Origin of the sequence: Primorskyibacter marinus, from assembly GCF_003313245.1 — a bacterium.
Lineage (GTDB): Bacteria > Pseudomonadota > Alphaproteobacteria > Rhodobacterales > Rhodobacteraceae > Primorskyibacter > Primorskyibacter marinus.
Genome location: NZ_QJSD01000016.1, coordinates 1 through 57,671, shown reverse-complemented (window position 1 = coordinate 57,671; position 57,671 = coordinate 1). Strand labels below are relative to the sequence as shown.

Genomic DNA, 57,671 nt, shown 5'->3' with positions numbered 1-57,671 from the left:
CCCGGTCTCGGTTGTCACATCCCAGGTGCCACGAAGTTCGAGCCCCTTGAAGGTGGAACCGGCATCGAATCCGCTTCCGTCGAAATAGGTCCGGTCCAGGATAAGCTGGTCACCAGAAAAATTGTCGCTGGCCTTGATGGCGGGCCGCGCGTCGGTGCCCGCAAGTGCCTCGATGCGAAGACTGACGCCGGCTGCGTTGGCAGGAGGGCGGAAGACCAACGGCTCGCTGATCGTATGTGTCTGTCCTCGCTCCATGACGATCCGGTGCGGTGTCACTGCCGCATTGAGGGCCGCAAAGGCAGATGTGAGGCTTTTGAACCTCTGCGCTCCGTCCGGAGCATTTCTGAAGCCGCCAGTCGTATCCACGAAAAGCGTGCTGCGCCCTGCGTGGAACGCATCGGGATCTCCGACGGAAATTTGGATTGTTCCGAAACCGACCTTGCCAGATGATGGTTCGATCACGACCAGACGAACCGTGTGTTGTCCCGGTGTCCTGAAGACATGCGCCCCAAGGGGACCGCGGCTGTAGCGGCTGTCGGTGCGGTTGCCGCCATCTGCGGCATCCATCGCAATCACCTGCGTGGGGGCGGTGTAGCGGTAGCTCTCGCCATAGTCCCAGAGATATACCTTGTCGTGATAGCTGGGATCGTAATCCTCAATCCCTGATGCGGTATTCGTGTCGAAACCGGAAAGGTCCGTATCGAAGAAAACGGCCTCTGGCGCGACACGGTGATCGCTGCGGGTCATGTTGATCGTGACACTCACCTCTGGTGTCGGGTCTTCGTCCCAAATCGTGCCGCCATCGGACATCAGCCCCCAGGCCTTGATGATCATGTCGTCAGTCGCGACGGTCGATCCGTTTCCGAAGCTTTTGGAAGTGATGGGCGTCATGATTTACCTTATGCTGCTGAAGAGAGCGGCCATTGCAACGGGTCGGCCTCCACCATAATCGTTGCGAGTGTTCACCTCCGAAACGTTTCTAACGATATTCGTCGCTGGTCGAGCCTCCCGCTGTCAATTACGTTCCAACAAAAATGGGTCAGGTGTCGGCGAGAAACGGCCCAGTTGGGGGCTAACCCCTAGGTCAGAGCGGGACAAACCGAGGCAAGACGCCTTGAAGGTCCTCTAGGGCATCCTGCAGACGCTCCTCTGCCGCGGCATCGGGTTCGCCCGACGAAATGACGGTCGTCAGACGCACCAACGCGCCGTCGGTTCGGCCCGTGCGGATGCCGTCCACCATCAGCCAGTATTTCGCGGCGAAGTCCCAGGCGATGCGTCGGCCTTTCTGTTCGAACCAGTAATAGACCATCATGCGCAGCTCACCCTTCTGGATGATCGCCCGGTTGATGTTGAACGGCATCGCGCTGTTCATTTGTGCGGTGATGTCTGTCCGTTCCAGCCAGGCGATTTCCCAGCCTGCCCCCGGCAAGCAGATCTCGGGGGAATGCACGCCATTTTGGCTCTGGTCGTTGTACCAGGCCATGAACAGCCCGATTGGCGGGGTCGCATCGTCACGCACCAGGTCGATCTGCAGGTAATCATCCGCCGCCAAGGCCTGCTCGACCCCCGGAGACAGGAACTGCCGCGGGCCCTGCTGGTGCCAGTCTCCCAGTTGACGGGGAAACACGGCGAAACTGTCACGCGCGGCAAGCTGTTCTCCGCGCGACGGCAGCACCTGCCAGGCACCGGCCGCGACCAGGAAAATCAGCGCCGCCGAAATCAGCGCGGCAGAGGGTTGCACCAGACGCAGCCGCATGGCCTGCGTGCCCAATCCGTGGGTGTCGAGATCAAGCGCATCGACAAGCGTCATTTTTTTGCGGTTGAACAGCAGCATGATCCGCGCCAGCCCGAACAGAAGTAGGATGCAGATCAGGAAGATCACCCAGCCTTCGAAGAAATGGCTGAACCCGTCCACCCATTCCAGGCCCCAGGTGTTCACGATATACCCGGCCACCGCGATCCGGACGGAATTCATCAGCACCGTGATCGGCGCGGCAGAGATCAGCAGGATCGCCTTGTGCCAGGTGGGGCCCCGGTAGAGCACCGCAAAGACGTAGGAGAAACTGAGGATCGGAAACAGGTAGCGCAGTCCAGAACAGGCTTCGGCCACATGCAACTTGGTGACGCCCAGATCGATGATATTGCCGTCGAGGAAGACCGGAATCGCCAGAAGTTTGAGAAACCAGACCCCCAACTCCGAGGACACGAATTGCAGCCAGGTGGTCAGCTTGTAGTAAAGAACCCCCGGCAGCGGCAGCATGTAGACCAGATGCAGGACCGGCGGCCAGAAATGCTTGCCCGTGGACCAGCCAAAGCTGATCAGCAGCACACCGCCCACCCACAGGATCATCGCATAGGCCACTATGTCGGAAATCGTGGCGAGCTTGCCCAGAAGCCCGAACAGCAGTGCGATCACGACGAGGACAACACCGATCCAGCGCCGGTCCGCATCGCCGTGATTTTCCGGAACTGTCTTCAATTGGCGCAAAAACAGCAACGCGGACAGGACGGGAATAAGCGGGCCATGGCTGTATTCGGGCAGTTTCCAGGCCTCGAGAAGCGCCCTGACCCCATCGTCAAAAAAGACCAGGGCGGCAAGCGTGGCCACGATCAGCCAGAACATGCCCCAATTCACGAGACTTCCGAGCCTGATTTTGGAATCTGCTGCACTATCTGAAAATGACATACCTGAAACCCATAATCTTCAAAAATTCCAATCTCCGATCCCTACAAAGACGTCTGGCACAGATCAAGCTTGCATCTTCGGCGTCAGTGCAATCTTCAGTGAGTATACCACATCGACGAAACATGGAGGCCGCTGATTGATTTCGATGGGCACGCCCCCGATACTCGCACATGATCGGGCCTAACTGACCTGCCCGCAGTGCCGTGATCGTTTTATGTACATGTCCAGCGCGAAGTTACCTCGCTTTGACGTTAGCCAGTGGCACAATTGGTGCAGCATGATAGTACAGAACCGAGCAATCGAGATCCGGGGTGCCGTCCGGGGACATTCATCATGAGGGCTCATAAGTGTATAATTTACGATATTGATGCCCTAGTTTGGTATTGTTACAAGCGAGCCGTAGTTCATGAATGATATTGCGATCATAGGATTGGCCGCGCATCTGCCGGGCGCGGATGGGCCTGAAGCTTACTGGACCAATCTTCGCGACGGCATTGAATCCATCCGTCACTACAGTCGTGAAGAGTTGCTTGCCGCAGGCGAGCAGCCGCATCTTCTGGAGCGGCCCGATTACGTGCCTGCGGCCGCACCGCTCGACAGGTTCGAGACATTCGATGCCGAGTTCTTCGGCATGTCGCCCAAAGAAGCCGCCATCATGGATCCGCAGCACCGCCAGTTTCTGGAGGTTGCCTGGGAGGCGCTGGAAAACGCCGGCCATCCGCCGAAGAAAGCCGCAGGCCCGATCGGGGTCTATGCCGGCTGCGGCATGGGCAGCTATTTCTATTTCAACATCTGCTCGAACCGCGATCTTGTCGATGATGTGGGCATGTTCCTGCTGCGCCATACCGGCAATGACAAGGATTTCCTTGCCACCCGGGTCAGCCATATCTTCGACATGACCGGGCCCAGCGTGAACGTGCAGACCGCCTGTTCGACCTCCTTGGTGGCAACCCATTATGCTTGTCAGGCGCTGATGACCGGCGAGTGTGACACCGCCATCGCCGGCGGGGTGACGATCGAGCTGCCCCAGAACCGTGGCTATATCTACAAGGAGGGCGAGGTGCTGTCGCCCGACGGGCATTGCCACGCCTTTGACCACCGCGCGCAAGGCACGGTTTTCGGTTCCGGCGCGGGGGCGGTGGTGCTGCGCAGGCTGGAGGATGCGATCCGCGACGGCGATCATATCTGGGCAGTCATCAAGGGCACGGCCATCAACAATGACGGGGCGGCCAAGGCGGGATATCTTGCACCATCCGTCGACGGCCAGGCAGGCGCCATCGCCGAGGCGCTGCAAATGGCGGATGTCAGCGCCGACACGATCGATTACGTGGAATGCCACGGCACCGGCACCTATCTGGGCGACCCGATCGAGGTTGCCGCCCTGACCCAGGCCTTTTCCGAGACCACCGAGGAGACCGGCTTTTGCAAGCTGGGTTCGGTCAAGACCAATATCGGGCATCTGGATACCGCGGCGGGCGTGGCGAGCCTCATCAAGACCTCGCTGGCGCTGCATCACCGGCAGATCCCGCCTTCGCTGGGCTATGAGGCCCCCAACCCCGCCATCGATTTCGAACACTCCCCCTTTCGGGTGAATGACACACTGTCGGACTGGACAAGCCACAAGGGCCCACGCCGTGCCGGCATCAACTCTCTGGGCGTGGGCGGCACCAATGCCCATGCCGTGCTGGAGGAAGCGCCTGAACGCGCGGCATCCGAACCCTCTGACTGGCCGTTCCAGCTTTTGACCGTGTCGGCCCGGTCAAAGGCTGCGCTGGAAGGCAATGCCGCCAATCTTGCGGCCCATTTGCGCGCGCATCCCGATCAGGACCTGGCTGATATGGCCTGGACGCTGAAGGAAGGCCGCCATGCGTTTGAACGCAGACGCGTCGCCGTGGCGGAAACCCATACAGAGGCCGCGGCCCTGCTGGAAGAGAACGATCCGCGCCGGGTGTTTTCCCATGTGGCGCTTGACCGGCCCGATACGGTGTTCATGTTCCCCGGCGGCGGCGCGCAATATGCCGGCATGGCGCGCGATCTTTATGAGACAGAGCCGGTCTTCGCCGAATGGATGGACCGGGGGCTGGAAATTCTCGCGCCCCGGCTTGACTACGATATCCGCACCCTCTGGCTGCCGGAGAAGGGCACGGAAAGCGCGGCCAATGTGCGGCTTCAGAAACCTTCGGTACAACTCCCGCTGATCATGATCTGCGAATACGCGCTGGCGCAGCTCTGGATAAGCTGGGGGGTGCAACCCACAGCGCTGGTCGGGCATTCCATGGGCGAGAATACCGCCGCCTGCGTGGCGGGGGTGATGTCCTTCGAGGATTGCATCGGGCTGGTGCATCTGCGCGGGCGCCTTTTCGACACGGTGCCTGCCGGGGGCATGCTGTCCGTGGCACTTTCGGCAGAGGAACTGACCCCGCTTCTGGGCGAGGATCTGGATCTGGGGGCTGTCAATGCGCCGGGCCTGTCGGTGGCCACCGGGCCGCAGGCGGCGCTCGACGCGCTGGAGGCAGAGCTGAACACGCGCGACATCGATTGCCAGCGCATCCAGATCGACATTGCCGCACATTCGCGGATGCTGGAGCCGATCCTGAAGGAATTCGGCGATTACCTGCGGTCCATCCAACTGAGCGCGCCGCAAATCCCCTTCACCTCCAACCGCACAGGTCAGATGATCACGCCCGAACAGGCGGTCGATCCCGAATATTGGGTCAGCCATCTACGCGGCACCGTGCATTTCGCCGATTGCATCGGCACGCTGGCCGACAAGAACCGCATTTTCATCGAGGTGGGGCCGGGCAAGGCAATGGCCTCGCTGGCGGGCCAGCACCCGGATGTGGACGCCAACCAGGTCATCGGATCGCTGCGCCATCCCGATGACACTACCGCCGACGATGCCTATTTTCTGGCCATGCTGGGCCGGGTCTGGGCGCTTGGCGGCGATTTCGACTGGTCGCAATACTGGGGTGAGGCCCGGCGTCTGCGGGTGCCGCTGCCAACCTATGCATTCCAGAAAAGCGCCTATTTCATCGAACCGGCGACCAAGACGCAGACCGACACCACCAGCCAGTGGCTGATGCGCGACGAGGATCCCGATCACTGGGGCTGGCGTCCGGCGTGGCGTCCCAGCTATGCCGCCTGTGATATCGATGTGACGGGCGATCTTTCCGCAATCACACCGGAAACCTGGCTGGTCTTCGCCGACGAAGCGGGGCTGACCGATCAGGTTGCCACGCGACTTCGGGGTGCGGGCCACACGGTGCTGACCGTGCGCTCGGGCGACACCTTCGCCCGCGACGGCGAGACCGGCTATATCCTGTCGCCCGAACGCGGCCGCGACAGCTATGATGCGTTGATCGCCGATCTGGTCGCACGCGAGATCCTTCCCACCCGCATCCTGCATGGCTGGCTGGCCACCTCGCGTGAAAGCTTCCGCCCCGGATCAAGCTTCTTTCACCGCAATCTGGAACAGGGGTTCTTCAGTCTGCTCTTCCTGATGCAGGCCATGGGCGACGAAGGGCTGAGCCATCCGATGCACCTGACGGTGCTAAGCTCGGGCGCGGCGCAGGTGACGGACGAGGCGCTGCCCTATCCCGAAAAGGCGACCCTGATCGGCCCGGCCCGTGTCATCGGGCGCGAATTCCCCAATGTCACCGTTTCCACGCTGGACCTTGACCTGCCGCAGACCAAGGGGCGTGGGGCGCGGGCAAAGGTGGATCTGTCCGGCTTTGTCACGCCGGTGCTGGAAGAGATCCTGGCACCGCCTGCGGCCCTTACCGCGGCGCTGCGTGGTCCGAAACGATTTGAGATGAGCTACCGGGCGCAGCCCCTGCCCGCCCCCGAGGCCGCGCAACCGATGCTGAAGGATGCCGGGATCTACCTGATCACCGGCGGGTTCGGCGGCATCGGACTGACGCTGGCGCGCCGCCTGATCGACGAGGTGGGCGCGCGGATCGTGCTGGTCGCGCGCGGGGGTCTGCCTGACCGCGCCGAGTGGGACAAGGTGCTGGAGAATACCGCGCCGGGCGACCCGCTGGAACGCCGGATTTCTGCCGTGCGCGCGCTTGAGGCCGCGGGCGGCGAGGTTCTGTGCCTTGCAGGCGATGTCAGCAATGTCGAGGATATGCGCGAGCTGCGCACCGAGGTCGAAACCCGCCTTGGCCCGGTAAACGGTGTCATCCATGCCGCTGGCGTGATCGAGGACGGGTTGATCCAGACCAAGAGCATGACCGAGATCGAGGATGTGTTCGCCCCCAAGCTGCATGGCACCAAGGTGCTCGAAGAGGTCTTCCCCGACGGTACGCTCGACTGGCTGGTGCTGTTTTCCTCCAGTTCCACCGCCACCGCACCTGCGGGACAGGTGGATTATGTGGCGGCCAACGAATATCTCAACGCCTATGCGAAATCCCGCGCGGGCGGCAAGACAAAGGTTCTGGCCACGGGCTGGGGCATCTGGGCCGATACGGGCATGGCCGCCGATGCCATGGCCATGCGCACCGGCGCGCGCGACGCCGCACCTGTTCTGCCCGCCGAAGTGCCCCTTCTGGATGACAAGACCTTCGACGCGGATGGCAACCGGCTGTTCACGGCGCAGTATCGCGTGGCCGATCGCTGGGTGCTGGGGGACCACCGCACCGGGGCGGGGGATGCGCTTCTGCCGGGGACGGGCTATCTGGAACTGGCCGCAGAGGCGCTCGCCGCGCAGGGGGAAACCGCCGGTTTCGAAATCCGCGATCTCTATTTCCTGCGCCCTCTGGCGGTAAGCGAGGTCGAAACGCGCGAGGTGCATCTGCGCCTGCCGCGCAGCCGCACCGGCTATGACATGGTGATCGAAAGCGGCCCGGAAGGCGCGCGCGAGATGAACGCGCAGGCCAGCCTGTCGCTTCTGCCCATGGCGGCCCCCGCGCCGATCGATCCCGGAGCCATCGCCGCGCGCTGCGGCACCCCCAAACAGGCGGCACCGGGGGGCTGGATCCGCGGCGCACAAGAGGCGCATCTGAAATTCGGCCCGCGCTGGCGGGTGCTGCAATCGACAGCGCTGGGGTCAGGCGAAGGGCTTGCGGAACTGGCCCTGCCGGAGGCGGCAGAGGGGGACCCGGAAGCAGGCTACCGGCTGCATCCCGGGCTGATGGATCTGGCCACCGGCTGGGCGATGGAGTTGATCGAGGGCTACACCCCGTCCCATCTGTGGGTGCCGGTGTCCTATCGGTCGGTGCGGGTCTATCGCGATCTGCCCCCTCGGGTCCTGAGCTGGGTGCGCAACGCGGGCGAGAACCGCGCCGATGGCGAGATCGCCAGTTTCGACGTCACCCTTGCCACCCCCGAAGGCGAGATCTGCGTCGAGATCACCGGCTTCTCGATCCGCCGCATGGAAAGCAGCGCAGGCTTTGCCGCCGCGCCCGAGGATATGCAGGCGGGGGCCGCCACCACGTCAGAGGCACCGCGCCCGCTTTCACCTGCCGAGGAACGGCTGCGCCACAATCTTTCGCAGGGCATACGCGCCGAGGAAGGGGGCGATCTGTTCCTGCGCGCATTGGCGCTTGACACGCCGCAGGTCATTGTCAGTTCCCTGAACCTGCCGGATCTTATCGCGCAGGCGGGCGAAACCGAAGAGGTCGGCGGCGGTGGCCAGACCTTCGAACGCCCCGATCTCGACAGCGATTATGTCGAACCCGAAGGCGCGATCGAGACCACGCTTGCCGGTTTCTGGCGCGAGCTTCTGGGTGTCGATCAGATCGGGGCAGAGGACAGTTTTTTCGATCTGGGCGGGCATTCCCTGATCGCGGTGCGGCTGTTTGCGCAGATCCGCAAGATATGGAACGTGGAATTCCCGATTTCGGTCCTGTTCGAGGCCCCCACGATCCGCAAGGTCGCAGCCCTGATCGCCGAACGCGGTGTCGTCGCGGAGTCCGGGCAGGAGGGTGCTACTTCTGCCGCGGAGACCGCAACGCCCGAACGCCGGTTCACCCATCTGGTGCCGATGCATTCCGGCGAAGGGGGGCCGCGTACGCCCTTCTTCCTGGTGGCGGGCATGTTCGGAAATGTTCTCAACCTGCGGCATCTGGCCCATCTTCTGGGCACGGACCGGCCTTTCTACGGGCTACAGGCGCGCGGGCTTTACGGCGATGAAGACCCGCACCGGAACATTCCCGAGGCCGCACGCGACTATATCGCCGAGATGCGGCAGGTCCAGCCCAAGGGCCCCTATATGGTCGGCGGATTCTCTGGCGGCGGGATCACCGCCTACGAGATTGCGCGCCAGCTTCGGGACGCGGGCGAGGAGGTGGCCGCCATCGTGCTGCTGGATACCCCGCTGCCGGTGCGCCCACCTCTGACGCGTCGGGACCGGATCATGATCAACTGGCTCAATTTCCGCGAGGAAGGGCTGGGCTATATCACCACCTGGGCGAAGAACCGCATCGCGTGGGAGCTGAAAAAGCGCCGCGGCGAGGCGGATGAGGAAGACAACACGGGTCCGCAATTCCACGACGCCGCGATCGAGGCTGCCTTCCTGCAAAGCGTGGGCAGCTACGAGGTCACGTCTTCGGACGCGCCGCTCACGCTTTTCCGCCCGCCGCTTCTGGCCCGCTGGGAAGTGGCACCGGGACGGCTTGTGGACAAGCACAAGCATTACATGTTCCCCGATAATGACTGGACGCGCTACGTCCCTGGCATCGAGATTTTCGAAGTGCCGGGCGATCACGATTCCATGGTGCTGGAACCGAATGTGCGGGTTCTGGCAAACCGGATCAAACGCGTTCTGGAACGGGCCGAGGCAACCGCCCGACCGGGGGCAGCGCCGCATTACAAGGAAGCCGCCGAATGACGACGCCTGCCGCCCCTTCAGCGCCGACGGTTCTGACCATCGTGCTGAACTACAAGACCGCCGAAATGACCCTGAAATCCGTCGCCGCAGCGCGCATCGCGATGGAGGGCATCGCCGGCGGGATCATCATCGTCGACAATGACAGCCAGGACGGCTCGTTCGAGGCGATCTCGGCGCATGTCGCCAGCGAGGGCTGGGATGCTGGTGCCCGGGTCCGGGTGATCCAGGCGGGTCTCAATGGCGGTTTCGGGGCCGGCAATAACGTCGGCATTCGCGCAGGGCTGCCGGACGGATCCTCCCCTGATTACGTCTATGTGCTGAACTCCGATGCCTTCCCTGCCCCGGACGCGATCCGCGTTCTGCTAAACCACCTGGAGGCCACGCCAAAGGCAGGCTTTGCCGGCAGCTACATCCACGGCCCCGAGGGCGACACCCATCTGACGAGCTTTCGCTTTCCCTCGATCGCCAGCGAATTCGAGGGGTCGATCCGCTTTGGCCCGGTCAGCCGGTTTCTGAAAAACTACCGGGTGCCGGTGAAGACGCCGACCCAGACGCAAACTGTGGACTGGTTGGCCGGCGCGAGCATGATGATGCGTCAAAGCGTGCTGGATGAAATCGGTCTCTTCGACGAAACCTTTTTTCTCTATTTCGAGGAAACCGACCTCTGCCTGCGCGCGGCACGCGCCGGATACAGGACCGATTACCTTCCCGCCAGCAAGGTGACCCATATCGGATCGGTTTCCACCGGGATGAAAGAGTGGAAACGCATGCCTTCCTACTGGTATGACAGCCGCTGGCATTATTTTTCCAAGAATTACGGCCGCGCCTATGCCGCCAGTGCCACCGCCATGCATCTTCTGGGCGGCGGGCTGCATTATCTGCGCTGCCTTGTCACCCGTCGCGAACGCAAAGTGACGCCCGGCTTCCTGACCACGATGGTCGTTCACGACATGCGGGCCCTCATGCGGCGGCCCGCCGCGTCCCAAGTGCAGGAAAGCCGCGATACCATTTCCCAGTCCTGACTCTCAAAAGGCAGCCTGTTTTTCATGTCCCAATTTAGCTCTGTCATTATCGGCAACGAAAGCCTTGTCATTCAATGCGGTGAACTGCTTCTGGAAGGGGATCACCCGATCCGCGCCGTCATCACCCGCAACGCCGATGTGCACGCCTGGGCCGAAGGGCATGGTCTGAATGTGGTGGCGACCGGGCCGGGTCTGGCTGACCGGCTGGCGGGGCAAGACTTCGACTGGCTGTTGTCGATCGCCAATCTCGACATCATCCCGCAGGCGGTGCTGGCAATGCCCAAACGCGGCGCGGTGAATTTCCATGACGGGCCGCTGCCTGCCTATGCGGGGCTGAATGCGCCGGTCTGGGCGGCGCTGGCAGGCGAGGCCGAACACGGCATCAGCTGGCACATGATCGAGGGCGGCTTGGACGAGGGCGACCTGATCGCAACCGCGCGCTTCCCCGTCTCTGACGCGGATACGGCGCTGACGCTCAACACCAAATGCTATGCCGCAGCCATCGACAGCTTCCCCAACGTGGTGGCGGAACTGGCAAAACCGGATCCTGCAAGGCAGGCTCAGGATCTGTCCCGGCGCAGCTATTTCGCCCGCGATGACCGGCCCGAGGCGGGCGCGCGGCTTGATTTCACCCGGCCCGCCGCCGATCTGGCGCGGATGGTGCGGGCGCTGGATCATGGCGATTACTGGAATCCGCTCTGCATCTCCAAGTTCGAGGCCGGAGGGCGGGTCTGGCTGGCACATGAGGCGCATGTGGCCACCAGCACATCCGGCGCTGCCCCCGGCGCGGTGCTGGCCGCCGATGCCGATATGCTGTCCGTCGCCACCGGCGCGGGCGATCTGGTCCTGACCCGGATCACCGATTGCAACGGCGCGCCTGCCGCGCCGCAGGACATCACTCGCGTTGGGGCGATCCTGCCCGCGCTTGCGGCCCAGACCAAAACGGCCCTGACAGAAGCCCTGGCACCACTTGCGGCCACCGATCCCGCATGGCGCGCCACGCTTGAGGGTATACACCCGCTCGACCTGCCCCTCTTGCAGCCCGCTGACGGTCCGCACCAGCCTATCGCGCGCCCCGTGGCTCTGCCCGAAGGGTTGCCGCAGGACAAGGCTCGTGCCGCCTTTGCCCTTCTGGGCGCGCGGCTATCCGGGGCGTTTCGCGTCGATCTGGCGCTGCATGCACCAGCCCCGCAAGGCCCCGGCGCAGCCTATATTGCCGACTGGCTGCCGCTGCGCGTCGATCAGGGCGACAGCTTTGCCAAAATGGCCTCTGCGCTGGACACCGCCATGGCCGAGGCCCGCGCCCGCGGACCCTTTGCCGCCGACCTGATCGCCCGCCTGCCCGGTGCCGAGCCCCCCGCCCTGCCAGTTCTGGGCCTGTCCGAAGATCCCGAAGCAGGCCTCGTGGCCCAAACCGCGCTGACCTTCGCGATAGGGTCCGGAGCGGCGATGCTTTTTGCCGACAAGTCCCGGATCAGCGACGCGGCGCTTGATCTTTATGCCGCGCGGCTGACACATCTTCTGGCGCATCTGGAGGACAGCGACGATCCGGCAACCCTGCCGATCCTGCCCGATGCCGAACGCCAGCAGGTCGTCATGGACTGGAACGCCACCGACAAGCCCTATGAGGCCGATCTCTGCGTACATCAGGCCTTTGAAGCACAGGCGGCACGCAGCCCGCAGGCCGAAGCGCTGGCCTTCGAGGGCAAAAGCCTGACCTATGCCGCGCTTGACGCGGCAGCCAACCGCATGGGCCACCAACTGATCGCGATGGGGGTGAAACCCGGCAGCATCGTCGGGCTGCACCTGCCGCGCTCGGCAGAGCTGGTTGTTGCCGCCTTTGCCATCCTGAAGGCCGGCGGGGCCTACCTGCCGATGGATCCCGCCTACCCCGCCGACCGAACGGCCCTGTATATCGAGGACAGCCACGCCGCGGTGATCGTGACCAATGCCGAACTGGCCGCCACCCTGCCGCAAAGCGCCGCGCAAATCCTCGACATCGCCACCGACCTGAGCGCCCAGCCGGAAACCGCCCCCGACAGCGGCGTTACGGGCGCGGATCTGGCCTATATGATCTACACATCCGGCTCGACCGGGCGGCCCAAGGGGGTGATGGTCGAACATCGCAACGTGGCCAATTTCTTTGCCGGGATGGATGACCGGATTGATCACAAGCCCGGCGGGGTCTGGCTCGCTGTCACCTCGCTGTCCTTCGACATTTCGGTGTTGGAGATTTTCTGGACGCTGGCGCGCGGCTTCAAGCTGGTGCTTTCGGGCGATGAAAGCCGCGCATTGGTGTCCGGCGATGCGCCCTCGGGTGCAGGGCTCGGCGGTATGGAATTCAGTCTCTATTACTGGGGCAATGACGATGGCGTGGGCCGGGACAAGTATCGCTCGCTTCTGGAAGGCGCGAAATTCGCCGATGAAAACGGCTTCTGCGCAGTCTGGACACCCGAGCGGCATTTCCACGCCTTTGGCGGCCCCTATCCCAACCCCTCGGTCACCGGCGCGGCAGTGGCCGGGCTGACAAAGAATATCGGCGTGCGGGCCGGGTCCTGCGTGGCGCCGCTGCACCATACCGCGCGCATCGCCGAGGAATGGGCGGTGATCGACAACCTGACCAACGGGCGCGCGGGTCTGGCCATTGCCAGCGGATGGCAGCCGGATGATTTCGTACTGCGCCCCGAAAACACCCCGCCCGAGAACAAGCCCGCGATGTTCCGCCAGATCGCCGATCTGCGCAAGCTATGGGCGGGCGAGCCGGTGGAATTTGCCCGCAAGGACGGGCAGATGCATGCGGTCATCACCCAGCCGCGGCCGATCTCGAAAACCCCGGATCTGTGGGTGACCACGGCGGGCAACCCCGAGACCTGGAAAGAAGCCGGGCGCAACGGCTGCAATGTGCTGACCCACCTGTTGGGCCAATCCGTCGAAGAGGTCGGCGAGAAGATCAAGCTTTACCACGAGGCGCTGCGCGAAGCCGGGCATGATCCGGCCCGCTTCAAGGTGACGCTGATGTTGCACAGCTTCCTGGCAGACACCCGCGACGAGGCCCGCGAAATCGCGCGCGAGCCGATGAAGGATTACCTGCGCTCGGCTGCGGGGCTTATCAAGCAATATGCCTGGGCCTTCCCCGCCTTCAAGAAACCCAAAGGCGTGGACAATGCTTTCCAGCTGGATCTGGGTTCGCTGACCGAAGAGGAACTGGAAGGTATCCTCGATTTCGCTTTTGAGCGTTATTTCAACGATAGCGGGCTGTTTGGCACGGTCGAGGACGCGCTGGCGCGGGTTGCGCAGGTCAAGAGCTTCGGCGTGACCGAGATTGCCTGCCTGATCGATTACGGCATCGATGTGGACACGATCCTTGCCGGGCTGGAACCGCTGGCAGAGGTGCTGCGCATCGCCAATGAAGGCGCAGGTCCGGCCGAGGATGACTATTCCATCGCCGCCCAGATCGTCCGGCATGGCGTGACCCATATGCAATGCACACCGTCGATGGCACGGATGCTGGTGATGAACGATGAAGCCAGTGACGCGCTGGCCCATGTCAAACATCTGATAGTGGGCGGAGAGGCGCTGCCCGGCGCGTTGGTGGGCGAGTTGGGCGGGTTGACCCGCGCCCATATCGAAAACATGTACGGGCCCACAGAGACCACGATCTGGTCCTCCACCCAGACGGCCGCGCCCGGCGCTGGCGTGGTGGGCATCGGCACCCCCATCGCCAATACGCAGGTCTATGTGCTGGATGACAAGCTGCAACCCCTGCCCATCGGCGCTGCGGGCGAGCTGTTCATCGGCGGCGACGGGGTGACACGCGGCTATTGGGAACGGCCCGACCTGACGGCGGACCGTTTCATCCCCGATCCCTTCTCGGACCGGGACGGCGCGCGGCTTTACCGCACGGGCGATCTGATGCGCTGGCGCATGGACGGCACGCTCGATTTCCTTGGCCGGACGGATTTCCAGGTCAAGCTGCGCGGTTACCGGATTGAACTGGGCGAGATCGAAAGCGTCATCGACACGCTGGACGGGGTGCGCCAGTCGGTGGTGGTCGCGCGCGAGGATCAACCCGGCATGCAGCAACTGGTGGCCTATCTGCTGACCGATAATCCGGTGGAGGAAGCCAAGCTCAAATCCGCGCTGGCCGAGCATCTGCCCGCGCATATGATCCCGGCGCGTTTCGTGGCGCTCGACGCCTTCCCGCTGACCCCCAACAAGAAGGTGGACCGCAAGGCACTGCCCGTGCCCCCGGCCCCGGTTCGCACCGCCGCGCCCCGGCCCGCGCCGCAACCTGCCCCCGCCGGAAACGGTGCTGCGCCGCCAGCAGGCGAAACCCGCAATCTGGAAGAGGTCACCGCCGAAATCGCGGCCATCTGGGCGGCAACGCTTGGCGTGGGCGATATCTCGGCGCGGGACAATTTCTTCGATATGGGCGGGCACTCGCTTCTGGCGGTGCAGACGCACCGGGAAATCCGCACCCGTCTGGGTGTCACCAAACTGTCGATCACCGATATTTTCCGGTTTCCCGTTCTGGGTGACCTTGCCGAGGCGGTGCACGGCAAGCTTGGCGGTGGCGCGGCACCTGCCAAATCGGCCAGTCCCGTGGCGCAAACCCCGCCCAGTGCGACAGCGGGCTCTGCCCCTGCAACCGGCAATGCCCGCGCCGATGCCATGGCGCGGCGCCGGGAAATGCGCGCCCGCCGGTCCCGGCAGCCCGAATGACCGACCTGCCCGCGCTGGCCGCTGCCTTGCGCGCCTGCGCGGGCCCCGGTATCGGCGTGGGGGTCGCCGACCCCCGTGGCATATCCGACCCGCTATTTGCGGAAGAAACTGCGGCAACCCGGAAAATGGTCGAAAAACGCCACAGGGAATTCGCCGCCGGCCGCGCCGCCGCACGCGCCGCCATGGCGGAACTGAGCCTGCCGCCTGTGGCCATCCCCATGGGCCATGATCGCGCGCCCGTCTGGCCAGAAGGCCTGTGCGGATCAATCTCCCATTGCGCCGGGGCGGCCGTCGCGGTTGTCGCCCACCACGACACGGCAACAGCCCTTGGCATCGACATCGAGGACGACACACCGCTGGACGCCGATCTCTGGCCCGACATTCTGACGCCGCAAGAAGTGGACTGGCTGATGCGCCAGCCCGAACCAACCCGCGGACGCCACGCCAAGGCAATCTTCTCCGCCAAGGAGGCCGTCTACAAAGCCCAATACCCGCTGACCGGGCGGATGCTGCGGTTCCACGACGTTGTTATTCACGCAGGATCAGAGGCATTTTCAGCCGACCTGCCTGATCGACATGTCACCGGCCTTCACCGGGTCGCTGAAGGGGTGATCCTGAGCTGCGTACGGCTGGCTTGAAACCGGCTGACCTTTATCGAACGCATGACTTCAACAGGGCTTCCACGGCAAGGTTTGCCGGGAACGGCACCCGTATAAAACCGATAACATCAGGGTGTGCCGCGCGTTATTGGGCCTCTTGGAACAGAAATCCCATATCCTCGACAAACCGGGCCTGGCGCACATAATCCGCGATCATCCGGTAGGCATTGCCCGCAATCTCGGCCCGCAGGTCCGGATCGGCCAGCGCCCGGCGCACCACTTCCTCGAGATCCGAGAAATCCCATTTCACCGGCAGATAGGTCACGCCCGGCTGGTAAATGTCGGGCAGGCTTTCAAGATGGCTCATGTCGGGCTTGATCAGCACTGCACCCGACAGCACGCCCTCAACATCGCGCCAGCATAATTCACCGTAGCCATGCGGGCTGAAACAGAGCTTCGACTGCCGCATCTCCTGCATGTATTGGGGATAGGACACCCGCTCTGTCGGCGACAGCGACAGCCCCTCAATTGCTCTTACCCGGGCCAAGGCATCCTCGCGCATTGCCTGATACCACGGCGAACCACGTTTGCCGAAGCGGGTCTGGATATCCAGAGGCCGATCTTCCAGCGAAGGCATCTCCTGGGCGGCAAAGGTTCGCAGGAACCGCGGCGCCGTGAAGAAATTGGGGCTGAGGCGCAGTTTGGGCAGGATCGCGCGCGGCACGTTCCAATCCACCGGCTCGGCGGAAATTCCATAGAGATCACCATAAAACTCGGTCAGGTTGGTATCGCCCCTGAAGGGGCGGAAAAAGTTTTCACGGTCGCGAAAGAGGCTCTTCTTGAGATAGAAACCGATCTCGGGCTCCAGCTGGGCTGCCATCCGGATATCGCTGTGAGCAAATGAATCGACAAAGGCAATGCGAGCCCCGGGATGCGCCTTGGCAAGAAGACCGAACACGCGTTCCAGCGTTTCCGGCGTGGCCGTGAACCAGACCTGAAGCAAGACAATATCGGCCCCGTCCGCCCGAGGGGCTTTCCCTGCGACCAGATCCGTCGAGGGGTAACAGCGCAGTTCCACGCCGTAGCGGTCGCGCAATTGCCGGGAATGGTAGAGAAACGGAAAGATCTGGGTAAAACTGATCGCGTTCGGCTCGTAATAGATCGCCATGCGCAGCGGCGCACGCCGCGAGAACGGACGGCCCAGGGCGCGCGCGGCGGGCCCGGAGAGGTTACGCCGGGTTGCGTATCGCCCAGCCAAGCTATCGATCCAGGATAGGTCCACCGCTGCCTCAAATCCTTGCAAAATCAAGATATTTTTGGCCATATTGGCCCATATACTATTGAAATCATTACCCTGTCCGCTACCATAAAATCCACCGGATTGTAAACGACGGTCACCTCCGTGCTGCAAAAGTTCAAACGCAAGAGTTCCGCATTGGCCCTGCTGTTTTTGTCAGCCTGTGGGCTTGCGACACGCGGTTGCGTGCCCGCGCCGCTCGATCAGGGGGCATTCGAGGCGCTGTATGAAACGCCTCTGGCGTCTGCGGAGGCCCCGCTCCGGGTCTATCATCTGGGGCACAGCCTTGTGGGCAGGGACATGCCGGTGATGCTGGCGCAACTGGCGGAGGACGGTCACAGCTTCAACAGCCAACTGGGCTGGGGGGCCAATCTGCGCGAGCACTGGGAACCGGATATTCCCGTGAAAGGATTCGAACAGGAAAACACCCATGCGCAATTCCGCGATCCACATGAGGCGCTGGCCTCGGGTGAATATGACGTGGTGGTGCTGACCGAAACCGTCGAGATCCGCGACAGTATCAAGTATCAAGATTCGCAGGAATACTTGCGCAAATGGGCCAGGGCCGCCCGGGACGGAAACCCCGAAGCACGGGTTTATCTCTATGAAACCTGGCACAATCTTGATGATGAAGAGGGTTGGCTGGCCCGGCTCGACCGCGATCTGGGTCTTTATTGGGAGGGCGAGATCCTGCGCCGCACGCTGGCCCATGACGACGTCACCCGGCCGATCTATGTGATCCCCGGCGGGCAGGTCATGGCGGCCTTCGTGCGCCAGGTTGAGGCTGCGGGCGGGATCGGCCCGATCCAGAGCCGCAACGACCTGTTCAAGGACCAGATCCACTTCAACGATTACGGTGCCTATCTGATGGCGCTGACCCATTACGCGGTGCTCTATGGCCGCTCTCCGGCAGGGTTGGCGCACGCGCTGGACAAGGCCAACGGCACGCCCGCCGCCGATCCCGGACCAGAGGCTGCCCGCGCGATGCAGGAAACCGTCTGGCAGGTCGTGACGGCCTATTCCCCAAGCGGCGTCGCCGAGGATTGAACGGTTACCTCCGCAGCCCCTTCGACCGAGATGGCAAGCACGCGGTCCAGCGCGTCACCATTGACCCAGAAGACAATTGCCGTGCAAATCACTGCAAGCGCTGAAAAAACACTGTCATGCAGGAAATCCTCTCCCCGGTAGGGACGGATCAGGTAAATCAGCACCGGATAGATCAGCAGTGCTGCGATGGGCTGTGCTATCATTGCACCGATCAAGCCAAATTGCGTCAGACCAAACACAAGAAGCGTTACCTGCATGACCAAACGAAAGACCTGAAAGCCCATATAGGTCTTGGATTTTCCAACCGATAGCAGCAGATTGGGATAGCTGTGGATGATCAGGCTGGGCATCAGAAACACGGCCAGAAGAACCAGAATTGGGCCGGAATCCTGATATTCCTCAGTATAGAGTAAATCCGTCAGCCATTGCCCCATCAGCCCCAGCACGAAAAGCAGCGTGAACATGCCCCCCGTCAGGCCAAAACGCGTCTTGGAAATAGCGCGCCGGTTGGCGGCGGACTCTGCTGGCGGGCGGGCACTGTAGAGCGGAAAGACCACCCGGCTCACGAAACTCCCCATGAGCGTCATCGGAACAGACGCAAAGAAGAAGGCGATATTGTAAAAGCCCAGATAGGCAAGGCTGAGAAATTTCGACAGCAGGATCCGGTCACCATTCTCGACCACGAATGTCACGCCGGAACTGACGAAGAGATATTTCCCGAAATGGAACTGTTCAAGAAATGCCGCGCGTTCGAATTGCAACCGGCTGGGATGGCCCGGTAGCATGATATGCGACAGGATCGCCGTCGACAGATTTGACACGATCATCCCGATCATCAGCGCCCAGACCGATTCCCAGACCAGTGCCAGCACAACCATGGTCAAGATCATCAGCAGTTGGCTGCTCAGATCCATCAGCGTCAGCCGCCCCAGAAGGATCTTCTTGTTCGCCGTGGCGATGCGGGTCGAGCGCAGCCCCATCACGAAGACGGACAAAGCGATCCCGTACATCAGCCCATGCAGGATCGGTTCATCGTAGAAATCCGCGACAGGCCCGGCCACGGCGCAACAAATGAGCGCGAGAACCGTGTGGCGGATGATCTGCAACGTCCAGGCCGTATTAAGAAAGACCGGCTCATCACCCCGTTTCGAGCGCACGATGCAGGTGGCCAGACCGATATCCGAAATCATCTGCAGCCCGGTCATGAACAGCGTCACGATCGCCATCAGACCGAAGGCTTCGGGAAACAGCAGCCGCGTCAGGATCAGGTTCGATCCCAGCCGCAGAAACTGGCTGGTGCCGAAGCCCATGAATGTCAGGGCCGAGCCGCGCATGACCCGCGCGCCCAAGCCGTCGCCCGACAGTTTGGTTCGGATGACCCCTAGCATGGCACATGCTCAGTGCAGGCGACGCGGCAAACCCGTATGATGCACATCATTTGCGTGCCACTAACAGATCGCGCAGGAAAACCTTCTCGGTCACGGCAAATCCGCACTTGATCATCCGAAGTCACTTTCAATTGCGCGCATAGACGTCTTCGTAGCGGATGATGTCGTCCTCACCCAGATAGGAACCGGTCTGCACTTCGATCAATACCATGTCGACTTTGCCGGGGTTTTCCATCCGGTGAACACCGCCCAGCGGGATGTAGACCGACTGGTTCTCGGTCACCAGCTTCACCTCGTCATCCACCGTGACCCTGGCGGTGCCCTGCACCACGATCCAATGCTCGGAACGGTGATGGTGGCTTTGCAGGCTGAGGGCCGCGCCGGGATGCACCACGATGCGCTTGACCTGAAAGCGATCGCCGAGAACGAGACTTTCGAACCAGCCCCAGGGGCGATGATCCACGGGGAAGGTGGTTGCCTGTTTGGCGCCTTTCTCCTTCAGGGTCGCGACGGCCTCTTTCACGCGCTGGCTGTCGGATTTATGGGCCACCAGCACCGCATCCGGCATGGCCACGGCGATCATGTCATCCAGCCCGATGCCGACCAGTTCCAGCCCCTCGGCCTCACTGCGCAAAAGCGTGTTGCGGCAATCAATGGCGGTGGCGTTCGTCGAGGCAACGTTGCCCGCATCGTCGGGCCCGCTTTCCTGCCAGACTGCGTCCCAGCCGCCCAGATCCGACCAGTCGCCGCCATAGGGCATCACCACGAGATTGTCGGCCTTTTCCATGATCGCATAGTCGATCGAGATTTCGGCAAGCTCTGCCCAGGGCTCTGCGGCCAGGCGGGTGAAACCCAGATCCCGCGCCGATCCGGCCACCGCGGCGCGGACGCCCGCCACCAGTTCGGGGGCATGCGCCTCATAGGCCGTGAGGATGGCCCTGGTCGAGAACAGGAAGATGCCCGCGTTCCAGAGAAAATTACCTGCGCCAAGCATTTCCGCCGCGCGCCCCGCATCGGGTTTTTCGACGAAGCGGGCCAATGGTTGCGGCGTGGAAACCGACATATCGGCACCGGGCGCAAGCTCCAGATAGCCATATCCCGTTTCGGGCCGGGTGGGTGCGATGCCAAAGGTCACCAGATCGCCGGCCTCGGCCCGCGGCACGGCAGCGGCGATGGCCGCGCCAAAAGCTTCCGCATCGGGAATGACGTGATCGGAGGGCGCGACAAGCATCAGCCCATCGGGGTCATGTTCTGCCAGCCACAGCGCCGCGGCCAGCACGGCGGGGGCGGTGTTGCGCCCTTCGGGTTCGATCAGGATGGTCTGTGCCTGCTGATGAATGGCAGCAAGCTGTTCGGACACGATGAAACGGAAATCCTCGCCCGTGACGATCAGGGGTGCCGCGAACGCATCGCCTGACAACCGGTGCGTGGAGGCCTGAAACAGACTCTGCGCGCCCATGAGCGAGGAGAACTGCTTGGGATAGGATTTGCGCGACAGTGGCCAGAGCCGCGTACCGGACCCACCACACAAAAGCACCGGAGTCATTTTCACCATGAAAGACCTTTCTTTGAATGGGTTTTGTTTAGGATCGCGGAGGTGTGGTTGTCCACGTTTGAATCGACGCGGCGTTGGCGGGATCGTGACGGATCACAGGTCCTCGCGGGGCATGGCGCTGGGGTGGCAGCCATTCATCACCACACCCAGCACATTCGTGCTTTCGGCCACTTCGCGCTCGCAGGCATCGAGATCGCTGAACTTGGTCCGGCCCGCCAGCGCCACGATCAGGGCACAATCGACCGTATTGAGAAATGCCCGCGCCCGGTCACCGCTGAGAATGGCGGGCAGGTCGAAGATCATGATGTCGGGTTGGTAGTTTTCCTGTGTGATATTGAGAAACGTCTCCATCCGATCCGACAGGATGAACTGCGTGGGATCGGGCTCCGGCTCTGGTGACGTCACGACCGCCACATTGTCACGCACGCGTATCGCATGGTCGCCCAAAGACACCCGCCCGGACAGCACATCCGAGAGCCGTTGCGACCTTTCAATGCCCAGAAACTCATGGACCGAAGGATCGCCCAGATCGAAATCGAACAGCATCGTGCGCAGATTGCCCTGGCGTCCAAGACCAAGCGCGAGGTTGCAGGCGACGGTCGTCTTGCCACTTGAGGAGACCGGCGAAGTGATCGCCAGGCGGGTCCAGCCGTTCTGCTGCATCTGCATCAGGATCTTGGTCCGCAGAATGTCAAAATTCGTCGCCCCGCGACCGGCATCATGCGCCACGATCCGGTGCTGGCGCAGACCCACATGGGACAGATCGACCTTTTCCAGCGCCTCCCAGGGCTCTGGCACGGTCTGTGGCAGCCCTGCCTGGTGCCGCCGGGGGGCTTTGGTCTGATCCGCGCGCCCGTCGCGCTGATTTCGGGCCCTGGCCAGAGCGGCCTGAAGTTTTTCCATTCTACATCCGTCCTTCCGGAAGTCCGCCAACCCGCATCATCAGGTCAATCCCAGCTTTTGCAGGACACGATCGGCGAGGATTTCGAGCGGCATGAACTCTGTGTGCACATAATAAAGCCCTGCCGGCACGAGCGTGAGCACCGCCACCAGCGTCAGAACCTGCAGGCTGCGCCGCCGCAAGCGCTCGCCCCGGGTCTCCAGATAGGGAAGTACCCCGATCGGCACGATATTGAAGCGCGCCTTGATCTCGGCGGGGTGGCGCACCCTCTGGTTCAAAAGCTCGAACAGCACGAAGACACCGATGGCCAGCATCAGCCCGCCGCCCACGCCGGCCGCAGCAATCTTCTTGCGCGGCGGCCCGGACGGATCCTGCGGCACGACAGCCCCCTCGATCAGGCTGATGCGCTGGCCCTGCGCGTTGACCTCGACCCGCTCGGCCATGCGGGCCTGGTTGAGATTGTTGAGCGTGGTGTTATAGCGCGCCCGGATGCTCTCAAGGTCGCGGTCCAGACGTTCCAGCGTGATCGAGTTGGTGGACGTCGCCGCGATGGCGCGGGCCAGCCGTTCAAGTTCGTCGTTGACGCGGGTGATTTCCTGATCGATCTCGACCACCCGCTGATCCAGTTCGGCCAGCGTGACGTCGATGATCGACGCCTCCTGCGCGGGCGCGCCGCCCTCCCCCGGGGTGGTGGCCGCCGTCTCGGTCAGGCTGTCTTCCAGCCGGGCAATCTGGTTCTGCACCAGCACGACCCTCGGATTGGTCTGGGAATAAACCGCCAGAAGCTCACGCAACTGCTGCTTGAGCTCTTCAAGGCGGCGCTCTTCGGGAGAGAGCTCTGCCACCGGCCGGTCAAGCCGCCCGGTGGCCTCGAAAAGGGACACCATTTCGTTGCGCTGGTTGATCACCCCGGCCCGTTCCTGCTCCAGCCGGCCCAGACGTTCCTGCAACACCGATTGTCGGTTCTGGCGGTAACTCAGGTCTTCGGGAAGCGCGTCCACATTCTCGTTCTTGAAGGCGATGATCCGGTTGCTCTGGGTGTCGATCTCGTCGGCCAGACGCTCGGTTTCCTGCTGAAAGAAGGTCAGCGTGTTCTGCGCCCGGTCGCGCCGGAAAGTGGCGTTGGCCTCCAGCACCAGCGTCGTGTAATCGTTGACCACATCCGCGGCGACCTGCCCCCGCGCGGCGGTGAAGGTGATCGACATCAGCGTGGCTTCGTTGCGTCCGCTTGACCGGCGGATACGCGTATTCTGCTGCATCGCATCGACGATGCTGTCGGGCGTCATCGCGTTCATGTTATCGAACACCCGGTACTTGCGGGCAATCTCGAGCAGGTTCGCCCGCGTCATCAGCTGTTCCTGGATCAGCTGAAGCTGCTCGGACGCTTCGGTGCGCACGATGGAGGCCACCATGTCGTCGGGAATCTGCGGTGCCTCCACCTGTAGGCGGGCCGTGGCCGAATAGACCGGTGGCAACGTCAACGCCGCATAAACCGCGATCGCGGAGCAGACCATCGCCAAGCCAACCATGAGCGGCATCCGCCGCCGCACGAGCATCCAGTAAAACCGTATCGGCAACATATTACTCGGCAGCCTCCGACGAGGGAATACAGAAGGATTTGGACAGGACCAGCGGATCAGGGCGCGAAATCAGGATGACGCCATCCTCCATCAGTTCCCGGACGATGTCGCCCCCCACCTGCTCCATCTCCGCGCTGGCCGCATAGACCAGCGCCAGATCGCAGATCTTGTTGATCATCCGCGGCACCCCGCCGCTGATCTCGTGGATGATGTCGGTGGCCTCCCCGGAAATCTCCTCTCCGGTGCCGTCCACGCTGCGCAGACGAAACCGGATATAGTCGCCTGTATTGGCGCGGTCCATCGGCGTCAGATGATAGCTCACGCTGACCCGCTGCGCGAATTGGCGCAGCTCTGGCTGCGAGATCATCTCGCGCAGTTCCGGCTGGCCCAGAAGCACGAATTGCAAAAGCTCATCCTTGTTGGAATTGACATTGGTCAGCATCCGCAGCTCTTCCAGTGTTTCCGGCGTCAGGTTCTGCGCCTCGTCGATCACCAGCACCACGAAATGTCCGTGCGCGTATTGCTCCAGAACAAAATCGACAAACTGCTGGAACATGGTCACATAATCGGCGCCCGGCGCAACAGCGAGATCGAAGGCGTTGAGCACCCAGCACAGCAGATCGCCCCGCCCCCCTTGCGCGTTCGAGATCAGCCCGACCACGGCATCCTCGCTCATATCGGCAAGCATCGCCTGCAAAAGCGTCGTCTTGCCGGTGCCGACCTCGCCGGTCACGACCGTCAGGGGCGCGCGGGTCATCAACCCGTATTCAAGCACAGAGAACGCCCGCTTGTGTGCCTTGGACCAGAACATGAAATCCGGGTCCGGCAACAGCGTGAAGGGCCGCTCCGAAAAACCGAAATGTTGCAGGTACAGATCTTGTTTCAAAACACACACTCGAAGTTCACACTGACGGCCCGTTTGTTCCGGAACGCCACAGGTTACAGGCCTTACACCATCTACATATGCTTTTCATAGGGTAACTGGCCGCTTGCTTAAAATGACAGATACCCCAAAAAAACGTACCGGAATTATACCTTCCGACAGCAAATATGTCATAATCTTATTATTGCGACAGGTCATACCTGCCCAGGAAAAGGGCATGACCACAATTTTTTTGAACAAACCGTGACAGGACACAGCCCGGAGCGGCTGTTGCGTCACGGATCACTCCGCCACCAGCGCGTGTCAAATACAGAACAAGCCACCAGAAAGTTGACATCTTCGGGTGTTTGTTTGTTTACCGATAAGGTCAACGTCTTTTAGACAGTTATCGAAACTCGGTCACCATGGGTCTTTTCCAGCATGATACGTCTTATTCTATCCGGCCTGTGCGCCGCCTGCCTGTTCATCGTGGCTACGGTTGCAAACGCACAATCCAGCTACCGGGTACAGCAGGGCGACATGCTGGTGATCGAGGTGCTTGAGGATCCCGGCCTGAACCGCTCGACCGCGGTCCTGCCCGATGGCAATTTCAGCTTTCCCTATGCCGGCACGCTGCGGGCGGGGGGGCGCACCGTCTCGCAGATCGAATCCGCCATCCGCAGCGCCATTGCCAGCAATTTCGCCAACCCGCCGACCGTTTTCGTCTCGGTTCAGCCGCTCGAACGTGAGCCGGCCGCGCCCGAAGAACCCGAAATGATCAAGGTCTATCTTCTGGGTGAGGTCGGCGCGCCGGGCCTTGTCGAACTGGAACCCGGCAGCACCATCCTGCATGCGATCGCCATAGGCGGCGGGCCATCGCGCTTTGCCGCCACCAAGCGCATTCAGCTGCGCCGCACCGATCCGCGGTCCGGCCGCCAAGGCGTGAGCACGATCAATTACCGGGCCATGTCGCAGGGCGCGGGCCTGCGCCAGGATATCATACTTAGGGATGGCGATGTTATTCTTGTTCCAGAACGCCGCCTGTTCGAGTAAACCTCGTCGGCGCCCGGGCAACTGGCGGGCTTGTCACAAAGCAGGAGGCGCCGGTCTGGCTGTGCTGATGAGTGTCAGCACGCCGCTGGCTCAGGAGACCCCTGCCAGCGCCCGACAGTTCACTCTCGATGTCGCACAACGCCTCGAATGGAGCGACAACCCCGATCTCGCGATTGACGGCGAGGACCGCCTGCTGGCACGCACCAGCCTGCGCTTCGGGCTGGAACGCCGCACCCGGATCGACCGGCTTTCGTTCTCGCTGGGTGGCGATCTGGAAGTGTCCAATGACGACGCCACGGGCTTCGAGCGCCCCAGCCTGTCCCTGGCCTGGCAGCGTGATGTCGGCCATTCCCGGATCGGGGCCGCCTTCGATTTCAGTGAAGTCGATCTTGGCAACACCACAAGCACAACTTTCGACGAAGACACCCAGAGCACCGATTTCATCACCGTGGACAGTGGCGCGCGCCAGACCGCCAACCTGTCGCTGACCGGCGCTTTCGGCATCGAGGAACCGTTCGGCGGCAGCTACCGGCTGTCGCAACGGCAGGTCCGCTATATCGAGACATCCGACACCAGCCTACAGGATGCCGACCGCCTGTCCTTCGATGGCGACCTGCATTTCGAACTCGATCCGCGGATCACCCTTGGCCTGACCGCAGCCTACACGGATTTCGACGAGGAAGGCCCGGACGATCTCGACACCGTCACCTCCAGGCTCGAAAGCTATCTCGACATGGACATCACGCCGCGATTGTCCAGCCGTATCGGGCTGGGATGGCAGGAAATCGTTCAAAGCGGCACCAGCGACCTTACCCGGGACGGGCTGGTTCTTGATGCGTCCCTGACCCAGGCACTGCCCCGGTCCACCATGGAATTGCGGACACAGTCGCGCATCACCTCCAACGGGCGGCGCAACGAATTGCGCTTCATCCACAGCCTTGAACAGCCCCTTGGAAGCCTGCGCTACTCGCTGGGCGTCTCTCAGACAGAAGATCTGGACCCCGCGCCCCTTTTCGGGCTGTCCTGGCGCCGTGAGTTGCCGCGCGGAGCGGTCTCTGTCGACCTGGAACAGGTCGCCACGACGGATAGCGATGACGCAGAAGTCGTCAACAGCCAGCTGTCGTTGAGCTACCAGCAGGACCTGACAACCCGAAGCGGGTTCGATGTGCAATTCGTCATGCGCGACAGCGACGAGCGCGCCGATAGCGGCACCGACTCCCGCAGCTACAATCTCGGCCTGACCTACCGGCACGCCGTGACAGAAGACTGGGACTTCACCGGCGGCATCTCCATGGTGCGCGTCGAAGAGGACGGCACAGCCGACCGCGATTCCAACACGGTCTTCATCGGGCTGCAAAGACAGCTTGTCTGGAACTGAGCGCTCCTAGACATGCTGGCATCTCAAGCAGCTCCTTCTCCGAGACGCGTACACTCACCGAAGGCCCTGCCCGGCTCTCGTCGGTCAACGCGATCCGCGGCCGCTCCAACCGGCTGACAGTCGCGCGATGGACGCCCGGAACGCGTTCAAGCCGACTTTACTCATTTGCAAGCCTTCGGCATAAGATTTTCGCACAAGTGAAGGACTTTTTGATGCCAGCCTTACCTCGCCTCTCTTATTTGACATCTCTTCGTCCTGTGGCATTCCAAACCTTTATCCTGCGTACAGTCACCGAGTTGCGTCTACCCAGCCTCGCTGTAAGGATCAGCGCCGCCCGGCAACCGAAAGACGTACATCTAATCGGGCCGGAAGAGGAGGCAGTCTGCGCCTCGACTTTCCATTTGATGGAGAAAGGCAAGAGCCCTGCATTCATGGTCATTATGCTTGCGGCAGAGCGAGCGCGTCCGAGACACCTCGTCGAGACGCTCAGGCTTGCGTTTCGCGCAGCTACTTCGGGCCTGAAAGGGACGTTGAAGAAAACCTCTTCTTTCGCCAAAACGCTGGTTCCGGTGTGCAACGTCAATGACCAGAACATTAATTTTGCCGATCCTGCGCGGGTCATTTCCTGATGTGCGGCATTACCGGTTATCTGTCCACCACGGCCCCGGCGCTTGCTTGCGAAGAGATCCTCGCACCCATGATGCAGGCCATATCTCATCGCGGCCCGGACAGTCGCGGCCATTGGTATGATCCCGAGGTCGGGCTCGCACTGGGCCACCTTCGCCTCGCCATCGTCGATCTGAGCCCCGCTGGCGCGCAACCCATGGTCTCGGCCTCTGGTCGCTGGGTGCTGTGTTTCAACGGCGAGTTCTACAATCATCGCCAGATCCGAGCCGAGATAGAGGCCACGGGCCGCGCCCCTCGCTGGCGCGGAACCTCGGACACCGAAACCTTCCTTGCAGGCATCGATGTCTGGGGCTTGCGCGAGACCCTGGAGAAGGTCATCGGCATGTTCGCGATCTCGCTTTGGGACCGCGAGAACCGCGTTTTGTATCTGGTGCGCGACCGGATGGGAGAGAAGCCGCTCTATTATGGCTGGCAGGGCAAAGGCGAGGCGCGCTCGCTTCTCTTCGGCTCGGAACTCAAGGCTTTGCGCGCCCACCCGGTTTTCGAGGGCGACATCGCGCGCTCAAGTCTGGTGGAGGTGCTCCGTCACGGCAATGTCGGCGAGAACCGGTCGGTTTACGAAGGTATCGGCAAGGTGCGCCCAGGCGAGATCGTCACGATCGAGGTTCAATCCGGCAAGATAGAGAATGATTTCTACTGGAACGGTGCCGAGATCGCCGCCGCGCCCAAACCGCCGCGTCGTGACGATGCACAGGTGGTGGACGACCTCGAGACGTTGCTGCTGGATGCTGTGGGGCAGCAGATGATGTCAGACGTCCCGTTGGGGGCATTCCTGTCGGGCGGCATCGACAGTTCGGCCATCGTTGGGCTGATGCAGCATCTTTCGGACCGTCCGATCCACACCTTTTCCATCGGCTTTCACGAAGCGCGTTACAACGAGGCGGAATTCGCCCGCTCCGTAGCGAACCATTTGGGCACGCATCACACCGACCTTTATGTGACCGATCAGGAGTTGCGTGACGTCGTCCCGATGCTGCCGACCATGTATGATGAGCCCTTCGCTGATAGTTCGCAAATCCCGACTTTTCTCGTGTCAAAACTCGCTCGAGAGCACGTCACCGTGTCACTTTCGGGCGATGGCGGGGATGAACTGTTTTGCGGCTATGGTCGATATGCCCATGCCAGCAAGCTGCGGGCAAAACTGGCGGCGATGCCTGCCCCCTTGCGGTCCTTGGGCGCTGGTGCAATCCGGGCCATTCCTGCTGGTGCACTGACCGCGGCCTTGGCACCGATCATCCCTACCCCGCAGGGCAAAGAGCCTATCGGCCAGCGATTGCACCGCCTCGCCAATTACGCACGCCAGCCCGATCTGGAGACACTGCACCGCACCATGATGTCAGTTTGGCGCTTTCCAGAGGCCGCCGTGCCAGGGGCGACGCATCCTCCCTCGATGCTGTCAGATCATCTGCCGCCACGCGGGGATCTCAGCGATATCGAGCGGATGATGCAGCTCGATATGCTGACCTACATGGTCGATGACATCCTCGCCAAGGTGGACCGCGCGACAATGGCCGTGGCCCTCGAAAGCCGGGCACCGCTTTTGGATCACCGCGTGGTGGAATTCGCGCTCGGCCTGCCCGAAGATCAGAAACTGCGGGGGGACGTCACCAAATGGGCGCTGCGGCAGGTTCTCTACCGTCATGTGCCCAAAGAACTCATAGAGCGTCCCAAGATGGGCTTCGAAGTGCCTATCGGCCTGTGGCTGCGCAGCGGGCTGAAGGACTGGGCTGCGGCGCTTCTCGATCCCGTGCGCCTGCGCCGGGAAGGAAATTTCGACGCCGACCTGATCGACCGCCTCTGGCAACAGCATCTCTCGGAACGTTTCAACTGGGGCCCGCAATTGTGGAATGTCCTGATGATCCAAGCCTGGCTGCAGACCCTGAGCAAGTGAGATGATAGCCAAGTTTTGGGCGTTCTTGGCGGAATTACGCACTTACACGGCAACCTAGTCGGCTGGTTCCCGCCACACAGCGGAAACCAGCCGCTTTGCGTACGCCGTTAACTTGTCTGCAACCATTATTTCCCTAAAAGGCCTTAAAGCGGACACTCACCGGCCACTCACCGGTCATTGTCCGACGGTAAAAGTCACGAGGGAACAGGAGAGCATATCTCCGTTTGAAGTTTACATCCGCGCTCTGGCACAGGCCATTCGCGCGCCGAATGGGGTATGCCCTGCAGACCCCTTAAACAGATTTGTCGACAGATATCTGTCGCAAGATGAAAACCTAGGGGCTTGCTCACATGCCACTTTCGCTACTCAATCTCGGAAATGCCCAAATCTCTGGGGGACGGGCCACAACACTTCTGCCCGGAAATTACGAAACCGCACGCAATGTCAGCGTGATCGACGCCCCGGACGAGGGGCGCCTGACCGTCAACCCCGACAACTCCCTGGCGTTGGTGATGACCGGAAGCGATTATACCGGCTCGCTCTCCTTCACCGTCGAAATCACCGCGGCAAACGGTGCCACATCACGCCAGACCGTGAACCTGGAAGTCACGTCACCGTCTCAATCCGCTGGCTGGGGAACCGGTGCCGACCAGTACATGCTGGAAACCGATGCCAATGACAACTTGGTCGTCGAAACCGGCGACAATCACCGCGAAGTCTATGTCTCCGCATCGGCTGATGCCCTGACGGTCGCCGATATTGCCGCGCGTGAAGGCATCTCGCGCTCTGCTGTAGATGGCGAATGGCTGGCGGCCCATCCTGAATATGGCTCCAATCCCGATATGGCGCTGGCGCAGGACGCGGGCGCGATGCTCTGGACCCAGCTGACCCGTGCAGATCTGGGGGCCGAGCCCGGCTCGCACTGGCTGCGCTTCGAAAAAGGCTACAGCTATGATGGCTTTGGTGGGAGCAACGCCGGCCTGTTCCCGCACGGCATAACGGGCGAGGATGAGCTGCACCCCATTGTCATCACCTCTTATGGGCAGGGCGAGCAGCCGGTCCTCGAAAACGGCCAAACTGCTATTCGTGATGAGTTCTCAAATATTGTTGTCCACGATCTGCATTTCACTGACCGGATTGATTTGGTGGGTCCAGATGGCACCGATAGCAAGAACGTTATCTTCGATTCTCTGACCTTTTCCGAAGATGGCGAAATCTCGGCGCAGAAAATGGATGGCATCACGCTCCGCAATTCAACCATCGCGAATACCGGTGAGGACACGCCGGTAAATGGCAACAACTGGCAACCGAGCCCTGATCGCGACTATGGCATCTACTCCAGCAGTGCATCAGGCGTCTTGATCGAGAACAACAAATTCGTTCACATCGGCTGGGGCGACGGGTATGATCCGAACGGAGATGGGGACTTCCCGCAACCCCCAAGCATGCTCACCCACAACGTCTACATGCAGCATTCGGTACGGGACCTGACCTTTCGGGACAACATCTCTGCCGAAGCCTCATCCTTCGGTGCCAACCTTCGAAGCGGCGGCTTTGTCGAAGACAATCTTTTCTACGAGAACAATGCTAGCGTGGTCACCAGTGGCGGCGATTGGCAAGGGAGCGGGCAAGTCGGCAATTTCTCCCTGCTCTCGGGCAATGTCATAACCTCAGCCGGCTACAAGGACGCCAACAGTATTGGCGCACTCGCCTTGGGAATCACCAACAACGCCCTAGATACAACGCTGGTCGACAATATCGTGGCCCATCAAACGGATCCCAACGACCCCGGAGCGCTGGAGGACCAGCCTTCGAGCCACGGGGGCCTGAACAACAGCTTTGACCCTTTCTACAACGACACCATCGTCCATAACTGGTATGGTTCAAACGCTGTTGATTGGGGGATGGTTGACGACTTGCAGCAAAACATCGGCGGGCTGGACATCGATCTGCTCAACGACACAACCATCACCAATCTTGCACGGACCCTGCTGAACGATCCGCGCGCCGATGCCGGAGACTTGGCCGACTGGATTACGGAGAACGACGTATCAGCCGACGAGCTCAACGCCTATTTCCAAGAGGCTTTCGGTGTTTTGCAAGGCACGCGCACCAGCGCTGAAGAGATCCGCTTCATCCCCAACGAAATTGGCGACGGGGTGCGTTGGGACAACCGCATCAACTGGAGCACCGAAGATCTGCCCGGCACAGTGGCGGGCGACGGCGTGGATCTGGGCGGCAACTGGGTGGTCTATGGTGGCACCAACACAATCCGCGCGCTTGGCTTTGGCGACGGCGGACAGCTCGACATCTCGCATGGGCGTCTCGACGTCACTGCACGCACATACGCAGAGGGTGATGGCGGCTTCGTAAATCTGAGCTCCGCAGGCCAATTCTGGCTCGGCACAGGCCATATCGGAGCCGCGACCCTGAACGTGTCTCTGGATGGCGGGCGCTTTGCCAATACTGGCGTCATTACCGGAAATGTCGACCTGTTCGTGGATGACGGTCAGGCCCTTCTCAGCGCTGATGGGGGCGACTTCACTCTGGGTGCCGGAGAGAGCCTTGTGGTGCGCGGGGCCGATGCCCAGGTCGGCTTTGACGGCTATAACAATCAGTTGGGCGTCATCTGTTTCGATGCCGGCTCCGAAGTGGTCTTCATGAGCGACGGCACCGGCCTCGGATCGATTTCCGAGTTCCGCTCCGGTGCCTATGGGGACGCACCGCGGGTCAACTCCCATATCGAACTCTCCCTGACGGATATCGTCGTCGACCTGTCCGCGACCTCCGGCCTGGCCAATGGCACATACACTCTGATGAGCGCGGATGAAATCACCGGCAACATCGATTCCTTCGACGTCATTGGACTTTCCGCCAATCGCAGCGCCACCCTGACCATCAATCACACCACCGACGTGGTGGAGCTTCAGATCGAGAACGGCAGAGGCACTTCCATAGAAGCGGTGGGCAACAACAGTGTTAACCAGATAAATGGCACGAATATAGGCGAAGAAATCATCACCGGCGCGAGCCATGACCTGATCAAAGGCTATGGCGGGGATGATATCATCCGGTCCGGCTTTGGCATCGACATCGCCTGCGGCCATGCAGGCAACGACTTCATCAATACCGGCGCAGACCGGGACCTGGCATATGGCGGGCTTGGAAACGACACGATCCTGGGCGGAGCCGGCCAGGATTGGCTCAGAGGCGGCAGTGACGATGACGTCCTCTATGGTGAGCAAGACAGTGACCAGATCGAAGGTGGATGGGGCAACGACACCCTGACCGGTGGCGCGGGGGCCGATGTCTTCGTCTTCGCCGTTGACGGGCGCGACTGGGGCGATGTCATCACCGACTTCCAGGTTGGCACGGACAAGCTTGTCCTTGGCGATGTGGATAACGGCTTCCGGGGCTTCAAAGGCATCACCCTGTCCGAAAGCAACAACGATGCCGTTATTTCCTACAATGGAAATTACATCCTGCTTCGCGACGTCACCATGGCAGAGGTCGAACAGAATGTTGGCGATATCTTCGGCACTGCCTCGGATCTGATCTACGATCGGTTCGCCGATTTCCTCGTCTGATCGTCTGACCCGGCCGCCGCTTCGTTGCGGCGGCCGGGTTGTTTTTCGTTTCGCGTGCGAAACGCCATATTCCAAAATATTGTTTTTACTTAATTTTCCTGAAATAATTCGGGAAAATCAGGCGTCGCGTCCAGCCAGCCAACGCCGCAGGTCTTCCACCAACCCGGCATCAAGCCTCTGCCCCCGCAGCACGATCTTTCCGCGCGCAGTTTCCAGAAACAGACCCTGCGCCACCTCTTCGCCACGGGGTCCGGAAGCAACCTTCCTGTCTGTCGCCTTGCTTTCGGCCCGCGCCAGCGCGCGTTCCAGCGCCGCCCGTTCCGCCGCAGCATCCGTTGCGGGGGTCTTGCGCAAACTGTCGCGCAACCGCACCCCGAAGGCAGGCACTGTGTCGATGGCCTTCACCAGCGCCAGGCCCAGCTTTTCGGGGATGCTCTCCGGGAAATGCAAAGCGGATCCAAGCGCCTCATGCAGTGTCACGAAAGACTGGATCTTGGAGCGTTTCGAGGCACTGGCATGCGCAAAAAGCGCCTGTACAGCGACCTTTGGCGAGGGGTAGACCCCGATGCCCGCAGCCTCTGCCGCGACCCGGGCGCGTTCGTAAAAGGACAGGTTGGCCCGGATCTCGTTTTCCTCGACCATGGCCAGATACGCAGCTTCGGAGCTTTCGGGCGCACGCACCAGCGCCAGCACCGTCCCCTGCCCCAGCCTGCGCAGCGCCTCGACCCGCCGCAACCCCGAGATCAACCCGTATCCCCCCGCAGGCAGCGCCACCAGCTCCACCGGGGTTTGCTGGCCCCGGCTCGCGATGCTCGCCTCCAGCGCAGCCATTTCTTCTTCGTCCAGCGTAAGCCGGTCGCGCAGCAGATGATCGCGCCGGATCTCGTCCAGAGAAATGCGCTGGATCAGCCGCCCCTCTTCGCGGGCCGATTGCAGCGCGCCTGCGACCTCCTCGAAGGCCGCCTGCCCCGCCGCATCATCCGCAATATCGGCAATCGGGGCGGCCCGGCGTGGCGACCCGGCCCAGCCGTTCACATAGCCCTTTGTCTCCAGCCCCTGCTGCCCGCTTGCCGGGTTTGCCGGTTCCAGCCGCCTGCGTTTCGCCATGATCCCGTTCCTCCTGTATATGCAGGCCCTAACCCGCGTTCAGAGCCGCATCCCGCGACGCCCTGCCCTCTTTCTCCCGGGCCAGTTCGTCCCGGCGCCAACTGCCCACGAGAAGCCGCTTGAACGCGGCATAGGTCTCGTCAAAGGCCGCGCGCCCGCGCGCATAGGTGTCACGGTTGAAATCGCGGTAATCGGCCTCGTAGATGCCGTGGACGCGCTCTCCGGCCTGTCCGATCAGTGCCGTGTAATCCTGCCGGAAAGGCGACAGGCGGTGGCCCAGATAGGTCTGCATCAGCCCGGCCATTTCCGCCTGCTGGCTGGAATCGAAGCGGGTGATCACGGTTTGCACCGCATCCCATTCGAAACGCAGTTCAGGGCGCCCCAGGGCACGGGCGGCCATGTTCTCGCCTTCCTCGATCGATTGAAAGGCGGCATGCAGCATGTCGAAGAACCGTCCGGTGCTGTCAAATTCAACGAAAGAGGCACCGGTGGGCACGATCAGGATATCCGCCGCTGCCAGACCGTTGATCGTCAGATAGCCAAGGGCAGGGGGGGTATCGAGCACCACAAGATCGTAACTGTCGAGCAGCCCGCCGCTCTCCAGCGCCTCGCTCAGCGCATCCCAAAGCTTCCAGCTGCGCCCGGCCATGCGCCAGACCGGGATCTGGAACTCTGACCAATAGAGATTGAGCTGCGCGCCGATCAGGTCGATATTCGGCCAATGCGTGGGCCGGACAAGATCGGCAGGATTGATCTCCAGCGCCTCGCTCAGCGTGTCGTCCAGGGGCAGGGGGGCTTCTCCGCGGTCAAGGCGCCGCTGGTTCTCGGCCCGCAGGTATTCCGCGTAATGCCTGGCAATCATCGGAAAGACGGTCTGCCATTCATCGGCCACCTGCCCGTTCAGGATCGAGGTCATGGACCCCTGACTGTCCAGATCGATCACCAGCACCTTGTACCCGTCCAGCGCGGCCGACATGGCCAGATGCGCGGCGGTGGATGTCTTGCCGACGCCGCCCTTGAAATTCGCCACTGCAACGGTCTTGGCCGGCAATCCTTTGGGTCGGTAGGGCAGGTATTCCTTGGCCTTGGAGCCTTCCGTCCCGAAATGCGTCCGAAGCTGCAATACTTCGCTGAAGGTGAACCATTTGGCACCGCCATCGGTTTCCGACTGGCCTTGCGGCAATTCGGGATGGGCGCGCAGCACGCGCCGGAAATGTGCGGGCGCCACGGGGATGAGATATTTGGTGATCTCCCAAGTGGAAAACAGCCGCAGCGTCTTGGAGCCATCCGGATTCATGCCGCGCCCGGCCAGGTCGCTGCGGCCACGCAGGCAGGCCTCGGCGATTTCGGCGAAATCCGTCGTTCTGACCGGATCCTCCATTGCCGACATCGCCGCATCGGGGGCGATTCTGAAATAGGGTGGGGGGGAGGATGTACTGCTCATGACCCTCTCGATATGCCGTGTTTTCTGCAAGATACCGCAAAACACGCTACATGCAAGAAAACATTGCTCATCTATGGGGGTTCTATGCAAATCCAATGGCTTGCCAGCATGTACTGCGACGACGAGAAGCGCAGCTTCAAAGTGCTGCTTAGTTATTATTTGGTTATTAATTAGTTACAGGATCAGAGGCTTTCCCGTAAAGCCCTGTATTCAAAATGGTTTTGCCTCTCTAACAAAGTTCCTGTGACTCTGATGCCACGAAAAGGCGACTCTGATCCCACGCTCAGGTGACTCCGGTCCCACGATTTCAGCGGACGTGCTTGTGGACAGAATCGTGCGGCCTTTCTAATGTGGGTGTCACTGAAACACCGAAGAGCGCCCCTGGGTTTTCGGACCACGGGAAAAAAAAAGCGCCAGGTACGAGAGCGAGCAGAGCATGGCAGATGAAGACCGGAGTCGCGGCTGCGCGACAAGGCGGCGGTGAACACCGGGTCCCCGCAGGCGGCGGGTGACTTTTTCGTATGCGATTTTTTCGCGGCGGTCCCCAAGCACGACCTTGCCTCGATGGAACATCCGCTGTTCTCGCTGTCCACGCGGCCCGATCGCCGGATCATCGAATACCGCCACAACGATATCGAGGTGACGGTCACGCCCTCGGTCAAGGGCCGGGCGACGATCTTTGATGCCGATATCCTGATTTTCTGTATCTCCCAGCTTATGGCGGCGCTCAATGCCGGCCGGGCCACCCATCGCACGCTGACGCTGACCGCGCATGATCTGTTGTTGGCCACGGGACGCGAGACCTCCGGCGATGGCTACCGGCGGCTGCGCGATGCGTTCGAGCGGCTGGCCGGCACGCGCGTCACCACCAATATCACCACCGGCCCAAAGACGGACCCTTTCGAGGTCACCACCGGTTTTGGCCTGATCGAAAGCTGGGAGATCGTCCGCCGCACCCGTGGGGGCCGCATGGTCAGCGTGGCGGTGACGCTGTCGGAATGGCTTTACCGCGCGGTGCTGTCGAAATCCGTGCTGACGCTCAGCCGGGACTATTTCACCCTGCGCCGGCCGCTGGAACGTCGGATCTACGAACTGTGCCGCAAGCATTGCGGACGGCAGCCGGAATGGCGGGTGTCGGTCGAGACATTGTGCAAGAAATCCGGCTCTGCCAGCCCGCGCCGGGTGTTCCGTGCGATGCTGCGCGAGATCATCCGCGATGCGCACCTGCCCGATTACACGCTGACCGAAGAAGAGGGGGATATGATCTGCGTGCGGCCCATCGCCGCCGTGATAGAGCCCACCGCCCACGCCCCACAGCTTGCCCCCGAGACGTTTGCCGCCGCCCGCACCCTGATGCCCGGTCTTGATGTCTATGCGCTTGAGGCCCAATGGCAGGCCGTCTGGATCGCCTCCGGCGCCCCCCGCCTGAAATCCCCCGACCGCGCCTTTCTGGGCTGGGTGAAAAAGCGTGGCAGTGCGGGCTGAACTCTGACTTGCGCTGGAAGGTTTCCACCAAGAAACTAAAAATAAAGCGCAATATCAGGGCCTTGTAGATGGCCGTTTCGCATGCGAAACGCTTCGTCCTACACTGGCTTGCGCGAGTGGTGCAAAAAGACGCAAGGCCAGGGTGGCAATATGGAGGCGTGAATACGGGCGCTTATCGGAGCGCTTTTTTCGTGGCCAAACCGAACCTATCGCCCGGTTTGGCTGGGCGGATTGACGATCTCACTGGGTCAGGGGGCGGGAAAATAGGACGCGGTCCTGCCCTGATGCCAGTAGGATGCCAGCCCCAGCCATTCCTTGACTGCGAGATCCGTCAGCCGCAGCCCGTCGGTGAAGTGATAGGTGTAGAAGGGATCGAATGGCGGAATCCACCGGAAATCGACCGGGTAGGGCACCGGATCCATCCCAAGCTTTCTGAAGGTCCCGATCACGCGGGGCATCCGGTGGGCGGAACTCAGAACCCACCATGTTTTGTCCTTGTCATCCCCGATCAGCGCGATGGAATTGCGCACGCGTTCGAAGGTGCTGCTGGATGCGCCCTCGACGTCGATCCTGTCATCGGCAACGCCGAATTCCAGCAGGATGCGCCGCATCCCGTCGGCCTGGCGCAGCGGGGCAGGGGGGCCGCCGGCACCGCTGCCGGAACTCACGATGATCCGCGCATCGGGAAAGCGGCGGGCCAGCAGGGCCGCGATGGGGATCGCATCGCCGTCCTCCGTCAGCTCCATCAGCGCACCGGTGCGTTGCGCATGCACCTCGTTGACGCCGCCGCCCACGAGCACGATGCCGAAAGGTTCTGGCGCCTCTGCCACGGTCATGGCCGGAAAGCGTGACACCAGCGGAGCCAGAAGTAATTCGTTTGCCGAGCTATAGCCGAAGACCAGCAGCCCCGCTGCGCCCAACCCGATGGCAGAAAGGCCCAGGTGGCGCAGGCGGAGCAGGAACAGGGCCAACCCCGCCACGACCAGCAGGATCAGGAAATTCGAGGGGGTCGTCATGAACACCAGAAGGGATCTGATCATGCGGGTCTCCTGCGGGTTACGCGATGTGCAAGGGTTTCTCGGCCTCGGCCAGCCGAGAAGCCCTGATCAGGTGCCGGGTGCGTTTTTCGAAAGTGGCCTCGAAGCAATGGTCTTGCGCAAACCCGCGCCCCAGCCGGGCCATGTCCTGCAACGCGCCGCGATCACCGTGAAGCCGGGCGATCTGGGCGGCAAGCGCGGTTGCGTCACGCATCGGCACGCTCCAGCCGGCACCGGATTCGCGCACGATGCCGGCAAAGGCCTCGTTGGCATATCCGGCGATCGGGACGCCGCAGGACATGACTTCGGGATAGGTGCTTGAGGGATCGCCCTGGGGGTGGCAGCACACGAAGAGATCGGCCTGCCGTTTCAGCAGGGGGATCCAGCCGCTGCGGAAATCCATCGGGGGATGCAAGGCCACCCGGTCTGACAGCGCGGCCTGGGCGATCTCGCGGCGCAGCGCCTTTTCCAGGTCGCCGCTGCCGTAGATATCCATCTGGTAGGGTACGCCGTGCCGGTCAAGCGCCTTGGCCACGCGCGGCAATTCAAGCACGCCCTTCATGGCCGTGATCCGTCCGCCGAAGACCAGCCGCAGAGGCGCGCCCGAGGCCATCTGCGCACATTTCGCCTTCAGGGCACCGTCGTCGATGATATCCGCTGCCGGCACCCGGTTGTCGAAGAACAGCATTGGATTGGGTGCGATCGAATTGTAGAGATCGTAAGTCGGCGTGCCGCTGCATTGCAGCCCGGTGGCATGATCGCGCAGCATCTGGCGGCGCCGTCGCTCAACCCCTTGGATATAAAATTTGCGTCGCAGCCTGCGCAACGGATTGGGTGTCGACGCATTGATGATCTGGATCTCGGTCCGGGGCGTGTATTCGCTGGTGAATACGATGGGAACGCCGGTCCGGTGGCAAAGCGCTGCGGTCTCGGCTTCGTAAGATGACAGATGCGCCAGCACAATGGCGGCTTGCTCAAGGCGGGTGGTCAATGTTCCGATGTCTCCCGGACGTAATTCCAGCTTGGATGTCGGGTGCTCAAGTTCTGTTTCGACCTGGTCCATGTCGATGCCCGGGCGTGTCTCCAGGTTCACAAGCGAGGTAACCGGACCCGGCCATGTTCGGGCGTATTCGCCCGCGCCGTCGAGGTATTTCTGCGTCAGGACCAGACGACCCTCCGACCCTTTCCGTGCCTTGAGACTAGGGAGGAGGATAAGTTCCCGGGGGGCGTCCGCTTTCATGAGACCATATCCAGCGTCTGTTTCAGATCATCGATAGCCACGGAAAACCCGTCGGGGGCAGGGTGGCCGACCGTGAAGGCAAAGCGCAGGTCCGCCCGGTCGGTGAACTCTTTGAAGGCCATGGCAAACCGGTCGGGCGGTTGCAGCACCACCAAGGCACCGTTTTCGGCGATCGGGTAGATCGCATGGGCCAGGTGGCTGCCCTCCACGCTGACCACCACCGGCGCATCAAGCAGGCGCTGCGCAATCGTCCGGGCCTCAAGGGCAGCCGGTTCGACAATATCGAAGCCAAGCGCCGTCAACACGGCCTCGATCTGCGCCTCGTTGACAAGGTGGCGGCGTTCGCCGGTGTTCCCGCGCTTGAGATAGACCCCCGCAGGTCGCGTGCCGGGCAGGGGTGTTCCAAGCGTATGGCGCAGGCGCGCGCGCAGTTCGGCATAGCGTGCGGCCTTGGACGCGTTTTGCCCGAAATCCGTATAAAGGGTCAGCCGCTTGACCCGCGCCGCCGTCACGCAAGACGGACGCGGCATGGACAGGACCTCGCGATAGCCCTCTTCGTGCTCATAGGGTTTGGTGACGACTGAGATTGCCGGAGCGCCGACTTCAGGCAGCAATTCCATCGGCAGCACGGCGCGCAGAAAAATGCCGAAATACTGGCTTCCGGCCCAGTTGGAGACAAGATGCGCCTCGGCAAGTCGCTGTGTGGCACCACGCCCCCTGCGAAGCACCTGCTGCGCGCCGAAGCCCGCCTGCATCCTGGCCGTCCCGCGATAGAGGTAAGCCCCGGCGATATCGACATCCTCGATCAGATGGGCGCATGTTGCGGCATGTTCGATCATGCTGCCCTCGATGAACCGCCGCTCGGTCTGCCAATCCCGCCAGGGCGACAGGGCGGTGACACGGTCGAGCGCGTCGGGCAGGTGGATCGCGGGCGGGCAAGTATGCGACTCTGCGGGGCAGATCTCCCAGCTCCGGGTGGCCATGTCGGCCATGTTCGGTGCGCGGCCCGCAATAAGACGGCGCATTCCCCAAGCCAGAAAGGGGGTGTTCAGCTGCATGGATTGCAAGTCACGCGATCCTGAGCCTCCTGCGCAAGGCCTGCCGGATTGCAGATGACATCAAGAACACGGTCCTGATCCTGCGGTGCGAGATCGGGATAGAGCGGCAGACACAGGACCTGCTCGGACGCTTCGATGGCACAGGGCAGGCCCTGCGGATCTGCCGAAGGCAGATCGCGATACAGGAGAAGCTGCGAAAGCGGAGGATGGAAATAGCGCCGCGCATGGATTCCAGCCGCCTTCAGCCTCTCATGCAGTGCCATACAGGGCAGCGGGTAGTCCGGCCCTATCAATATCGGGAAAGCATAGTTGTTCCGACCCGGCCGGTCGGGCGGGCAGATACAGCGGATCCCGTCCATATCCTTCAGCCGGTCCCAGTAGCGCTGAACCACCTGCCCGCGCCGCGCGATGTCGTGTTCAACATGCGGAAGCTGCGCCAGGCCCACCGCGGCGTGCATCTCGCTCATCTTGGCATTCAGTCCAATGCTCTCGATGTTGTTTTCGTCGAGGATTCCGTAATTGCACAGCCGGTCGAGCGCCTGTTTCGTTTCAGGATCATGCGAGATGATCGCACCGCCCTCAAGCGTGTTGAAGACCTTCGTGGCGTGAAAGCTGACCACCGACAGGTCGCCATGGCGCAGCAGGCTGCCGCCCTCGTCCTTCGCTGCGAAACAATGCGCCGCGTCATAGATCAGGGCCAGCCCGTGGCGTTCGGCAATATCCGCCAAAGCCCGCGTATCGCAGGGATTGGCATAGCAATGCACCGCGAAAATGGCGCGGGTCTTTGGCGTGATGCGCCGCTCGACATCCTCGGGATCGACGCTCAGCGTTTCGGGGTCGATATCGGCAAAGACCAGATCGGCCCCGACCCAACGTGCAGCATGGGCCGTCGCCACGAAGGAAAAGGCGGGGGTGATCACCTCGCCGGACACACCCAGATGCCGCAAGGCCAGCATGCATCCCAGGGTCGCATTTGCCGTCACGGTGACATAGGGCACGTCCAGATAGGCGGCCAGAGCAGCCTCAAAGCGCTGGTGAACAGGGCCAAAATTGGTCACAAAACGCCGGTCCCATATCTCGTCCAGTAACGAGATCACGTCCGCGCGCGGGGGCAATGTCGGACAGGTAACGTAGATAATGTTTTCGGGCATTTAAAACCCCACCCTGTGGTGCCGCCAACCGGAAAATAGAAGCAGAATAAATATAGTATGAGCCTAGTATTCTGACTTATTTCGGGAAGATCACAATATATTTTTCATAGGGCGTATGTTTGATGCCGCGCAGATGACGAAGGTTATTCCCGACAATTCCGCTGGGACAAATCAGATGCAGTATGGTTTTTTCGCCGGATTTCTGTGACGTCAGAGCCGATGTATCCCGGGTTTCGGGATCACTTGTATTCGATAAGCCCGCGGGGCCTGCCTGCGAGGCGGCGCAGGTGGTATTCGATCACGCCCATGGCTTCGGGGAATTTGCCGATACTGAGCAGCCAGGCCCGTTCCCAGGCGGCGCGTGTGGCCCCTTCGCGCAGGGCGAAACGCAGGGCGCGCAGGGGGTAGAGGACAAAGAGCGCCAATGCCCAGGGGTGCAGCCCGATCGCCAGCAAGATGATCGCACAGGGCACGACGGCACCCCAGAGCAAGGCGCGGCGCACCTGATCCACGCAGTGGCGTTCGGGGGGGGCACCGTGCAGCACGGCACCTTCGGCCCAGGCATGGCCCGCCCGGCGCGCCCGCGACCAGAACTGCCCCAGCCGGGTCATGGCCGCGTCATGCAGGGTCATTTCCGTGTCTATGCGCCAGATCTTCCAGCCCGCTGCGCGGAGCCGCACGCACATTTCAGGCTCTTCTCCCGCGATCAGCGCGGGGTTGTAGCCGCCCACCTCATCAAGCGCGTCCATCCGCATCAAGGCGTCGCCGCCGCAGGCACGCTGCTCGCCCAAGGGCACATCCCATTCCCAGTCGCACATCCGGTTGTAGATCGTTGCATCGGGAAAGCGTTCCCGGCGACGGCCGAAAACCACGCCCACCTCCGGGTGACTGTCCAGAAACGTCCGGGCCGCGGGCAGCCATTCCGGCTGCAATTCGCAATCGCCATCCATGAACTGCACCAGGGTCGGGCGCGGGCCATGCAGGCGCAGACGTTCCAGCCCCGCATTGCGCGCCCGCGCGGCCGTGAATGGCTGCGACATGTCGAGCGCGACAACCTCTGCGCCCGCCTTTGTTGCGGCCTGCTGCGACCCATCGGTCGAGCCGCTGTCCACATAGATCACGCGGTCGGCCGTTGCCACGGAGGCAAGCCCCCGGATCAGCCGCGCCCCTTCATTGCGTCCGATGATGACGACAGCGAGACTCATGCGTTCTTTCCCGTCGACATGGCCTTCAGGCATATGGGGCGCGTCAGGGCCGGGCCCGCTGTCGCGTTGATCTTACTGGTTCTCAGGATCTGGCGCCGCCTCTTGCAGTTTCGCCAGGGCCTCTCGCGCGCGGGCGATCTGGGGCCGGGCATCGTCTGTTCCTGCCACGTCCAGCGTATTCTGATATGCCGTGATCGCGTCCTGCGACTGGTCAAGCGCGGCATAGGCCTCGGCCAGATGATACTGCACGATCGGATCGTCTGGCAGGCCGGTTGCGGCGCTCTCCAGATAGGGCAGGGCGGTTTCGGTATCGCCGCGCCGGAATGCCAGCCAGCCATAGGTGTCCTGAAAGGCCGGCACATCGGTGTCGCGCAGCCGCCGGGCGATTTCCCAGGCGCGGTCAAGGCTCTCGGTGTCATCCTTGTAGGTGACCAGAAGGCTGGCGAGGTTGTTGGCGAAGATCACCGACCCGGTATCGCGGGCATAAAGCGTGTCGTAGATCGCGATGGCCGCATCAATGTCACCGGCCGTTTCGTGTTCCGCGGCCTTGGCCCAAAGCAGGGCCGGGGCGTCCGGCACCGCGGCCAGCGCTTCATCCAGAAGGGCACCGGCGGCCTCTGCATCGCCCTGGACCTGGGCGATGCGGATAAGCTGTTGCCAGATGCTGACACGGGTGGGGTCTTCGTCCAGAAGCGCGCGCATCTCCGCGCGGGCGGTTTCCAGATCGCCCGTGGCCGCCCGGGTGGTTGCCAGCAGGAAGCGCAGTTCCGATCTTTCGGGGAATTCAGCGGCCAGCTCCTCGGCCATGTTCAGGGCTTCGTCGCGCTGGCCCGAAGACAGGCGCGCACGCAGCAGGTTGATCTTTTCCTCAAGCCCGGCCTCGGCACCCTGGGCCATCTCTTCGAGGTAGGACAACGCCTTGTCCGTGCCCTCCTGCCGCGCAAGCAGTTGAACCTGAAGACGGTTGGCCGCCGCCTGGCTGCTCTGCGAGCCGGCCTTGCGCAGCTCTGTCACCGCCATCTCTGCCCGGCCGAAATCTTCTGTCGTCAGGTAGATGTCGCCCAGCAGGGTCAGGATATCCTCGTTCGTGGGCGCGCGTCGCAGGGCTGACAGCAGCACTTCTTCGGCGGAATCGTAGCTTTCAGAGGCCAACAGCATCTGTGCATAGCGCAGTGAGGGCTCTGGCGCATTGCCCGACACATCCGCCGCCTGTGCGAGGAAATCGCGGGCCAGATCGGAACTGCCCGCGCGGGTATAGGCATTGGCCATCAGCGAAAGCGCCTGCACGTCGTCGGCGGAGGTATTGAGCACCCGGCGCAGATTGGCGATGGCCCCATCCGTGTCATCGGCCGCGATCTGGCGCGCGGCGCGCATCTTCAATGCCGATACATTGTCGCTGTCGGCCTCCAGCACCTCGTCCACCAGCCGTTGGGCCCCCACGTCATTGCCGGTGGAGACCAGCATGCGTGCCAATGCGATCCGGACCTCGTTGTTCACATCCGACGGTTCGGTCGTATCCTCGACACTGTCGAGGATCGCTTGCAGGTCGGCGATGGCCTTGTCCTGTTTTCCATCCTCGAAATCCAGCGCAGCGCGAAGTATCCGCAGCCGGTTCGGTTCTGAATTGACATCGATTGCGGCGTCAAGTTCTGCCTGGGCGGCCTCGATGCCGCGTTCATCCTTGAGGAATTGAACAAGGCTGATGAAGAAGACCGGATCGGCATCGGCGGGATTGCTGATATCGCGCAGGAACGCCTCGGCACCCTCGTTATCACCGGTTGCCATCAGGTATTGCACCAGCGTGCCCTTGGCATCGACATCATCAGGGAAGCGCTCGATGACGTTGCGCAGATGCGCCTCCATCTCTGCCCGGTCGCCGGTCTGGCGCAAAAGCATCAGCCGCTGATTGTAATAGCGGCGCGTCTCGGGCTTGCGGGCGATCATCGCATCCAGCTGGGCAAGCGCCTTTTCGGTGTCGGCGGCGCGCAGGTAGCTGTCGAACAGGATCTGTTCCAGCAGGCCATTCTCGGGCATTTGTGCCGCCAGGTCCTCGGCGCGGGTGAACAGAGCCTCGGCGGCGGGGGCATCGTCTTCCAGGACTGCGGCACGGTATTGCAGCGCCAGTTCAATCGCCTTGCTGCGCGGCGCGTCGGGGGCCAGTTCGACGGCGCGCGTGCCGTGGCGGGTGAATTCTTCCCAATTGCGGGCCTCAAAAGCGAGTTCCGCCATCACCGTGCGCCCCTCGACATCGTCGGGCAATTGTTCGACCAGACGCAGATATTGATTATAGGCACCCGGGATATTGCCGGTGTCCACCATCAGCCGGGCCATGGTCCGCCGGGCCTCTTCATGGTTGGGGGCCAGTTCGAAGACATTGCGCAATGCGACAATCGCCCTGTCGGGATCATTGGCGGCAATCAATTCCTGCGCCGTCTCGAAATGGGCCTGAGCCTTTTCTTCCTCGGATTTGCAGGCAGTGAGCGCCAGACAGACGCCACAGATCAACAAGGCTTTGCGAAGAGGGCGGATATACATGGCAGGGCCTCCAGAAATACCTTGTTAATTGAGTACACCCCCTGAGGGCGCGCGCTCAGGATGAATGGTGCTTCATATACATGCTGGTGTTCAAGAAAAACAACCCGAACCGCAAACGTCATGAACGTTCCGGATCGGGTTTTGAGACGGGCTGGACAGCCGTGTCTGAAAGCTGTGGCTGGTTCAGTGTCCGGTCGCGCGCAGCACGACGCCAACGGTCTGACCCAGCACCCGCAGATCGGTGCCGAAAGACACGCTGCGCGAGTAGCGGTCGTCAAACACCGCACGCCCGGCAAAGGTGCTGTCATTGCGATCAGAGACCTGCCACAAACCGGTGATGCCCGGGCGCAGCGCATAATAGGCACGGCCGGGATAGAGGTCCTGCTGACAGACCATCATCGGGCGCGGCCCGACCAAAGACATGGTGCCATTCAGCACGTTCCACAATTGCGGCAGCTCATCCAGAGAGGTCTTGCGCAGTACGCGGCCGACAAGGGTGATCCGGGGGTCGTTGCGCAGCTTCTGGGTGGCGTTCCACTCTGCCTGGGCTTTGGGATTGGAATCCAGATATGTCTGAAGCGCGGCACCTGCGCCGGGCACCATGGTGCGCATCTTCCACATGCGAAATACCCGTCCGCCACGGCCGATACGCTGTTGCGAATAGAACGGGTTATGCCCGTCGAGCATGACGAGCAGGCACATCAGTGCAATCAGGGGGGCCACGACAGGCAGGGTCAGCAACACAAGAACGAAATCGATCCAGCGTTTCGTGTTTTGATGGTAGAAGCTAGCAGCGCGATCCGACTGGCCTATCCCAAATTGGACAGCCTCCGCATCCGCGGAAACATCCGGATAATACATCGTCATTATATCTTAACTCCTGAAAACGCTCGGTAATAAAAAAATCCGTCGCAGTAAATGGCACAACACTATCAAAATGATTTCTGTAAATTAACGAGATATTTAGAAAATTGCAAATGAAAGATGGCCCAGAATTCCCGTGGAACGCACTCCGCTGCCGCATGTTTGTGCAGAGCGCATCCCTTCCTCGCGGCGCAATTTTTGCTTGGTAGCGGACACAGGTCGGGTTGCTGACAGGCTGGTTTGAAACGGGCTAAATTGTTGTATTTCGGGACGTTAGCCTCGTGGGTGTGACAATGGACATCCCGAAGGCCGCGCAGCTGAGGGCCGTGGAGACGTCTCGGCTGCTGGTGTCACGGAATGTCCTGTTCAAATTTGTCCCGGCAATCCGACACAGAGTTCCGTTACGTCACGGTTCAGGTCGAATGGTGCAGAAAGGATCCGGCACCCGGTCAGGCGAAGGGATCCTTGTAACGGCCTAGCTTCTGCTTGAGCACGGCCCAGAGGAAGGGTGGTTCGTGAATCACATAACGATGGAATCGCGCGCGGGGTTCCTTGATCAGCCGGTAGAGCCATTCGAACCCCCATTCGGTGATCCAGACCGGTGGGCGATCAAACGTGCCGCTTTCGTAATCGATGGTGCCCCCCAAAGGCAGCCAAAGCTTCACGCCCGGCATCCGGTCGCGGTATTTCATGATGAACTTTTCCTGCCGCCCGCCGGCGAGCCCGACAAGGCAGACCGTTGCGCCGCTGTCGTTGATCGCGGCAATCATGCGCTCGATCTCGGCCGGATCGCGATCAAAATCGAAGGACGGGCTGTCTGTGCCCACGATCATCTCGCGGCCGACTTTCGCGTTGATATTCCTGGCGGCCAGATCTGCCACGCCCGGTTTGCCGCCGCTCAGGAAGACCGTCATGGAGGGGTCATTCGCATATCGCATGTAGAATTTCGGGAAATAGTCGCTGCCAGAAACCCGCTCCTGTACCGGCGTGCCCAGCCATTTGGTCGCGAAATACATGATCTGGCTGTCGCAGGTGATCACGTCGAACTGCTCCAGCAGGTCGTAGAACTCCCGGTCCTTCTGGAGTTTCATGATCATGTCCACATGCAGCGTGAGCATCACCCCCTCGCGGAAATGCTCCACGATATCGTCCATGGAGACGTCATGGACATAAGCGTTCAGCATCTGCACACGCTTCATTTCACCCAGTCCCGCGGCTGTCTCCGTATTGCTTGCATCCGCCATCACGCAGGTTGCCCCATATATTTGTCCACCAGCGCCTTCGTTCCGTGGATATTGCCGGCCGAAGAGGCCCCGAAGACGATGCTTTCCACGCCGGGCAGTTCCGAAATCCAGTGAATGGCTTCATCCGCCGGGATCGCGCCGGAGGCATAGACCGACATTGCCACCGCCCGCACGCGGCCCGACTTCAGCGCGTCGAGATAGGCATCGAACCCGCCCGACATGCGGAACCCGATCTTGTTGATGTTGGAACAGATGATCGGGCGTTCGATCCCTTCCTTTTCCAGCGCATCAAGCAGCATCGGCATGTTCATGGTGATATAGGCAGGCTCTGCGCCCCATTTCTCGCGGATGTGATCGTCAAAGATCCGCAGGGCGCGGGTGAACCCCATCCCCAGAAGCAGGTCGGTAAAGACGTTCTGGATGAAGACGACAGGCGTCTTCGTGCCTTCGAACATCTTCATCTCCATGTCGATCAGCACCTTGGCGATGCCGTCGACCTCTTTCGTCGCGAGCGCCTTGGTGCCTGTCAGCGCGGTTGCCAGCAGCCCGTCCTTGGGCATGAATTCGCGAAGCGCGCCCACCATGCCATGTTCCGTCACCGCGTTGGCGTATTTATGGGCATAGGGCATGCAGGGGTAGAACTGGAAATCGGCGTAGCGCACCGGGTCGGCCTTCACGCGCTTTGCAATTTCTGCGATGCGGTCATGGGTGGTGCACATGAAGGTGTTGATGCCCGCATCATAGGCCACGTCGAGCACATCCATGATGGCTTGGGTTTTCTGGAACCGCATGGCCTGGGCGCGGGCCTTTTCCTCGGACATGTGGTTGATGCCGAAGAACTGATTGTCGCCGAACAGAAGCTTGTCCATCTCTTTTCCTCCTCAGCGACCGAACCAGCCGCGCTTTTTCGCGGGCTGGGGTGCACCGGTACGGGCCTCGCCCACAGCGTTGCCGGTTTCGGCGTTCTCGATGATCATCGCCATCGTGCGGTCGGTTTCGGTGGCCGAGGCAAAGCCGTTTTCCAACGCCTGTGCCTTGCCGTCCCGCGCCGCGCAGATGAAATCGTCAAGCTGGCCGGAATATTCCTCGCCGCGCAGATAGAACCAGCGATCCTCGGTCAGTTCAGTGGTGTATTTCACCGTCCAGCCTTCATCGTAGCCCTCCAGCCCGTCGACGGGCTTGCGCAGATAGGCCTGGCATTCCTGCCGGTCGGCATACAGCCGGCCATTGGTGCCGATAAGGCTGATCTTGGTGGACATCTTGCGGTGGCTCTCGTCCGACCAGTTTACCGAAAGCTGCGCGGTGGGGCCTTCGTTCCAGCGCAAGGTCGAGAACACCTCGTCATCGGTGCCTTCGGAAAAGACCTGCCCCAGATGCGATCCCATCACCCGGTCGGGCGCGCCGAAGAACCAGTTCAGCAGGTTCAGCGGATGGGCGGCGTAGTCGTAAAGACAACCGCCCCCCTCGGCCTTGTCGGTGCGCCAGGTTGTGCGCTTGGGGCGCAGCACGACCGGGCCATAAGCCTCGGCCAGAACATGGGTGATGCGCCCGATGGCCCCGGCGTCGATCAGCCGCTTCATTTCGCGGAAAGCACCGACATAGCGGTAGTGATAGCCCACCTGCGCCACCAGATTTTTCTGGGTCGCCGCATCGGTCAACCGCTGGCTGTCGGCCCAGTCAAGGCAGAAGGGTTTTTCACAAAAGACATGGAGCCCCTTGTCGAGCGCCGCCGTCACCATCGGCGCATGCAGCCGCGAAGGCGTGGCAATCACCACCGCGTCGAGCGGTTCCTTCGCCAGCATCTCGTCATAATCACGGTAGATGGGCGTATCGATGTTCTTGCTGAGCACATCGACCATGAACCCCGCACCGTCACAGGCGATGGTCTTCACATCCGGATGCGCATTGACCATGGCGAAGTGGCTGAGGCCCATCTTTCCGAGCCCCACAACGCCGACTTTCAGTTTTTCCACGATCCTGCCCTCAACCTCTTGTAAAAAATGTCAGCCGGTCACAGAGACCAGACCTTGATGAAATCGCCCGGTGTATCGGGCATTCTTCCTCGCCACGCAAGTTGCAAGTCCAATAGCGCAAATTACAACCGCGCGGCAGGATTTATGCGGCCATGGTAAAATATGATGCATGCCAAACTTTGTGGATCCTGATCTTGGGGCAATGTTATGCGCCGTGGCTCTTTTACGGCATGACGCGTCCGGTCCGTCATCGTGAGCGGGCCCGGGCAACCCCAGATCCCAACAGTCCAGTTTTCCGGAGGCAGAGCCTACACAGGCTCCTTGACAAGCCGGTGTAGGCTACATTATCGCAGATTTAGAAATAATTTTTTGTTGTTTACGGAGTATTTTTTTGTGTTCAAAAAATTCCTTTTGCCGTTGATTTTTCTTGCAATTCCTTGCGCTGCGATGGCGTCAACCGTGAATGTCACGCATAAGTCCATCGGAGAGCAGTACCAAAGTTTCCATGGAATTAGAGACAATACGGTCACGCAAGGCCGCGACCTGACGGGAATGGTTGTGACCGCGTCTTATGTTGACGGTACAACCGAGGTGGTTACTTGGAGCCCGACAAGGAATTCTTTTGGCCAGTCTGTTGGATCCGGATTTAGCTTGATTTATGGGTGGCGGCCATTCGAATTGTCCGTGACAAAGTCGCTTTTGTCTTTGTCCCTGGACGTCCGCGCTGCTAACGCTGTCTTCGACATCAGCAGGTCCACACAGCCCGGCGAAGACACCTATGGGACGAAGGGCGGTTACGCCTTTGAAGTGGCCGGAGACGATGATCCGGAAGGCGTAATCGATGTGACCTATTCCAAAGGGTTCAAGCTTGCTGGCCATGAGCGCGCGACGGATGCGTACACACTTATGTCAATCGACTTCAGTGGGCTGAGTGGCGGCGGGCTGTCCAACGGTTTGCAATTCCGCACGGACCTAGACAGCCTGTCAATATCGGGTGACCTTTCGTCGGTCCCGCTTCCAGCGTCGCTGTTGTTGTTCGCGTCTGCCTTTGGGTTGATGGGCGCGGGGGCCGCTCGCAGGCGTGCTGCCCGGTAGCACCACGAGCGGCGGTCCCGCCGGATATTACGCGCGGATCGATCCCGGCCAAAGCGCAAGCCCGCCCCGGCCGGTCCCTTCTGTGTCATGGCCCTAGCCAACTATCCGGTTTTCTGTGCCCGCTTCACAGCTTCATTCGGATTGGTGAGCCACAAGCAGTTCTCGAAGTTGTCCAGCGTTTGTATCCTGGTCATGAAAATCAAGAACACGCTTTCGTCCTGTTTGACCCATCCGCGTCAGATCATCGGTTTGTTTTGATAACAACGCGTCGAGGCATTCAACCAGTGTCTCTTTATCACCAGGCTGCGCCAACCATCCGCAGGATGCGTCGACAAGTTCCGGGATACCATTGATTCGGGTCGTCAGGACCGGGCGGCCCAACGCGAAACTCTCCATGATCACGATGGGAAGACCTTCCGCGAGGCTTGGCAAAAGCAGCGCCCGTGACTTGCGCAGAGCATCCCGCACCTCTTCATTTGTCTTCCAGCCCGCCAATTCCACATGGTGCTGTAGCCCGAGCCGATCAATTGTTGCCTCAACCAGAGGGCGTTGATCCCCATCACCGATGAGGACCAATTTCATCTCCGGATATCGGGCTGCGATCTCGCCGACAGCTTCGACAAGAAGATGCTGTGCTTTCGCTGTGCAAAGACGCCCTACGCAGACAAGGTTCAAATTCCGGGGGACATCCGTGGCCCCTGCAAATTCAGCAAGATCCAGACCGCAACGGACAATGTGGATTTTGTCAGTGTTGTGTCCACCCGTATGGGAATCAACCATTCTGCGGCAGTAATCCGTAATTGCCGCGATAAATGTTGCGTGCTCGACTTTCAACGACAGAGAATTTTCCGTCATCTCGAATAATTCGTCGGGGCCATGTACGGTTACGCTGTAAGATGGTCCGCCCAGTAAAAAGGACAGCAGTGCCACGCTTGCGGAATTGGTGGAAAAATGCACATGCAGGTGTTGAATGCCCTGCGCAACGGTCTGCTGTTTCAGCAGGACGGCTTCCAGAAGATAGGCGAATTGTTTCCACTTCTTGGCATTCGTGTTTGCCATCATCTGCAGCGTTGCGCGGAACGCACGCAACAGCCCCGCGGGGTTGGTGAAAGATTCCCGTAAGAAGGCCATCACAAGGGTGAAAAACCCTTGCCCAAGAAGGTAGTAAGTCCTTTTCTGTTCCTCGATATCCTTTGGGTCAACGAGATTTTGATCCCAAGGACGAATTGCAAAGCGCTTTACCTTGAAACCGGCTCGCTCATGTGCCTCGATCTCACGCCGGATAAAGGTCGTGCTGGTCATGGGGTACGCATTCATGAGATAGGCAAAATTCATGCCGTCAATCCTGTTACTGTGATCGGGCTTCGTGGGTTAGCCGGGAAACCCGTTCGCTGAGATCATGCGGGACAATGTTGCTTTGTATTTTGCCTTGCGCGATTGTGGTCTGAAATTCCTGAAGTATCGGTGCATAACTTGAAGCGCCGAAACCAAAGAATTCCGGCTGGGTTGGCACACGCGCCTTCAGGCGGCGCAGGGCCGGCATGGATTTCAGCCTGTCTTTGAGCCCTATCCGCTTTGGTCCATCCTGAGATGGCGCAAGCTTGGGGTAGGGCCTGTGCACAAGCGTTTCGCCCGCCAGAGAGCTTGGCCCGAGGGTCAGTAACCCGAATTCGTTTGAGAGATGGAGGAGATTGGGGCCAACCCGGTCAAAAGCCAGTGTAATCAAAGATCGTGCGTGCCCTTCATGTTCCAGACGCAATTCTGCGCTGGTATCAAGCCCATCCGCGTTGCGGGTTACGAAGACCGATTGGCTCACCACGTCTCCCAGGAGGTGGATGGCCGCTGCATAGCCGTAGACGGCCCGGTCTAACAGAACGCCGCCATTTTCGGGATCTAGATAATGGGATTTATCGCTGGCGTTCAGGGGATAAGAAAAATCAAACTGTAAAAAACCCGGCCGAGAATGCGCCGTTCTGGTTTTCAGGGCGCGATACGCAGGCAAGGCCAGTGTCCAGATCGCTTCCATGACCAGGACCCCCTGCGCCCGGGCCTTGGACAGCACTCTCCCTGTCTCCTCCGGTGACCCGGTCAGAGGCTTTTCACACAAAGCGGGTTTACCCGCATCAATCGCATTGTCCAGCAGGGCCGCATGCTGTCCCGGCGGGGTCGCTATATAGACGGCGTCTGTCTGGTCGAAAAAGTCACCAATGTCGCTGCAACCTATGGCATCAAGCGAGTGGAGTTTGCAGAATGCATCCGCCCGGTCGGCGCTTCGGGAAAGCACTGCAGTGACCGCAAGTTGCGGGATGGTCGCTGTCGCCCGCGCCATCTCGGACGCCATTGCGCCGGTCCCGACAATTCCCAGGCGGACACTCTCTTGGGCGGATACTCTGCTCAAGGCGCGGCGGCCTTCTGATCCAGGATCGGCAGCGGGTCACATCTTGATTGCATGTGATAGACGGCACCCTCTTCGCCTGCATTCTGGAGGGCCAGTGTGGCTTCCGTTGTATGCAAGGCCAGTTCCGTTGCGCGCGTATCCACGTCACCCCTGGAAATGGAGTGGAAAAGGTCAACCGGCCCTAGAAAGTAATCCATGGTCGACGATCCCCGCCGCGAGGCGCGCGCGCCACTCTGCCGCCTGCCAAAACGCAATCGCTTGGGTAGCGGCGACTCCATGAGACGCCTCCGGATCTGAAAGCGTCGGCGGTACAAGAGCTTGGCATAATTGTTCCATGTATCCTTCATCTGCAGGATGCCCTTGTCGCCGGTCACAAGCAGTTCGTGGTTGTGCGGTGCAACGACGGTAATGGTCAGACGCAGAATGGGACCGGACTCAAATCGCAATATGCCCACCGACATGTCAGGTGTATGACATGCCGGATCAAGCCCTTTGTCGATCGTCGGTGCTGAGAAAGCCGTTATCGATCGGATCGATCCGAAAATTGCAATCATCCATGTGAGCACATAACCGGCATGCTCCAGCGTACAGCCGGTCCGCATTTCATCCTCATAGGGCCAGGGCGCCCCGCTTTCGCTGAACCACTTTTCGTGAGGGGCCTGTGGGATGAACCCGTCATCCATTTCCGCATATATCAGCCGAACCGGACCACATATGTCTTCCTGTACCGCCTCTGCAAGCGACATGGCCGCCTCGGACAGATAGGAGCAGGGCGCCCCACCTAGCTGCAACCCTCGAGACCTGGCCAGATCGACAAGTTCCTCGGCATGTTTCAAATCAGTCGCCAGCGGCTTTTCTGAATAAACGTGTTTTCCTGCCAGAAGGCAGTCGCGAGTGACCTGGTAGTGTGCTGATGGCGTTGTCAGGTTCAACACCAATCCGTTTTCTGGCAGCCTGTCTAAAAGTGCTTCCAAACTGTCAAACTCTTGCACCTTCCAGTGGTTGCAAAATTCCGCAAGACGGTCAGGTCGAATATCGAAAGCGCCAATAATCTCCACGTCCGGATGCAGCTCCTGGGATCGCATGTAAAGGTCGGCGACGAACCCGGTTCCCACGATCACTACAGAGTTCATCTTGTTTACCATGCCACGCCGGAATATTCGAATTTCAATAGATTTTTCACGCAGATCACTACGTCAAAAGCTGCAAAGCAGCAAGCAATTCCAACCCTGACGACCCATCGCGCATATCAGGTGGGGTTTTGATATCCTTGAGGGGATCAGGCTGCCCGAAACTGCCCAAAAGTTCGTGACGGCCTGCGTTGCCGTGGCTTTTGCGTGTTCCGGATTGCTGTCTCATCTTCACCCCTTGGTGGTTACGATGAGACAGGAATCCTCTCTTATCAAATTACCCTAAACTGACCCATTGGCTCTGATGTCAGACATTTGTGTCATTTGGTAAATTGACCTTGGCCTGAAAGGCCCGCAGCACGGCGATGTTTATGTGACAAGTCGTATCCGGACCAGACATGTGCAGAATCGTCCACAGAGAGGTTGCAACCTTTCGTGACTTTTCAAACAAATATCAATATACAAACAGAAGGCCAACCGAGGTTTTCCCATGAAACGCTGGCTTGCCGGTGTTGTCCTTTGCTCATGCGTTCTGGCAGCAGTCGCTGCGGGCGTCGGTGCCTTGGGTTATTTTTCCCACCGCGAACAGATCGCCCCCCTTTATGGTTTGGCTGAACGTGTCATCCGCAAGGTCCGCCGCGAAATCGGGATGCCCAGCGAAACCGCCGTACGGGTTCAGCGCGTCGAAACCGCCTTTCTGACCCTCTTGGGCACCACATACACCAGGGATGACAACGATTTCCTCAATGGCGGCGGGTTGACCCAATGGGGTGAGGATGTCCTGATGATCAACCATCACGGCACCATCTACTACCTTGAAGAAGGCAACGGGCTGATCGAGAGCGGGATCCGCCCGCCCGAGACGGGAATAGCCGGATATGTCGCGCTGGCGGCGGAAAAATACCCCGATCAATGGGCAAAAGAAGACGCGCTGCGCTTCATGGATATCGAGTTCATCGACAGCGAAGCCTTCCGGGGGCTGATTTCGTCCTATACCTACATTGATGTCGCGAATGAATGTTACCGGTCCCGTCTGGCCGGATTGCGGATCGCGGCTGACGTCAGCTCGATCAAGGATGTGCAGGCCGGGCCGGATGACTGGGAGATCGTGTTCGAAACCTCGCCCTGTCTCGAATTCAATCCCAGCCGCGAGCTGATCGTGGGCTATATGGGCGGGGGGCGTGTGGCGTTCAAAGCGCCGAACCTGCTCTACATGGGAAGCGGCGAGTATCACCGCGAGGGGTTCTATCGCAAGGATGCCGGAATTCAGTCCGATGACAGCGATTACGGCAAGACGATCGAGATCAACCTGGCCACAGGAGAAAGCCGTCACTACTCCAAGGGGCACAGGAACCTGCAAGGGATAGAGCTTGATCGGCAAGGGCGGCTCTGGACCACCGAACATGGCATGAAGGGGGGCGACGAGCTCAACCTGATCGTCGACGGTGAAAATTACGGCTGGCCTTTGGAAAACCTCGGCACGCTCTATAACGGCCTGCCGGCCCCGACGGTGGGTGCCCCGGGGCGGCATGAGGTTTATAAAGCGCCGGTCTATGCCTGGACGCCATCTGCGGCGGTCTCCTCGCTGGCGCGGGTGGAAGGTTTCCACGAAACCTGGGATGGCGACCTGCTGATCGGGTCCCTGAAGGGCCGAACCCTGTTCCGGGCCCGGATCCGGGATGACAGAGTCATGCTGCTGGAACCGATCCCGATCGGGGAACGCATTCGCGATGTGTTGCAGGTGGGGCCGGAAAAGCTTGCCGTGATGCTGGATTCGAACGAGTTGGTGATCTTCACCATCGAAGAGCGCACGGACCCGCTTGAAGGGCTGGTCGCCGGGTTGGTCGCGGACGGCATGACGCAGGCCCGCGCCGATGCCGTTCAAGGCACGCTTGTCAGCTGCAACGAATGCCACTCTTACGAAGAGCTCATTCACGGGGCGGGGCCGTCGCTATACGGTGTCATGGGGCGGCCCATCGCCGGAACCGCCTTTGCCGGGTATTCCGGCGCGCTGCAACGGACCGGCGGAACGTGGACACGCGATGCACTTGTTTCCTTCCTGTCCGACCCCGAGGGTTGGGTCCGTCGGCATAAAGGAACGTTTGGTCCCACAGGGATCTCTGTAAGCGGTTAATTCGTTGTGATTTTTCCTGTTTTATCTCCCCCTGATCTGGAGGGTGTGTCAGGCGGCTGATTTCAGGGGGAGGATTCCGAGCGCGTCGCGGAGTTTATCATCAGAGAAGTCGTATTCGCCGAGCATGTTGATGTGTGCCCAGGCCATTGGGGCGTGTGCGGCGATCGTGCGACGCAGGTTTTCTTTGGTTTCCTCATCCGGGGCCCTTTCGAGTTGGTGGGCGAGGTAGAGGTAGTTCCAACAGATGATGCTGTTTTTGATGAGGCGGTTGCAGGCCTCGGCGATCTCCTGTTCCTCTTTTTCGGCTTGGGTGAACTCGCGGGGATTGCCAACGGCGACAGCGCGGGTGAAGCGGTTGGCGAGTTCGACCTTGTTGAGCTGACGTTCGATGGCCTGCCGCAGGCTCAGGTCATCGACATAGCGCAGGATGAACAGCGATTTGATGATCTGCCCGAAGGCTTTCAGAGTCTGATAGAGCGCGTGCTGCCGGGAATAGGAATTGAGCCGCCGGAAGATGTCGGACGCGGTGTTTTCCTTGAGCTTGATGGTGGCGACCAGACGTAACAGAGCATCCCAGTTTTCGCGGATCAGGGTCTCATTGATGGTTTTGTCCGGCGCGATGATCCAATCATGATCCCTTGGGCGGTCCGGCTTGAAGATGTAGAGGGTCTGTTTTCCAATGCCTTTGATCCGTGGGGCGAAGGAAAAGCCCAGCAGGTGCGTCATCCCGAAGATGGCTTCGGTGTAGCCGTGGCTGTCGGTGGAATGGATGTCACTTTTGACGACGTCATTGCACATGAGGCCATCGATTACGAACGCGCTTTCCCGATCAGCAGCGCTGATCATAAGGGAATGCCAGAGGATGTGGCGTTCATCAACGAATGTGTAGGCGCTGACGCCTTGTCCCTGGCCAAAATACTTGAACGAACGGCTGGCAGCGAGGCTTTCGCCGCGAACCTCGAACTTTTGCCCATCACTGGCGGTGTGCAGCTTGTCCGCCTTGTTCCGATAGATATTGGGCAGGTCCATCTCATCCATAGCTTTGACCACAGCGTCGTTCGCGGCGCGGATATTGTCGAGAGAAAACCGCCAATTAACGATGTGTTCCAGTTCGCCCTCGGTCACGCGAGACGAGATCCTTGCCATTTTGCGCACGCCGATTCCACATCCAAGGCCCATGATCCCAGCCAGGAGTGCGGGGCGGGAGACCGCCTGACGAATGTGGGTCTGCTGCCAGTGTTCGAAAGCGCCGAGCATCGCGCAGTGATTATTGATCGTCTCAAGCACCTGTGCCAGCGGTACATCGTGCCGTTGAGGAAACAGTTCATTGGTTGGGCTGGAACCATCCGCCCCGGCTGCCGGGGTAGCGATGTGGAAGGTGCCATCGGCACGTACCTTCAGATGTGGATTGGCAGCAGCATTGGCGTTCGTGCGCTGATATTGTTGTGTCAGCGCCTTCCGGAGGGGTGCCAGAATAGGTTGTGGGT

The 57,671-nt window shown here is 61.0% G+C and carries 38 protein-coding genes (1 of these 38 running past the window's edge); 13 read left to right on the top strand and 25 right to left on the bottom strand.

Annotated elements, in window-relative coordinates:
• Both DMZ65_RS15815 and xrtD read right to left on the bottom strand, forming a co-directional pair.
• Positions 1-891, bottom strand: partial view of a hypothetical protein gene (locus DMZ65_RS15815; protein ID WP_116599844.1) — the start only. Its footprint begins 1,125 nt before the window's first position; 891 of the gene's 2,016 nt are visible here — the first part of the coding sequence; its start codon is at positions 889-891; its stop codon lies off the left edge, out of view.
• A 193-nt stretch (positions 892-1,084) separates the two neighbouring features.
• Positions 1,085-2,635, bottom strand: coding sequence for a VPLPA-CTERM-specific exosortase XrtD (gene xrtD, locus DMZ65_RS15810; protein ID WP_332871582.1), 1,551 nt, complete (start codon positions 2,633-2,635; stop codon positions 1,085-1,087).
• 457 nt (positions 2,636-3,092) lie between these two features.
• On the opposite strand from xrtD, the gene DMZ65_RS15805 reads away from it, so the two are divergent.
• From DMZ65_RS15805 to DMZ65_RS15790, 4 genes are read left to right on the top strand one after another with little or no spacing between them, the layout of a single operon-like run.
• Complete coding sequence (locus DMZ65_RS15805) at positions 3,093-9,515, top strand: type I polyketide synthase (protein WP_116599842.1); 6,423 nt, start codon at positions 3,093-3,095, stop codon at positions 9,513-9,515.
• Positions 9,512-10,537, top strand: a complete 1,026-nt coding sequence (locus tag DMZ65_RS15800; protein ID WP_116599841.1) for a glycosyltransferase family 2 protein — start codon at positions 9,512-9,514, stop codon at positions 10,535-10,537. The genes DMZ65_RS15805 and DMZ65_RS15800 overlap by 4 nt, the downstream gene beginning before the upstream one ends.
• A gap of 24 nt (positions 10,538-10,561) precedes the next feature.
• Positions 10,562-15,259, top strand: coding sequence for a MupA/Atu3671 family FMN-dependent luciferase-like monooxygenase (locus DMZ65_RS15795; RefSeq protein WP_116599840.1), 4,698 nt, complete (start codon positions 10,562-10,564; stop codon positions 15,257-15,259).
• Positions 15,256-15,897, top strand: a complete 642-nt coding sequence (locus tag DMZ65_RS15790; protein WP_116599839.1) for a 4'-phosphopantetheinyl transferase family protein — start codon at positions 15,256-15,258, stop codon at positions 15,895-15,897. The genes DMZ65_RS15795 and DMZ65_RS15790 overlap by 4 nt, the downstream gene beginning before the upstream one ends.
• A 106-nt stretch (positions 15,898-16,003) precedes the next feature.
• Here the strand turns inward: DMZ65_RS15790 and DMZ65_RS15785 are convergent, their stop codons facing one another.
• The gene (locus DMZ65_RS15785) at positions 16,004-17,116 is read right to left on the bottom strand and encodes a glycosyltransferase (RefSeq protein ID WP_157960654.1); all 1,113 of its coding nucleotides are present in this window, start codon (positions 17,114-17,116) and stop codon (positions 16,004-16,006) included.
• Between the two features lie 144 nt (positions 17,117-17,260).
• Here DMZ65_RS15785 and DMZ65_RS15780 point away from each other — a divergent pair, with 144 nt between their 5' ends.
• On the top strand, positions 17,261-18,202 hold the full coding sequence (locus tag DMZ65_RS15780; RefSeq protein ID WP_232825032.1) for a hypothetical protein: 942 nt from the start codon (positions 17,261-17,263) through the stop codon (positions 18,200-18,202).
• Here the strand turns inward: DMZ65_RS15780 and DMZ65_RS15775 are convergent.
• The 5 genes from DMZ65_RS15775 to DMZ65_RS15755 form a co-directional block, all read right to left on the bottom strand.
• A complete protein-coding gene (locus DMZ65_RS15775; RefSeq protein WP_116599837.1) occupies positions 18,172-19,590 on the bottom strand; it encodes an oligosaccharide flippase family protein in 1,419 nt (472 codons plus the stop codon). The two genes, DMZ65_RS15780 and DMZ65_RS15775, sit on opposite strands and share 31 nt — an antisense overlap.
• A gap of 127 nt (positions 19,591-19,717) precedes the next feature.
• A complete protein-coding gene (locus DMZ65_RS15770) occupies positions 19,718-21,145 on the bottom strand; it encodes a mannose-1-phosphate guanylyltransferase/mannose-6-phosphate isomerase (RefSeq protein ID WP_116599836.1) in 1,428 nt (475 codons plus the stop codon).
• 93 nt (positions 21,146-21,238) lie between these two features.
• Positions 21,239-22,048, bottom strand: a complete 810-nt coding sequence (locus DMZ65_RS15765; RefSeq protein ID WP_116599835.1) for a tyrosine-protein kinase family protein — start codon at positions 22,046-22,048, stop codon at positions 21,239-21,241.
• Between the two features lie 39 nt (positions 22,049-22,087).
• The gene (locus tag DMZ65_RS15760; protein WP_157960653.1) at positions 22,088-23,575 is read right to left on the bottom strand and encodes a GumC family protein; all 1,488 of its coding nucleotides are present in this window, start codon (positions 23,573-23,575) and stop codon (positions 22,088-22,090) included.
• 52 nt (positions 23,576-23,627) lie between these two features.
• Entirely contained in the window at positions 23,628-24,512 is an 885-nt protein-coding gene (locus DMZ65_RS15755) for an ExeA family protein (RefSeq protein WP_116599833.1), read from the bottom strand.
• A gap of 417 nt (positions 24,513-24,929) precedes the next feature.
• Here DMZ65_RS15755 and DMZ65_RS15750 point away from each other — a divergent pair, with 417 nt between their 5' ends.
• The 5 genes from DMZ65_RS15750 to DMZ65_RS15730 all read left to right on the top strand — a co-directional run bounded on the left by DMZ65_RS15750 (position 24,930) and on the right by DMZ65_RS15730 (position 33,084).
• Positions 24,930-25,541 carry a polysaccharide biosynthesis/export family protein gene (locus DMZ65_RS15750; RefSeq protein ID WP_116599832.1) on the top strand — a complete coding sequence of 204 codons (612 nt, stop codon included), beginning with the start codon at positions 24,930-24,932 and terminating at the stop codon, positions 25,539-25,541.
• Between the two features lie 67 nt (positions 25,542-25,608).
• Positions 25,609-26,919 (top strand): TonB-dependent receptor, encoded by a 1,311-nt coding sequence (locus DMZ65_RS15745; RefSeq protein WP_116599831.1) that lies wholly within the window; start codon positions 25,609-25,611, stop codon positions 26,917-26,919.
• Between the two features lie 257 nt (positions 26,920-27,176).
• A complete protein-coding gene (locus DMZ65_RS15740) occupies positions 27,177-27,548 on the top strand; it encodes a hypothetical protein (protein ID WP_198662715.1) in 372 nt (123 codons plus the stop codon).
• Positions 27,548-29,497 (top strand): asparagine synthase (glutamine-hydrolyzing), encoded by a 1,950-nt coding sequence (asnB, locus tag DMZ65_RS15735; protein ID WP_116599829.1) that lies wholly within the window; start codon positions 27,548-27,550, stop codon positions 29,495-29,497. The genes DMZ65_RS15740 and asnB overlap by 1 nt, the downstream gene beginning before the upstream one ends.
• Before the next feature lie 350 nt (positions 29,498-29,847).
• Positions 29,848-33,084: a calcium-binding protein gene (locus tag DMZ65_RS15730; RefSeq protein ID WP_116599828.1), complete on the top strand. Its 3,237-nt coding sequence runs from the start codon at positions 29,848-29,850 to the stop codon at positions 33,082-33,084.
• A 117-nt stretch (positions 33,085-33,201) separates the two neighbouring features.
• Here DMZ65_RS15730 and DMZ65_RS15725 read toward each other — a convergent pair whose 3' ends face one another.
• Together DMZ65_RS15725 and DMZ65_RS15720 are read right to left on the bottom strand one after the other, a co-directional pair.
• Positions 33,202-34,191 carry a ParB/RepB/Spo0J family partition protein gene (locus DMZ65_RS15725; RefSeq protein ID WP_116599827.1) on the bottom strand — a complete coding sequence of 330 codons (990 nt, stop codon included), beginning with the start codon at positions 34,189-34,191 and terminating at the stop codon, positions 33,202-33,204.
• A 28-nt stretch (positions 34,192-34,219) separates the two neighbouring features.
• The gene (locus DMZ65_RS15720) at positions 34,220-35,635 is read right to left on the bottom strand and encodes an AAA family ATPase (protein WP_116599826.1); all 1,416 of its coding nucleotides are present in this window, start codon (positions 35,633-35,635) and stop codon (positions 34,220-34,222) included.
• Positions 35,636-36,115: 480 nt separating this feature from the next.
• On the opposite strand from DMZ65_RS15720, the gene DMZ65_RS15715 reads away from it, so the two are divergent.
• Positions 36,116-37,120: a replication initiator protein A gene (locus DMZ65_RS15715; RefSeq protein WP_232825030.1), complete on the top strand. Its 1,005-nt coding sequence runs from the start codon at positions 36,116-36,118 to the stop codon at positions 37,118-37,120.
• A 248-nt stretch (positions 37,121-37,368) separates the two neighbouring features.
• On the opposite strand, the gene DMZ65_RS15710 is transcribed toward DMZ65_RS15715, so the two are convergent.
• The 10 genes from DMZ65_RS15710 to DMZ65_RS15665 all read right to left on the bottom strand — a co-directional run bounded on the left by DMZ65_RS15710 (position 37,369) and on the right by DMZ65_RS15665 (position 49,427).
• Positions 37,369-38,160, bottom strand: a complete 792-nt coding sequence (locus DMZ65_RS15710) for a YdcF family protein (protein WP_116599824.1) — start codon at positions 38,158-38,160, stop codon at positions 37,369-37,371.
• 16 nt (positions 38,161-38,176) lie between these two features.
• Positions 38,177-39,397, bottom strand: coding sequence for a glycosyltransferase (locus DMZ65_RS15705; protein ID WP_116599823.1), 1,221 nt, complete (start codon positions 39,395-39,397; stop codon positions 38,177-38,179).
• Positions 39,394-40,455 carry a glycosyltransferase 61 family protein gene (locus DMZ65_RS15700; RefSeq protein WP_116599822.1) on the bottom strand — a complete coding sequence of 354 codons (1,062 nt, stop codon included), beginning with the start codon at positions 40,453-40,455 and terminating at the stop codon, positions 39,394-39,396. Before DMZ65_RS15700 ends, DMZ65_RS15705 begins: the two co-directional genes overlap by 4 nt.
• Positions 40,446-41,606, bottom strand: coding sequence for a DegT/DnrJ/EryC1/StrS family aminotransferase (locus DMZ65_RS15695; RefSeq protein WP_116599821.1), 1,161 nt, complete (start codon positions 41,604-41,606; stop codon positions 40,446-40,448). Before DMZ65_RS15695 ends, DMZ65_RS15700 begins: the two co-directional genes overlap by 10 nt.
• Before the next feature lie 239 nt (positions 41,607-41,845).
• Positions 41,846-42,811 carry a glycosyltransferase family 2 protein gene (locus DMZ65_RS15690; RefSeq protein ID WP_232825029.1) on the bottom strand — a complete coding sequence of 322 codons (966 nt, stop codon included), beginning with the start codon at positions 42,809-42,811 and terminating at the stop codon, positions 41,846-41,848.
• 72 nt (positions 42,812-42,883) lie between these two features.
• On the bottom strand, positions 42,884-45,346 hold the full coding sequence (locus tag DMZ65_RS15685; RefSeq protein WP_116599819.1) for a tetratricopeptide repeat protein: 2,463 nt from the start codon (positions 45,344-45,346) through the stop codon (positions 42,884-42,886).
• 183 nt (positions 45,347-45,529) lie between these two features.
• Positions 45,530-46,213, bottom strand: coding sequence for a sugar transferase (locus tag DMZ65_RS15680; protein WP_116599818.1), 684 nt, complete (start codon positions 46,211-46,213; stop codon positions 45,530-45,532).
• A gap of 446 nt (positions 46,214-46,659) precedes the next feature.
• On the bottom strand, positions 46,660-47,454 hold the full coding sequence (locus tag DMZ65_RS15675) for a WecB/TagA/CpsF family glycosyltransferase (protein WP_116599817.1): 795 nt from the start codon (positions 47,452-47,454) through the stop codon (positions 46,660-46,662).
• Entirely contained in the window at positions 47,454-48,323 is an 870-nt protein-coding gene (locus DMZ65_RS15670) for a hypothetical protein (protein WP_116599816.1), read from the bottom strand. Before DMZ65_RS15670 ends, DMZ65_RS15675 begins: the two co-directional genes overlap by 1 nt.
• Before the next feature lie 12 nt (positions 48,324-48,335).
• A complete protein-coding gene (locus DMZ65_RS15665; RefSeq protein WP_198662714.1) occupies positions 48,336-49,427 on the bottom strand; it encodes a Gfo/Idh/MocA family protein in 1,092 nt (363 codons plus the stop codon).
• Positions 49,428-49,799: 372 nt separating this feature from the next.
• Here DMZ65_RS15665 and DMZ65_RS15660 point away from each other — a divergent pair, with 372 nt between their 5' ends.
• A complete protein-coding gene (locus DMZ65_RS15660) occupies positions 49,800-50,522 on the top strand; it encodes a hypothetical protein (RefSeq protein ID WP_157960650.1) in 723 nt (240 codons plus the stop codon).
• Between the two features lie 132 nt (positions 50,523-50,654).
• On the opposite strand, the gene DMZ65_RS15655 is transcribed toward DMZ65_RS15660, so the two are convergent.
• The 4 genes from DMZ65_RS15655 to DMZ65_RS19740 are packed head-to-tail and all read right to left on the bottom strand — an operon-like array spanning position 50,655 to position 54,279.
• A complete protein-coding gene (locus DMZ65_RS15655; RefSeq protein ID WP_157960649.1) occupies positions 50,655-51,824 on the bottom strand; it encodes a glycosyltransferase family 4 protein in 1,170 nt (389 codons plus the stop codon).
• A 46-nt stretch (positions 51,825-51,870) separates the two neighbouring features.
• The gene (locus DMZ65_RS15650) at positions 51,871-52,920 is read right to left on the bottom strand and encodes a Gfo/Idh/MocA family protein (RefSeq protein WP_269801568.1); all 1,050 of its coding nucleotides are present in this window, start codon (positions 52,918-52,920) and stop codon (positions 51,871-51,873) included.
• Positions 52,917-54,065, bottom strand: a complete 1,149-nt coding sequence (locus tag DMZ65_RS15645; protein ID WP_232825028.1) for a Gfo/Idh/MocA family protein — start codon at positions 54,063-54,065, stop codon at positions 52,917-52,919. Before DMZ65_RS15645 ends, DMZ65_RS15650 begins: the two co-directional genes overlap by 4 nt.
• Positions 54,066-54,111: 46 nt before the next feature.
• Complete coding sequence (locus DMZ65_RS19740) at positions 54,112-54,279, bottom strand: hypothetical protein (RefSeq protein ID WP_198662713.1); 168 nt, start codon at positions 54,277-54,279, stop codon at positions 54,112-54,114.
• 261 nt (positions 54,280-54,540) lie between these two features.
• On the opposite strand from DMZ65_RS19740, the gene DMZ65_RS15640 reads away from it, so the two are divergent.
• Entirely contained in the window at positions 54,541-56,184 is a 1,644-nt protein-coding gene (locus DMZ65_RS15640; protein WP_116599812.1) for a PQQ-dependent sugar dehydrogenase, read from the top strand.
• A 48-nt stretch (positions 56,185-56,232) separates the two neighbouring features.
• Here DMZ65_RS15640 and DMZ65_RS15635 read toward each other — a convergent pair.
• Positions 56,233-57,671, bottom strand: a 1,439-nt coding sequence (locus DMZ65_RS15635; protein ID WP_157960648.1) for a Tn3 family transposase, incomplete at its 5' end; no start/stop codon positions are given.

Bases quoted from the DNA above. Each gene is read 5' to 3' on its own strand.
- DMZ65_RS15805 (WP_116599842.1), top strand. From the start codon at position 3,093: ATGAATGATATTGCGATCATAGGATTGGCCGCGCATCTGCCGGGCGCG.
- DMZ65_RS15800 (WP_116599841.1), top strand. From the start codon at position 9,512: ATGACGACGCCTGCCGCCCCTTCAGCGCCGACGGTTCTGACCATCGTG.
- DMZ65_RS15795 (WP_116599840.1), top strand. From the start codon at position 10,562: ATGTCCCAATTTAGCTCTGTCATTATCGGCAACGAAAGCCTTGTCATT.
- DMZ65_RS15790 (WP_116599839.1), top strand. From the start codon at position 15,256: ATGACCGACCTGCCCGCGCTGGCCGCTGCCTTGCGCGCCTGCGCGGGC.
- DMZ65_RS15775 (WP_116599837.1), bottom strand. From the start codon at position 19,590: ATGCTAGGGGTCATCCGAACCAAACTGTCGGGCGACGGCTTGGGCGCG.
- DMZ65_RS15770 (WP_116599836.1), bottom strand. From the start codon at position 21,145: ATGGTGAAAATGACTCCGGTGCTTTTGTGTGGTGGGTCCGGTACGCGG.
- DMZ65_RS15765 (WP_116599835.1), bottom strand. From the start codon at position 22,048: ATGGAAAAACTTCAGGCCGCTCTGGCCAGGGCCCGAAATCAGCGCGAC.
- DMZ65_RS15760 (WP_157960653.1), bottom strand. From the start codon at position 23,575: ATGGTTGGCTTGGCGATGGTCTGCTCCGCGATCGCGGTTTATGCGGCG.
- DMZ65_RS15750 (WP_116599832.1), top strand. From the start codon at position 24,930: ATGATACGTCTTATTCTATCCGGCCTGTGCGCCGCCTGCCTGTTCATC.
- DMZ65_RS15745 (WP_116599831.1), top strand. From the start codon at position 25,609: ATGAGTGTCAGCACGCCGCTGGCTCAGGAGACCCCTGCCAGCGCCCGA.
- asnB (WP_116599829.1), top strand. From the start codon at position 27,548: ATGTGCGGCATTACCGGTTATCTGTCCACCACGGCCCCGGCGCTTGCT.
- DMZ65_RS15730 (WP_116599828.1), top strand. From the start codon at position 29,848: ATGCCACTTTCGCTACTCAATCTCGGAAATGCCCAAATCTCTGGGGGA.
- DMZ65_RS15725 (WP_116599827.1), bottom strand. From the start codon at position 34,191: ATGGCGAAACGCAGGCGGCTGGAACCGGCAAACCCGGCAAGCGGGCAG.
- DMZ65_RS15720 (WP_116599826.1), bottom strand. From the start codon at position 35,635: ATGAGCAGTACATCCTCCCCCCCACCCTATTTCAGAATCGCCCCCGAT.
- DMZ65_RS15710 (WP_116599824.1), bottom strand. From the start codon at position 38,160: ATGATCAGATCCCTTCTGGTGTTCATGACGACCCCCTCGAATTTCCTG.
- DMZ65_RS15705 (WP_116599823.1), bottom strand. From the start codon at position 39,397: ATGAAAGCGGACGCCCCCCGGGAACTTATCCTCCTCCCTAGTCTCAAG.
- DMZ65_RS15700 (WP_116599822.1), bottom strand. From the start codon at position 40,455: ATGCAGCTGAACACCCCCTTTCTGGCTTGGGGAATGCGCCGTCTTATT.
- DMZ65_RS15695 (WP_116599821.1), bottom strand. From the start codon at position 41,606: ATGCCCGAAAACATTATCTACGTTACCTGTCCGACATTGCCCCCGCGC.
- DMZ65_RS15690 (WP_232825029.1), bottom strand. From the start codon at position 42,811: ATGAGTCTCGCTGTCGTCATCATCGGACGCAATGAAGGGGCGCGGCTG.
- DMZ65_RS15685 (WP_116599819.1), bottom strand. From the start codon at position 45,346: ATGTATATCCGCCCTCTTCGCAAAGCCTTGTTGATCTGTGGCGTCTGT.
- DMZ65_RS15680 (WP_116599818.1), bottom strand. From the start codon at position 46,213: ATGACGATGTATTATCCGGATGTTTCCGCGGATGCGGAGGCTGTCCAA.
- DMZ65_RS15675 (WP_116599817.1), bottom strand. From the start codon at position 47,454: ATGGCGGATGCAAGCAATACGGAGACAGCCGCGGGACTGGGTGAAATG.
- DMZ65_RS15670 (WP_116599816.1), bottom strand. From the start codon at position 48,323: ATGGACAAGCTTCTGTTCGGCGACAATCAGTTCTTCGGCATCAACCAC.
- DMZ65_RS15655 (WP_157960649.1), bottom strand. From the start codon at position 51,824: ATGACCAGCACGACCTTTATCCGGCGTGAGATCGAGGCACATGAGCGA.
- DMZ65_RS15645 (WP_232825028.1), bottom strand. From the start codon at position 54,065: ATGGTAAACAAGATGAACTCTGTAGTGATCGTGGGAACCGGGTTCGTC.
- DMZ65_RS19740 (WP_198662713.1), bottom strand. From the start codon at position 54,279: ATGAGACAGCAATCCGGAACACGCAAAAGCCACGGCAACGCAGGCCGT.
- DMZ65_RS15640 (WP_116599812.1), top strand. From the start codon at position 54,541: ATGAAACGCTGGCTTGCCGGTGTTGTCCTTTGCTCATGCGTTCTGGCA.